At 49.0% G+C, this 56,170-nt stretch carries 55 protein-coding genes and 3 riboswitches; of the genes, 12 read left to right on the forward strand and 43 right to left on the reverse strand.

The window, feature by feature from the left end:
* Positions 1-204: flagellar basal body protein (locus tag F8N00_RS00635; protein WP_421017595.1), on the reverse strand; the 204-nt coding region annotated here is incomplete at its 3' end.
* Between the two features lie 15 nt (positions 205-219).
* Positions 220-1,014, reverse strand: a complete 795-nt coding sequence (locus F8N00_RS00640; RefSeq protein WP_075643023.1) for a flagellar hook-basal body protein — start codon at positions 1,012-1,014, stop codon at positions 220-222.
* A gap of 242 nt (positions 1,015-1,256) precedes the next feature.
* On the opposite strand from F8N00_RS00640, the gene F8N00_RS00645 reads away from it, so the two are divergent.
* Positions 1,257-4,109 (forward strand): EAL and GGDEF domain-containing protein, encoded by a 2,853-nt coding sequence (locus tag F8N00_RS00645; protein WP_421017596.1) that lies wholly within the window; start codon positions 1,257-1,259, stop codon positions 4,107-4,109.
* Between the two features lie 45 nt (positions 4,110-4,154).
* Here the strand turns inward: F8N00_RS00645 and F8N00_RS00650 are convergent, their stop codons facing one another.
* The 28 genes from F8N00_RS00650 to prfA form a co-directional block, all read right to left on the reverse strand.
* A complete protein-coding gene (locus tag F8N00_RS00650) occupies positions 4,155-5,351 on the reverse strand; it encodes a multidrug efflux MFS transporter (RefSeq protein ID WP_421017597.1) in 1,197 nt (398 codons plus the stop codon).
* Between the two features lie 194 nt (positions 5,352-5,545).
* Complete coding sequence (gene mreB / locus F8N00_RS00655; RefSeq protein WP_023469490.1) at positions 5,546-6,526, reverse strand: rod shape-determining protein MreB; 981 nt, start codon at positions 6,524-6,526, stop codon at positions 5,546-5,548.
* 217 nt (positions 6,527-6,743) lie between these two features.
* Complete coding sequence (gene murA, locus F8N00_RS00660; protein WP_023469491.1) at positions 6,744-8,048, reverse strand: UDP-N-acetylglucosamine 1-carboxyvinyltransferase; 1,305 nt, start codon at positions 8,046-8,048, stop codon at positions 6,744-6,746.
* A 221-nt stretch (positions 8,049-8,269) separates the two neighbouring features.
* The gene (locus F8N00_RS00665; protein ID WP_235515945.1) at positions 8,270-8,509 is read right to left on the reverse strand and encodes a DUF1146 family protein; all 240 of its coding nucleotides are present in this window, start codon (positions 8,507-8,509) and stop codon (positions 8,270-8,272) included.
* A 312-nt stretch (positions 8,510-8,821) separates the two neighbouring features.
* Complete coding sequence (locus tag F8N00_RS00670) at positions 8,822-9,235, reverse strand: F0F1 ATP synthase subunit epsilon (protein WP_029342737.1); 414 nt, start codon at positions 9,233-9,235, stop codon at positions 8,822-8,824.
* A 26-nt stretch (positions 9,236-9,261) separates the two neighbouring features.
* A complete protein-coding gene (gene atpD / locus F8N00_RS00675; protein ID WP_023469494.1) occupies positions 9,262-10,680 on the reverse strand; it encodes a F0F1 ATP synthase subunit beta in 1,419 nt (472 codons plus the stop codon).
* Between the two features lie 36 nt (positions 10,681-10,716).
* Positions 10,717-11,568, reverse strand: a complete 852-nt coding sequence (gene atpG / locus F8N00_RS00680) for an ATP synthase F1 subunit gamma (protein WP_058704130.1) — start codon at positions 11,566-11,568, stop codon at positions 10,717-10,719.
* A gap of 42 nt (positions 11,569-11,610) precedes the next feature.
* Positions 11,611-13,119, reverse strand: coding sequence for a F0F1 ATP synthase subunit alpha (gene atpA / locus F8N00_RS00685; RefSeq protein ID WP_035395863.1), 1,509 nt, complete (start codon positions 13,117-13,119; stop codon positions 11,611-11,613).
* A gap of 19 nt (positions 13,120-13,138) precedes the next feature.
* Entirely contained in the window at positions 13,139-13,672 is a 534-nt protein-coding gene (locus F8N00_RS00690) for a F0F1 ATP synthase subunit delta (protein ID WP_023469497.1), read from the reverse strand.
* Positions 13,672-14,205: a F0F1 ATP synthase subunit B gene (gene atpF, locus F8N00_RS00695; protein ID WP_023469498.1), complete on the reverse strand. Its 534-nt coding sequence runs from the start codon at positions 14,203-14,205 to the stop codon at positions 13,672-13,674. The genes F8N00_RS00690 and atpF overlap by 1 nt, the downstream gene beginning before the upstream one ends.
* A gap of 127 nt (positions 14,206-14,332) precedes the next feature.
* Complete coding sequence (atpE, locus tag F8N00_RS00700) at positions 14,333-14,545, reverse strand: F0F1 ATP synthase subunit C (RefSeq protein WP_023469499.1); 213 nt, start codon at positions 14,543-14,545, stop codon at positions 14,333-14,335.
* Between the two features lie 75 nt (positions 14,546-14,620).
* The gene (gene atpB, locus F8N00_RS00705) at positions 14,621-15,364 is read right to left on the reverse strand and encodes a F0F1 ATP synthase subunit A (RefSeq protein WP_023469500.1); all 744 of its coding nucleotides are present in this window, start codon (positions 15,362-15,364) and stop codon (positions 14,621-14,623) included.
* Positions 15,365-15,372: 8 nt separating this feature from the next.
* Positions 15,373-15,759, reverse strand: a complete 387-nt coding sequence (locus F8N00_RS00710; protein ID WP_023469501.1) for an ATP synthase subunit I — start codon at positions 15,757-15,759, stop codon at positions 15,373-15,375.
* Positions 15,756-15,974, reverse strand: a complete 219-nt coding sequence (locus F8N00_RS00715; RefSeq protein ID WP_023469502.1) for an AtpZ/AtpI family protein — start codon at positions 15,972-15,974, stop codon at positions 15,756-15,758. Before F8N00_RS00715 ends, F8N00_RS00710 begins: the two co-directional genes overlap by 4 nt.
* Positions 15,975-16,751: 777 nt before the next feature.
* The gene (gene wecB / locus F8N00_RS00720) at positions 16,752-17,885 is read right to left on the reverse strand and encodes a non-hydrolyzing UDP-N-acetylglucosamine 2-epimerase (RefSeq protein ID WP_058264532.1); all 1,134 of its coding nucleotides are present in this window, start codon (positions 17,883-17,885) and stop codon (positions 16,752-16,754) included.
* Positions 17,886-18,009: 124 nt separating this feature from the next.
* Entirely contained in the window at positions 18,010-18,639 is a 630-nt protein-coding gene (gene upp, locus F8N00_RS00725; RefSeq protein ID WP_023469504.1) for a uracil phosphoribosyltransferase, read from the reverse strand.
* A 72-nt stretch (positions 18,640-18,711) separates the two neighbouring features.
* Positions 18,712-19,692 carry a hypothetical protein gene (locus tag F8N00_RS00730; protein WP_058264531.1) on the reverse strand — a complete coding sequence of 327 codons (981 nt, stop codon included), beginning with the start codon at positions 19,690-19,692 and terminating at the stop codon, positions 18,712-18,714.
* A gap of 132 nt (positions 19,693-19,824) precedes the next feature.
* Positions 19,825-20,466, reverse strand: a complete 642-nt coding sequence (locus tag F8N00_RS00735; protein WP_421017598.1) for an ABC transporter ATP-binding protein — start codon at positions 20,464-20,466, stop codon at positions 19,825-19,827.
* A complete protein-coding gene (locus F8N00_RS00740; protein WP_421017599.1) occupies positions 20,463-21,491 on the reverse strand; it encodes an ABC transporter permease in 1,029 nt (342 codons plus the stop codon). Before F8N00_RS00740 ends, F8N00_RS00735 begins: the two co-directional genes overlap by 4 nt.
* A 75-nt stretch (positions 21,492-21,566) precedes the next feature.
* Positions 21,567-22,922 carry a HAMP domain-containing sensor histidine kinase gene (locus tag F8N00_RS00745; RefSeq protein ID WP_421017600.1) on the reverse strand — a complete coding sequence of 452 codons (1,356 nt, stop codon included), beginning with the start codon at positions 22,920-22,922 and terminating at the stop codon, positions 21,567-21,569.
* Positions 22,919-23,587: a response regulator transcription factor gene (locus tag F8N00_RS00750; RefSeq protein ID WP_058264527.1), complete on the reverse strand. Its 669-nt coding sequence runs from the start codon at positions 23,585-23,587 to the stop codon at positions 22,919-22,921. The genes F8N00_RS00745 and F8N00_RS00750 overlap by 4 nt, the downstream gene beginning before the upstream one ends.
* A gap of 74 nt (positions 23,588-23,661) precedes the next feature.
* On the reverse strand, positions 23,662-24,921 hold the full coding sequence (gene glyA, locus F8N00_RS00755; protein WP_421017601.1) for a serine hydroxymethyltransferase: 1,260 nt from the start codon (positions 24,919-24,921) through the stop codon (positions 23,662-23,664).
* Positions 24,922-25,032: 111 nt separating this feature from the next.
* Positions 25,033-25,572 carry a TIGR01440 family protein gene (locus F8N00_RS00760; protein ID WP_421017602.1) on the reverse strand — a complete coding sequence of 180 codons (540 nt, stop codon included), beginning with the start codon at positions 25,570-25,572 and terminating at the stop codon, positions 25,033-25,035.
* Positions 25,572-26,012 (reverse strand): ribose 5-phosphate isomerase B, encoded by a 441-nt coding sequence (gene rpiB, locus F8N00_RS00765; protein WP_023469512.1) that lies wholly within the window; start codon positions 26,010-26,012, stop codon positions 25,572-25,574. Before rpiB ends, F8N00_RS00760 begins: the two co-directional genes overlap by 1 nt.
* Before the next feature lie 5 nt (positions 26,013-26,017).
* Entirely contained in the window at positions 26,018-26,533 is a 516-nt protein-coding gene (locus F8N00_RS00770) for a low molecular weight protein arginine phosphatase (RefSeq protein WP_023469513.1), read from the reverse strand.
* A 17-nt stretch (positions 26,534-26,550) separates the two neighbouring features.
* Complete coding sequence (locus tag F8N00_RS00775; protein ID WP_023469514.1) at positions 26,551-27,549, reverse strand: L-threonylcarbamoyladenylate synthase; 999 nt, start codon at positions 27,547-27,549, stop codon at positions 26,551-26,553.
* On the reverse strand, positions 27,546-28,394 hold the full coding sequence (gene prmC / locus F8N00_RS00780) for a peptide chain release factor N(5)-glutamine methyltransferase (RefSeq protein WP_023469515.1): 849 nt from the start codon (positions 28,392-28,394) through the stop codon (positions 27,546-27,548). Before prmC ends, F8N00_RS00775 begins: the two co-directional genes overlap by 4 nt.
* Entirely contained in the window at positions 28,394-29,452 is a 1,059-nt protein-coding gene (gene prfA / locus F8N00_RS00785; protein WP_023469516.1) for a peptide chain release factor 1, read from the reverse strand. The genes prmC and prfA overlap by 1 nt, the downstream gene beginning before the upstream one ends.
* Before the next feature lie 156 nt (positions 29,453-29,608).
* On the opposite strand from prfA, the gene F8N00_RS00790 reads away from it, so the two are divergent.
* From F8N00_RS00790 to treC, 8 genes are all read left to right on the forward strand, one after another.
* Positions 29,609-29,977, forward strand: coding sequence for a GntR family transcriptional regulator (locus F8N00_RS00790; protein WP_023469524.1), 369 nt, complete (start codon positions 29,609-29,611; stop codon positions 29,975-29,977).
* On the forward strand, positions 29,971-30,837 hold the full coding sequence (locus tag F8N00_RS00795) for an ABC transporter ATP-binding protein (protein WP_214747131.1): 867 nt from the start codon (positions 29,971-29,973) through the stop codon (positions 30,835-30,837). Before F8N00_RS00790 ends, F8N00_RS00795 begins: the two co-directional genes overlap by 7 nt.
* The gene (locus tag F8N00_RS00800) at positions 30,830-31,804 is read left to right on the forward strand and encodes a hypothetical protein (RefSeq protein WP_214747134.1); all 975 of its coding nucleotides are present in this window, start codon (positions 30,830-30,832) and stop codon (positions 31,802-31,804) included. Before F8N00_RS00795 ends, F8N00_RS00800 begins: the two co-directional genes overlap by 8 nt.
* Before the next feature lie 170 nt (positions 31,805-31,974).
* Positions 31,975-33,333: an alkaline phosphatase gene (locus tag F8N00_RS00805; RefSeq protein WP_075643032.1), complete on the forward strand. Its 1,359-nt coding sequence runs from the start codon at positions 31,975-31,977 to the stop codon at positions 33,331-33,333.
* Between the two features lie 11 nt (positions 33,334-33,344).
* The gene (locus F8N00_RS00810) at positions 33,345-33,992 is read left to right on the forward strand and encodes a hypothetical protein (RefSeq protein WP_421017603.1); all 648 of its coding nucleotides are present in this window, start codon (positions 33,345-33,347) and stop codon (positions 33,990-33,992) included.
* A gap of 128 nt (positions 33,993-34,120) precedes the next feature.
* Positions 34,121-34,828 carry a trehalose operon repressor gene (gene treR, locus F8N00_RS00815; protein WP_421017604.1) on the forward strand — a complete coding sequence of 236 codons (708 nt, stop codon included), beginning with the start codon at positions 34,121-34,123 and terminating at the stop codon, positions 34,826-34,828.
* 183 nt (positions 34,829-35,011) lie between these two features.
* Positions 35,012-36,451, forward strand: coding sequence for a PTS system trehalose-specific EIIBC component (gene treP, locus F8N00_RS00820; RefSeq protein ID WP_087681522.1), 1,440 nt, complete (start codon positions 35,012-35,014; stop codon positions 36,449-36,451).
* 21 nt (positions 36,452-36,472) lie between these two features.
* Positions 36,473-38,113, forward strand: a complete 1,641-nt coding sequence (treC, locus tag F8N00_RS00825; protein ID WP_075643033.1) for an alpha,alpha-phosphotrehalase — start codon at positions 36,473-36,475, stop codon at positions 38,111-38,113.
* 210 nt (positions 38,114-38,323) lie between these two features.
* On the opposite strand, the gene F8N00_RS00830 is transcribed toward treC, so the two are convergent.
* Positions 38,324-39,682, reverse strand: coding sequence for an alanine/glycine:cation symporter family protein (locus F8N00_RS00830; protein WP_035395828.1), 1,359 nt, complete (start codon positions 39,680-39,682; stop codon positions 38,324-38,326).
* Between the two features lie 189 nt (positions 39,683-39,871).
* Here F8N00_RS00830 and F8N00_RS00835 point away from each other — a divergent pair, with 189 nt between their 5' ends.
* Complete coding sequence (locus F8N00_RS00835) at positions 39,872-41,575, forward strand: methyl-accepting chemotaxis protein (RefSeq protein ID WP_035395827.1); 1,704 nt, start codon at positions 39,872-39,874, stop codon at positions 41,573-41,575.
* Positions 41,576-41,624: 49 nt separating this feature from the next.
* Here F8N00_RS00835 and F8N00_RS00840 read toward each other — a convergent pair whose 3' ends face one another.
* From F8N00_RS00840 to F8N00_RS00880, 9 genes are all read right to left on the reverse strand, one after another.
* Positions 41,625-42,446, reverse strand: a complete 822-nt coding sequence (locus tag F8N00_RS00840) for a DUF6612 family protein (RefSeq protein ID WP_035395824.1) — start codon at positions 42,444-42,446, stop codon at positions 41,625-41,627.
* Between the two features lie 212 nt (positions 42,447-42,658).
* On the reverse strand, positions 42,659-43,117 hold the full coding sequence (gene ribE, locus F8N00_RS00845; RefSeq protein ID WP_035395821.1) for a 6,7-dimethyl-8-ribityllumazine synthase: 459 nt from the start codon (positions 43,115-43,117) through the stop codon (positions 42,659-42,661).
* Positions 43,114-44,304, reverse strand: coding sequence for a bifunctional 3,4-dihydroxy-2-butanone-4-phosphate synthase/GTP cyclohydrolase II (locus F8N00_RS00850; protein WP_035395818.1), 1,191 nt, complete (start codon positions 44,302-44,304; stop codon positions 43,114-43,116). Before F8N00_RS00850 ends, ribE (F8N00_RS00845) begins: the two co-directional genes overlap by 4 nt.
* Positions 44,304-44,930, reverse strand: coding sequence for a riboflavin synthase (gene ribE, locus F8N00_RS00855; protein WP_035395815.1), 627 nt, complete (start codon positions 44,928-44,930; stop codon positions 44,304-44,306). The genes F8N00_RS00850 and ribE (F8N00_RS00855) overlap by 1 nt, the downstream gene beginning before the upstream one ends.
* On the reverse strand, positions 44,915-45,955 hold the full coding sequence (ribD, locus tag F8N00_RS00860) for a bifunctional diaminohydroxyphosphoribosylaminopyrimidine deaminase/5-amino-6-(5-phosphoribosylamino)uracil reductase RibD (protein ID WP_075643055.1): 1,041 nt from the start codon (positions 45,953-45,955) through the stop codon (positions 44,915-44,917). Before ribD ends, ribE (F8N00_RS00855) begins: the two co-directional genes overlap by 16 nt.
* Positions 45,956-46,114: 159 nt before the next feature.
* Positions 46,115-46,259: riboswitch (FMN riboswitch) on the reverse strand.
* A 183-nt stretch (positions 46,260-46,442) separates the two neighbouring features.
* Positions 46,443-47,648: a M20 family metallopeptidase gene (locus F8N00_RS00865; protein ID WP_075643034.1), complete on the reverse strand. Its 1,206-nt coding sequence runs from the start codon at positions 47,646-47,648 to the stop codon at positions 46,443-46,445.
* 22 nt (positions 47,649-47,670) lie between these two features.
* A complete protein-coding gene (locus F8N00_RS00870; RefSeq protein ID WP_029342773.1) occupies positions 47,671-48,489 on the reverse strand; it encodes a MetQ/NlpA family ABC transporter substrate-binding protein in 819 nt (272 codons plus the stop codon).
* 19 nt (positions 48,490-48,508) lie between these two features.
* Positions 48,509-49,159 carry a methionine ABC transporter permease gene (locus F8N00_RS00875; RefSeq protein WP_023469541.1) on the reverse strand — a complete coding sequence of 217 codons (651 nt, stop codon included), beginning with the start codon at positions 49,157-49,159 and terminating at the stop codon, positions 48,509-48,511.
* Positions 49,149-50,177, reverse strand: coding sequence for a methionine ABC transporter ATP-binding protein (locus F8N00_RS00880; protein ID WP_075643035.1), 1,029 nt, complete (start codon positions 50,175-50,177; stop codon positions 49,149-49,151). The genes F8N00_RS00875 and F8N00_RS00880 overlap by 11 nt, the downstream gene beginning before the upstream one ends.
* 86 nt (positions 50,178-50,263) lie before the next feature.
* Positions 50,264-50,367, reverse strand: a riboswitch (SAM riboswitch).
* A gap of 249 nt (positions 50,368-50,616) precedes the next feature.
* Positions 50,617-50,718: riboswitch (SAM riboswitch) on the forward strand.
* A 67-nt stretch (positions 50,719-50,785) separates the two neighbouring features.
* Between F8N00_RS00880 and F8N00_RS00885 the strand changes: the two genes are divergently transcribed.
* Complete coding sequence (locus F8N00_RS00885) at positions 50,786-51,544, forward strand: alpha/beta hydrolase (RefSeq protein ID WP_075643036.1); 759 nt, start codon at positions 50,786-50,788, stop codon at positions 51,542-51,544.
* A 1,160-nt stretch (positions 51,545-52,704) separates the two neighbouring features.
* Here the strand turns inward: F8N00_RS00885 and F8N00_RS00890 are convergent.
* Positions 52,705-53,319, reverse strand: a complete 615-nt coding sequence (locus tag F8N00_RS00890; RefSeq protein WP_035395950.1) for a thymidine kinase — start codon at positions 53,317-53,319, stop codon at positions 52,705-52,707.
* 183 nt (positions 53,320-53,502) lie between these two features.
* Here F8N00_RS00890 and F8N00_RS00895 point away from each other — a divergent pair, with 183 nt between their 5' ends.
* On the forward strand, positions 53,503-54,153 hold the full coding sequence (locus F8N00_RS00895) for a DedA family protein (RefSeq protein WP_023469545.1): 651 nt from the start codon (positions 53,503-53,505) through the stop codon (positions 54,151-54,153).
* A gap of 35 nt (positions 54,154-54,188) precedes the next feature.
* Here F8N00_RS00895 and F8N00_RS00900 read toward each other — a convergent pair whose 3' ends face one another.
* On the reverse strand, positions 54,189-54,434 hold the full coding sequence (locus F8N00_RS00900; protein WP_023469546.1) for a type B 50S ribosomal protein L31: 246 nt from the start codon (positions 54,432-54,434) through the stop codon (positions 54,189-54,191).
* Positions 54,435-54,525: 91 nt separating this feature from the next.
* A complete protein-coding gene (rho, locus tag F8N00_RS00905; protein WP_023469547.1) occupies positions 54,526-55,899 on the reverse strand; it encodes a transcription termination factor Rho in 1,374 nt (457 codons plus the stop codon).
* Positions 55,900-56,170 lie beyond the last annotated feature (271 nt).

Genomic DNA, 56,170 nt, shown 5'->3' on the forward strand with positions numbered 1-56,170 from the left:
GATTCGTAAGCCGGCCGGTGTCGATAAAGGTCCCGTTTGCAATGCAGCCGGTTGGTTCTGGATGTTACGCGTCAACAGCTCCTTGAACTGGGCGTCACGACGTTTATATCCGTTCGTATCGACATTCGCTAAGTTGTGCCCGGTCGTATCGAGTTGTTTTTGTAATTGCGCCATTGTACTAGCTGACGTATAGAGTGATTGCATGGTATTCCCCTTTCATTATCGGACGCGACCGATTTCAGAAACTGCCTTTTCCGCTGTCCGGTCATACGCTTGAATGACTTTTTGATTCGCTTCAAACTGACGCAGACCAGCGTTCATCTCTGCCATCGTCTGTTCAATCGCGACGTTCCCGAGTTCAAGTACCCCTTGATCAACCTTGACGTTGCCTTGTGCCAACGCTTCAGGTGCCCGGTAGAGTCCGTTCTCAACCCGTTCGAGTTGTTCCGTATTATTCGTCGTCACAAGTCCTAGTCGTCCGACTTGCTCTCCGTTCCCCCGCGTCACGACACCTTCAGGTGAGACTTTGAAATCGTCATTGCCGACGTTCATGATATTTCCGTTCTCATCGAGTACCTGATCGCCGTCCGTCGTCCGTAAGATACCGTCTCCATCGACTGCGAACTGCCCATTCGTCGTATACAATGTTTCTCCTTCGATTCCTGTTCCTTCTCCCGTATTATGGAAAATCGTGAACATCGGCACACCGTCGATCGAACTAATCTGTAAATCCGTCGCATTTCCTGTCTCCGTGATGGATCCAGGTGCGAAGTTCGGTGTCGCCGCCTGCATAAACACACCTGTCGCGAGCGTACCGACGTTTCCAGCAGGTCGAATTCCCGTCCGTTCATTCGTCGCCGCTTGATGGATCATCATCTCCGGAAACGTGCGCAGGGATGCTTGATCGGCACGGAAGCCGGGCGTCCGTGCATTCGCTAAGTTATTACTCAACATCTCTTGTTGGCGTTGCAATGCCTGCATCGCACCGGATGCCGTATACATTCCGCGTAACATCTATATTTCATCTCCTCATTGACTTCATGTTCAATTCTATCTTTTAGTATATCGGTCCGTTTGCTTCAGATTATGAGTTTTTTTCAAAAAAAGGGAATAAAATTCTGAGTTGCATCTAAAGTACTACTATTCCTATCAAAAAATCATTCTCCTTCTTTTGAATTCGTTTCATATTCATAATTATTCCAATTGGGTATAATTAGAAGTAGTTCATATCGACCAGTTGAAACGAGGTGATGACGGTGTCTTTCTTTAAAAGACGTACGAACCAATCGACCACTCCTTCTTTAGATTTCACACTGTTGACAGACATGACCCACTTCCTTGAAAATCACCCGGATGCAGTTTATACGATGGATTTGAAAGGAAATTTCATCGCATTTAATAATAAGCTACCTCTTTTACTCGGTTATCCTACCGACGCGATCCGTAGTATGCATTTCAGCGAGCTGCTCATCAAATCAGAAGCTGAACGTATTGCACCACTAAAACATCGTGTTCACGAAGGCGAAACGATTCATTTCACAACGGACATTCAACGAAAAGATGGTCAAATCCTGACTGTCAACGTCACGAACATTCCCCTCTACAATCAACACGTCATCATTGGACTTTACGGCATTGCGCGTGACGTCTCCCAACAAAAAGAATTACGTACCGCTTATAATCGTCTACTTGCAAAGGAACAGTTGACGACGACGCTTGACGGCGTCACCTTTCTTGAATATATTCCTTCGACGAAACAACTGACTGCCGATGCCGCACTTAGTCAATTGCTAGAATGGTCACAGCGTCATGTCGCACAAATGGATGCATACGAACTGCTCGACGAAATCCACCCGGAAGACCGCGATCTATTCTTACAACAGAGTACTGCCTTGTGTGACGAGCAGATTGCTGAATTCTCGATGTCCCTTCGAATGAGCAAACGACGTCACTATACGAAAGTCGTTCGTTGTGATGCCTTACTTCAGCAAAACTCTTCTCCCCGCTGCGTCAACTTCATCCTGCATGATGCGACGGAGCTGACGAGTCTTGAACGCGAACGCGATCATGCCATTCAGTCCTTAAAGGATGTCTTCGGCTCACTGGATACGTCCATTTACGAACATATCTATCATCCGCAAACCGTCACGTTTCAATCAGCCGGTTTTTTAGCTCCCTATCAGCACATCCTGAACCGGATTGAAAAGGAACCCCAGTTATGGCGGACACTGATTCACCCCGAGGATTTACCACATTTAGAACTCTCGTATCCTGAGATTCGTAACGGTAAGGTCATCCGACACCTCTATCGCCTCCAACTCCTCGACAATGTCTTTTGGATCGAGGAAACCTGTATTCCAATTCTTGATAATAAGGGCGATGTCTCGGGTCATTATGGGGTCTCGTCTGACATTACGATTTTAAAAGAGCAACAGCATACGATTTGGCATCTCTCCATGCATGACTCGTTAACTCAGTTACCGAACCGCGCCTTTTTACTCGAGGAAATCACGAGTTTATTGAAGACACGAACATCGTTTACGTTGCTTGCTGTCACCTTTAAGCAATACAATGTCATTCATGAACGTTTCGGACATGATGTCGGAGATGAATGGATTCGCCAGACGAGTGCTGAAGTGCGTCGCTTTGCAGATCAAGATCATTTCGTCGGTCATCTGTTCGGTGATAAGTATCTCTTCATCATTAAGAAACCGATCGATGAGACAGCTATCGTGAAACTAAGCCATCAGCTACTGAAGCTATCTGAAAAACGTTTTGATGTCTTGTCTTATGAATTGTTCACGAACGTCTATATCGGTATCACATACGTCGTCAACGATAAACTATCAGCAGACGAATTATTGAAACAAACGTATACAGCACTCCGGCGTGCGAAATCACGAACGAAGAGCAATTATCAGTTTTACTCGACGACGCTCGATATTGATATGTATCGCCGTTATGAACTCGAACGGGATTTACGATACGCCATTCAAAACGAGCAGCTCGTCCTCGAATACCAGCCGAAAGTCGATGGCTGGAACGGAAATATCCAAGGAGCCGAAGCATTGATTCGCTGGAATCATCCGGAGTGGGGACGCTTGACGCCAAAGGATTTTCTCTCCTTGTCGGAAGAAAGTGAGATGTATCTCCACATTGGGGATTGGGTACTCGATCAGACATGTCGTTTTCTCAGTAAGCTTCGCGAACAACGCCATTCGAACATCGTTCCGATTTCCATCAACGTCTCCCCGAAGCGTCTGTTTTACGGAGATTTTGGACAAGTCATCGAACAATATCTCAAGCGATACCGAGTACCGGATCATCTCCTTGAGATTGAATTACTCGAGTCCGACATCTTACTTGAAAGCGATAAAATCCATGAGATTCTAGAACGAATTTCTGCACTCGGTGTCCATATCTCCTTAGATGACTTCGGTACCGCCTATTCATCAATCTCTCACGTCCAGCGCTATCCGATCAATTGCCTAAAGATCGATCGTTCCCTCGCGCAACTGATCGAGCACGATCCAAAAAGTCGTTCCGTCGTCAAAAGCATTCTCTTCATGGCAAAGGAGTTTCAATTGACTGTCGTTGCAGAAGGCATCGAAACGATTCCGCAGCTCGATTTTTATCGCGAGTTACAGTGCGACCTGATTCAAGGCTATTTGTTTAGCAAACCAGTATCAGAGAGCACTTTTGAAAAATTACTGACGAAAGGGATGTTATATCCACAACACACCGGTACAGCCGCTCCAGTCGAAGCGATTTTATCATTATTTGCTCAAATCACGATCACCCGGCTGAACGGTCGAGCCATCCAAGTCGGATTCTCTGATATCCTGATCAATCGATGTACGAATAAGACGTTGTTCTTCTACTCTTCGATTCGTCTGCCGATTCATCAAAACATCGAACTGAACGTGACACTTGCCTCATTGATTCATCCCGAGATTTTTCTCGTTCCTGCATCTATCACGGAACTCGATAACGGTCTATTCCATTATGCAGCGGATTTCAAGGTGCGTGCGCTCTCTTCTCTCGTCCAGGAGCAACTGAAACATTCTCAACCTTCCTTTTTGGAAGACGTTCTCGAACCGCCTTCTTGATACAAAAAAACACGTCGACTTTCATTCGAGTCGACGTGTTTTACCTTATCCGTTATTTTTACTGAGCACTGCTGTTTGTGTCCGCTCTAACACGGCATTCGTGATGACGATTAGTCCAGTAAAGAGGAATAATGCTTCAAAACCGAAGTGACCAGCAATTTGTCCACCTGCGAGCGGTCCGAGGAAGTTCCCCATGAACTGTGCGGACTGGTTATATCCAAAGATCCGGCCTGACGCATTGGCCGGCGTATTCTTCCGAAGCAACGTTTGAACAGACGGCATTAAAGCAGCTGTCGCAAATCCAATTCCCATCCGTAAGACGATCAGTTGGCTCGTATCCGTGACGAATGCTTGCGGAATCAAAAAGGCAGCAAAAATAAGTAGCGCAAAGAACAAGACACGCTCTGCTCCAATCTTATCTGAGAGACGACCGAGACGCTGTGCCGCAATCAATGCCGCAATCCCAGGTGCCGAAGCGACAATCCCGGATAGTAACGCCAGACGTTCTGTCCCCGGACTAAGTTCTCGAACATACAGCGACAGGATCGGACTGATTGATTGTGCCGCGAACTGAATCAGGAACGTCGTCAAAAAGAGACTTAAAATCAGTTCCGGATGACGCAGCGACTGGATGATTTCCTTCGCGGACGCCATTTTTTTAACTTCCATTGGGACGAATTCTTCTTTAACTAAGAAGTAGGTCACGAGAAAGGTAACGAAGAGCGGTACGCTCGTAAAGAGAAAAACGGGTCGAAGCCCAACAACGTCGGCGAGGAATCCTCCAATGAGAGGTCCTAGCAATCCACCGGCAATCCCACCGGTCGACAGGGTGCCGAGCGCCCAGCCACTTTTCTCTTTTGGGGTTTGGGAAGCAACGAGTGTAATACCGGCTGAAATGAATCCGGACACGGCTCCCATGACAAGACGTAAGAATACGAGTTGATAGACGTCTTGAACGAAACTAATCAAGAACATGACGATCGACATACCAAGACTTGCGCGAAGCAACATCAGCTTCCGTCCTTTTCGATCGGCGAGACGTCCCCAGATTGGTGAGACGATTGCAGCGACGAGGAACGTTGCACCAAAGGCGATGCCGGACCAGGTCGTAATATCTTGTCGGCTGTCGACACCGAGTTCTTCAATGAATAAGGGCAAAAACGGTAAAACGAGACTGAGGGCTGCAGCGGTCAAAAAACTACCGAACCAAACGACGACTAAATTTCTTTTCCACAATGGCATTGTGGCATCACTTCCTTTTATTTTACAATTCGTTTCAATACAACAACTTCTAATATACACTTCACAATGTGAAATGTCTAGCGTTTGAATCGTTCAAGTGTTTCTTCCAGTTGTCCTCTACTCTTCATTAATTCGCAAAATGAATGCTACAAAAAAAAGAAGCATTCTCCGTTGAGAACACTTCCATCTTTTCATCACTTGCCTAGATTATCGAGCATGATGCCTGTACCGCGTGCGACACATAGCATTGGATCTTCTGCGATCAGAACCGGTAGTCCGAGTTCTTTTGCAAGCAGTTGATCGATGCCGTCAAGGAGTGCGCCCCCACCCGTCAGGATGATACCGCGATCGATGATATCCGCTGCAAGCTCTGGTGGCGTCTTCTCGAGCACACGCTTCGTTGCTTCGACGATTTCCATCGCTGCTTCCGCGAGCGCTTCGTGCATCTCTTCTGATGTCACCGTGATGTTGTGCGGTAAGCCTGTCACGAGATTGCGTCCCCGAATATCCATCTGTTCGCTCCGTCCGTCTTCTGAAACAGTAGCAACTGTCGTCTTGACCGCTTGTGCCGTCCGTTCCCCGATGATGAGCTTATGTGTATCCTTGATTGAACGGATGATGTCGTGGTCGAAGCGATCTCCTGCGACTTTGATCGTCTCCCCGCATACGATATCACCCATCGATAGTACAGCGACGTCCGTCGTTCCCCCACCGATATCAATGACCATGTGCCCTGCTGGCATCCAAATGTCCATACCGGCACCGACTGCTGCGACCTTCGGCTCGACTTCGAGGAAGACCGTCTTTGCGCCTGATTTTTCACCGGCTTGACGAATCGCCTTCGCTTCAACCGTCGTGATGCTTGCTGGTGTACAGATCAACATCCGGACGCCACCGAACATCTTACGGACTTCAATCTTATCGATGAAATGGCGAAGCATTGCTTCCGTCATTTCGAAGTCCGCGATGACTCCGTCTTGTAAAGGACGAATCGCGACGATGTTCCCCGGTGTCCGCCCTACCATCAAGTGTGCTTCCGTTCCTACTGCATGAATCTTACCTGTTGCCTTATCGATCGCGACGACCGATGGCTCATCGAGGACGATGCCTCTCCCTTTGACATGAATGACGACGTTCGCCGTCCCTAAGTCGATTCCGATATCTTTTGAAAACATCTCGTGTGCTCTCCTTTACCCGATGGCTATTCTTCCAAAATATAGAACGTCGTTTGGACGTCTAACCCATTTATGTATACATACTTTTCAATTCTAGCATACGCCTCATAACGAAACGACTTTCTTTTTCGCTTTTCACATTTCATTGTCATCTTTTTGAAAATACAGCAAAAAAGCATCATCTCAAAAACATGAGATGATGCTTGGATAATTGGAATTAAAGCTTTGTTGCTGCCGTTTCTTCGACGATTGCCGCTTCTTCTGTCACACGTTCGACGTCTGCACCGAGTGCTTGAAGTTTGAGGTGGAAGTCGACGTATCCACGATCGATGTGGTGAAGCGCACCGACACGCGTTTCGCCTTCAGCGATCAATCCTGCTGTGACGAGTGCAGCACCTGAGCGAAGATCCGTTGAAAGAACTTCCGCACCTTGTAACTGTACACCACCATTGATGATCGACGAGCGACCTTCAATCTTGATGTCCGCGTTCATGCGACGGAATTCTTCAACGTGCATGAAACGGTTCTCAAAAACTGTTTCCGTGATGACCGATGTGCCGCCTGCTTTGAGAACGAGGGCCATCATCTGTGCTTGAACGTCTGTCGGGAAACCAGGGTGTGGCATCGTCTTGACATCAACTGCTTCAAGTTTTGCTGGACCAACGACACGGAGTCCTTCTTCTGTATCCGTGATCTTAACGCCCATCTCTTCCATCTTCGAGATGAGTGGACGAAGGTGTTCGCGCTCAGCACCGATGACTTCGACGTCACCTTCTGTGATCGCTGCTGCGATCATGAACGTACCTGCTTCAATCCGGTCAGGAATGACATAGTGTGTTGCACCGTGTAATTTCTCGACGCCTTCGATGCGGATCGTTTCTGTACCTGCACCGCGGACTTTTGCGCCCATTGCGTTCAAGAAGTTCGCAAGGTCAACGATTTCTGGTTCTTTTGCGACGTTCTCGATGACTGTCGTTCCTTCTGCGAGTGTCGCAGCCATCATGATATTCTCTGTCGCACCGACTGATGGGAAGTCGAGGTAGATTTTTGCACCTTGGAGACGACCGTCGACATGCGCTTCAACAAATCCGTTTCCGATGATCGTCTTCGCGCCCATCGCTTCGAATCCTTTCAAGTGAAGATCGATCGGACGTGATCCGATTGCACAGCCACCTGGCATTGCAACGCGTGCGCGCCCGAGGCGTGCAAGTAATGGACCCATGACGAGAATCGAAGCTCGCATCTTACGCACGTACTCGAGTGGTGCCTCGTCTTTAAGATTCGGCTCTGCATTGACCGTCACCGTGTTGGCTTCCGCATCGAATTCGACTTCCGCGTTCAAGTTGCGCAACACGTTATTGATCGTATAGACGTCTGCTAAACGTGGTACGTTTTGAAGGACGGATTTCCCTTCTGATGCAAGCAATGTTGCAACGAGTGTTTTTAATACGGCATTTTTTGCACCTTCTACTTTGACTGTGCCAGCTAATTTACGTCCGCCTCGGACAACGATTTTTTCCATTCCCCATACTCCTCTGCTTCGTTTCTGTTCTATTTATGATGGCGTGATAAGTGCGTATGCGGTTCGAGATGAACCGATAGAAGAGAAACTCCCAATAGTTAAAACTACTACGCGACTGTTTCGATGATTGATAAATTGACTGTGTTCTTTCATTAAAGAACAGTGTCCTTTTCCATGGTAATCCAGTTTCACGATACAAGGTTTACAATGAAGTTACAAGTTCAGCTGAATAAGAATTTCAGACGTTGCGCAAAACCCGCATATTCAAGTAAAAAGCGCGCCAGACTGGAACCAAGAGCAACAGCAAGCAGGACACGTAGTAAAACCGCCTGTGGACCTCTAGGATGTTGCAGGAATTTATCCCATTTGATTGGTAACATCACCCACCAAGCAAACAAGATGGCGATCACGTACATGAGCATGCTGATCAGAGCACTAATACCAATTGACGTCACTACCATTGCACCTCTTCTTCATAATTTCTTCAACTTTACCATGATTTCATAAAATGAATGATTGCGCAAACAAAATGATACAAGCTGCATTTATTTTATCGCATAAAATATATTTATTGAAGAGCAAATGAGGAAAATCATGAGCTTTCTGTTGAAGAAATCGTGAAAACAAGGCATATAGTGTTCTTTTACATATTTTTCGCTTCCTAAACCTGATTCCAAGCGCCTCGCTCAGAAAACGCTTCTTCGCACTCATTCATTGATGCGTCGTACAAAAAAAGACCCGATTCCATGAAGGAATCGAGTCTTTGATCGAAATCAGTCGCGACCGTAGTCTTTCAAGCTGAGACGGTTAACTGCTCGTTTCAGTGAAAGTTCAGCACGCTTGAATTCGAGTTCTGATAATTTCGTGTCCTGGAGACGACGTTCTGCACGAACCTTCGCAGCTGCAGCACGGTCGTAGTCGACCTTGTCTGCTTGCTCCGCAGTTTCCGCAAGAACCGTTACAGTATCCTGGCGCACTTCCATAAAGCCACCGCTGATAGCGATCAACGTGCGTCCGCCATCTTCGTGGCGCAACTTCAAGATGCTGATGTCGAGTGGTGTCACGAGTGGGACGTGGTGCGGGAGAACCCCGATCTCACCAGAAATCGTCTTCGCAACGACCATACGGACATCGCCATCATACACTTCGCCATCCGGGGTGACGATATTGACATGAAGTGTGTTCATCTCAAGTCCCCCTTATGCTTTGTCACTTAGACAAGCGCCTTCGCTTTTTCAATCGCATCTTCGATCGGACCGACGAGACGGAATGCTTCTTCCGTTAAGTCATCGTGTTTACCTTCGAGGATTTCTTTGAAGCCGCGGATCGTGTCCTTAACTGGGACGTACGATCCTTTTTGTCCTGTGAACTGCTCAGCTACGTGGAAGTTCTGCGACAAGAAGAACTGGATACGACGCGCACGGTGTACAGTCAATTTGTCGTCTTCTGACAACTCGTCCATACCGAGGATCGCGATGATATCTTGAAGTTCTTTATAACGCTGAAGTGTTTCCTGAACTTGACGTGCAACACCGTAGTGCTCTTCGCCGACGATTTCCGGTGAAAGGGCGCGTGATGTTGAAGCAAGTGGATCCACGGCAGGATAGATCCCCATCTCAGAGAGACGGCGCTCAAGGTTCGTCGTTGCATCTAAGTGAGCAAACGTCGTCGCAGGAGCCGGGTCAGTATAGTCATCGGCTGGTACATAAACCGCTTGGATCGATGTAACCGAACCTTTGTTTGTTGATGTGATTCGCTCTTGAAGCATACCCATCTCTGTTGCGAGTGTTGGCTGGTAACCAACGGCAGATGGCATACGACCGAGAAGGGCCGATACCTCAGAACCCGCTTGTGTGTAACGGAAGATGTTATCAACGAAGAGAAGAACGTCTTGTCCTTGCTCATCACGGAAGTATTCTGCCATTGTCAAACCAGTCAAGGCAACACGAAGACGTGCACCCGGTGGTTCGTTCATCTGACCGAAGACCATCGCTGTTTGTTTGATAACGCCTGAATCCGTCATCTCGTGGAACAAGTCATTTCCTTCACGCGTCCGCTCACCAACACCTGCGAATACCGAGATACCGCTGTGCTCTTGCGCGATGTTGTTGATCAATTCCTGGATGAGGACGGTCTTACCTACACCGGCACCACCGAAGAGACCGATCTTACCACCCTTGATGTAAGGAGCAAGCAAGTCGACGACTTTAATTCCAGTCTCGAGGATTTCAACTTTCGTTGAAAGGTTATCGAAAGTCGGTGCTTTTTTGTGGATCGGAAGACGTTCCACATCAGCAGCGATTTCTTTTTCATCAATTGGGTTACCGAGTACGTTGAAGACGCGACCAAGTGTCGCTTCTCCGACGGGTACCGAGATTGGAGCATTCGTATCGAGTACTTCCATTCCACGGCGTACTCCATCCGTAGAGTCCATCGCAATGGTACGGACGACGTCGTCACCAAGGTGCAGGGCGACCTCAAGCGTCAAGTCGATAGCCACTTCTTCTACAGTTTGCGGCGTATATTGAATACGAAGCGCGTTGTAGATGTTCGGTAAGTGTCCTTCGAACTTAACGTCGATGACAGGTCCCATGACCGCGACGACGCGGCCTTTTAAACCGAGTTCGTTCATCGTGTTTCCTCCTACCTATCGTTACGCCAGTCGGGATTACTGCTGCGCAGCAGCCCCACTGACGATCTCTGTGATTTCTTGCGTGATCGCAGCTTGTCGAGCTCGGTTGTAGACGAGAGTCAATCGACCGATCAAGTCATCTGCGTTATCTGTCGCACTTTGCATTGCTGTCATACGTGACGCATGTTCTGCTACTTTCGCGTCAAGAAGCGCACCGAAGATCAAGCTCTCCGCATAACGCGGGAGGAGTTCAGCAAGGATTTGTTCCTCGCTTGGCTCGTACTCATAAGTCGTCGAAGACGAAGCTTCGATTTCTCCGAGTGGGAGAAGAGTTTCGACTTTCACTTCCTGGCTGATGACAGATAAGAAGTGGTTGTAGCACAGCTTGAGCTCGTCGATTTCGCCAATCGTGAACGCACTCACTGTGCGCTTCACGATCTCAGCGACGTCGACATACGAAGGAGAATCGTTCAAGCCTGTGATCGCATCCGTGACCGTGATTCCGCGTGAACGGAAGAACTGGACACCGACTTTACCGACCACGAAGAGAACGTAACTGTCCGTAGTATGCTTTTCTTTGATTTCCCGGTAGACTTCACGCAGCACGTTGGCGTTATATGCACCAGCTAAGCCGCGATCCGATGTGATGACGATATAGCCCGTCTTTTTGACGGGACGTTTCTCGAGCATCGGATGGCTCGCACCTGTCGTGCCATTCGCAATGGTTCCGAGTACCTCTTGCATTTTCAGCATGTAAGGTTGGAACTTCGCGCTATGTGCTTGAGCGCGGTTCAGTTTCGACGCCGAAACCATGTTCATCGCTTTCGTGATCTGTTTCGTACTTTTCGTCGAGTTGATCCGCGTTTGTATCTCGCGCAACGATGCCATTTCGATTCACCACCTTGTTAGTATCAAGAGCGTTCCGCCGGATTAGACCGTCGCTTGGAACGTTTTCTTAAATTCTGAGATTGCTGCTACGAGCTCTTCGTCTGCTGGAAGGTTACCTGTCTTACGGATCTCATCGCAAAGTTGTTTGCGGTTTTGATCGAGCCAGAGGTTGAGTTCCTTTTCAAAACGACGAATATCCGTTACAGCAACATCATCAAGGTGACCACGAGTCAAGGCATAGATGATGATGACTTGCTTATCGACAGTAAGTGGTTGGTTCAAGTCTTGTTTCAAGACTTCAACTGTCCGCTCACCACGGTTAAGCTTCGATTGAGTCGCTTTATCAAGGTCAGATCCGAACTGAGCGAATGCTTCAAGCTCACGGTAAGATGCGAGGTCAAGACGGAGCGTACCCGCTACCTTCTTCATCGCTTTTACTTGAGCCGAACCACCTACACGCGATACCGAAAGACCCGGGTTGATCGCGGGACGGACACCTGAGAAGAAGAGATCCGATTGAAGGAAGATTTGACCATCCGTGATCGAGATAACGTTCGTCGGGATATAAGCTGAGATATCCGACGCTTGTGTTTCGATGAACGGAAGGGCAGTCAAGCTACCTGCGCCAAGCTCGTCGTTCAACTTCGCCGCACGCTCAAGAAGGCGTGAGTGGAGGTAGAAGACATCCCCTGGGTAAGCTTCGCGGCCTGGTGGGCGTTTCAAGAGAAGTGAAAGCTCACGGTAAGCAGCTGCTTGTTTTGAAAGATCATCATAGATGACAAGAACGTGTTTGCCTTGGTCCATGAAGTGTTCACCCATCGCGACACCTGCGAATGGTGCGAGGTAAAGAAGTGGAGCTGGCTGTGAAGCCGCTGCCGAAACGACGATCGTGTAATCGAGGGCACCGTTTTTACGGAGCGTCTCGACGACGCCACGGACTGTTGATTCTTTTTGTCCGATTGCGACATAGATACAGATCATGTTTTCTTCTTTTTGGTTGATGATCGTATCGATGGCGATCGACGTTTTACCCGTCTGACGGTCACCGATGATCAACTCACGCTGTCCACGACCGATTGGAACGAGGGCATCGATCGCCTTGATTCCTGTCTGAAGTGGCTCGTGTACCGATTTACGCGCCATGACGCCAGACGCCTTACGCTCGATCGGGTTGTAGTGTTCTGTTTCGATTGGACCAAGACCATCGATTGGCATACCGAGTGGGTTGACGACACGTCCAAGGAGTGCGTCTCCTGTTGGTACTTCCATGATGCGGCCAGTACGGCGAACAGAGTCGCCTTCTTTGATTTCAAGGTAGTCACCGAGGATGATGATACCGACGTTGCCTTCTTCTAAGTTTTGCGCCAAGCCCATTGTGCCGTTAGCGAATTCTACGAGCTCTCCCGACATGACGTTGTCGAGTCCGTGTGCACGAGCGATACCATCACCGATTTGGATGACCGTACCTGTCTCGTTCACTTCCATCGTAGAACCGTACTGCGCGATACGCGCTTTAAGCAGGGCGCTGATTTCTTCAGCTCTAATGCTCATGCGTTTCACCCCTATTTTCTTACGCTTTTAACAGCTCACGCTCAAGGCGCGTTAGTTTAGTTTCGATCGTACCGTCATATGTCGTGTAACCGATTTGAACGCGAAGTCCTCCGATGACACTCGTGTCGACGACGTTCTCGACTTCAAGCGTTTTACCTGATTTTTGGCCAAACGTCTCTTTCACTTTCGTGAGTTCCTCGTCTGACAATTTGTATGCACTCGTGACGATTGCCGTCGCGACATTGCGGTGTTCATTTAACAATGCAATGAAGTGTTCCGGTAATGTAACGATCTCTGCCGCCCGGTCGTTTTCGACCATGACGAGCAATGTGTTCAAGACGATCGAGTTGAAGCCAGTGAAGCTTGTTTGAAGAACTTGCTTGAGCTCTTCAGCAGAAATCGATGGGTTATCTAAAACCGAAGCGAGCTCTGGTGTTGCGTGGAGCACTTCGCCGAGCGTCCGCACATCAGCTTCTGCTTGCTCGAGCACATGGTGCTCAAGCGCAAGATCGAAGAGCGCTTTTGCGTAGCGTCCCGCTACGTGATCACGCATTAGTTCGTGCCCTTAGTATCAGCAAGGAATTGATCGACGAGTGCTTTTTGAGCGGCTTCGTCTGTCGCAAGCTGTGTTTTCATGACGTGGCGTGCTGCAGCGATTGCTTGAAGAGCGACATCGTTCTTCAAAGCAGCTTGTGCTTCAGCGCGTTCACGTTCGATCGCACGGCGAGCTTCTTCCTTACTCATTTCGGATTCAAGACGTGCCTGCTCCATCGCACGTGCTTGCTCTGCTTCTGCCTGACGGCGTGATGCTTCTAAAAGATCGCGTGCTTCCGTACGCGCCTTGTTTAATTCTTCGCGTTGTTGTTCTACGTAGACTTCAGCGTCTTTACGGCTCTTTTCAGCCGAGTTGATCTCGCTAGCCACATGCTCTTCCCGCGCTTTCATCATGTTGACGAGCGGGCCCCATGCGAATTTCTTCAAGAGGATGAGGAGCAAGAGGAAAACGACGATCGTGACGATCATGTTGGCTAATAAGAGTTGGTTGCCTTCGCCGCCAGCCTCTGCCGCAAGATACGTTAGATTCATTCGATTACACTCCCCTCGTGGTTGGTTCAACTTCAATATCTACATAAGGGAGCCTAAGCTCCCGTGACGGTTCACTCAAACGTTGAACGAATAGCGCCCTATGTAGTCCGTTCTCGTTAATCGTGGATTAAGAGTTGAGAAGAAGGAAACCGACCGCTACACCGATGATTGGAAGTGCCTCAACAAGACCGATACCGATGAACATTGTTTGACGAAGTTCGTTTTTGAGTTCTGGCTGACGTGCTTGACCTAATACTGTACCGTTTACGATAAGACCGTTACCGATACCTGCGCCGAGTGCGCCGAGTCCGATGATGATCGCTGTTGCAATAAGATTCATGATAAATTGCCTCCCTAGAGTATGTTCATTGATTTGTCGTGCTGTTATCGGAAAAGCGGATGCTTTACCTTCGAATTAATGGTCGTGCGCTGCCTTATGTCCGATGTAAACCATCGTCAGGATAAGGAAGATGTATGCTTGGATACCACCGATGAAGAGTGAGAATCCTTGCCAGATCAACATCGGGATACCCGAGATGATCGCGCCGACTGGTCCGAGGAATTGGAAATCGTTCGTACCAGAGACGATACCGATCGAAAGAATGATTCCGATCATGATTTCACCAGCGAAGATGTTTCCGTAAAGACGAAGACCGAGCGTCAACGTGTTTGCAAACTCCTCGATGATGGTAATGATAAACATCGGCGTCATGAATGTTTTCGCATAAGCGCCGAAGCCTCGCATCTTCACACCGTAGTAATGACTTAAGACTACTACGAGAGATGAAAGTGCCAGTGTCACGTAAGGATCTGCAGTTGGTGAGTTGAACCAAATGTAGTGTCCCGTCACGACGTTGAATGGGAGACCCATGATGTTGGACACAAGGATGAACAGGAATAATGTCATTCCGAACGTAAGGAAGCGACCCCCTGTTTTCCAGTCCATCGTGCTGCTGATGATTCCGCGAACGAATTCAAGGAACATCTCCATCACGTTTTGAGCACCGGTTGGCTTCATCACAAGACGTCGCGTACCGGCCACGGCAATCAAGAAGACGAGAGCAGCAGCAATCAATACTGTGATCAAGTTCGTCCAGCTACCGTACAGAACGAAGTCACCCCAGAGTGGGATTTCGTAAAGTGGCATTTCGTGGTTCATTTGACTATTCACCTCTTTTCCCGCTTGAGTTCGTGAGTCAAGAACTCACAAAATTGTATGACGTGGCCGGCGAGAAGGCCTATTACCACCGCAGTTAATGACAATTCAGTTTGATATTTCAAACCGATCATCACACAAAGTACCGCGACCGCCATGCGTGAAACGGTCCCTCGAGACACTGGCTTACGCCCGGTCTCAATTACACGATACATACGATCGACGCTTAATCGTTGAAGCGTCAAGATCAGAAAGCTGCCAGTTCCACCAAGTGCTAGTCCATAAATGACTGGGTCACTCGGGCGTCCGATGAGCAGCAGGACAGCCAGGATTCCGTAAAAGAGTCCAAACCATCGTAAGTACGCACGATACAACGCATCTTGAAGGATGATGTTCATGTCTTCTCCCCTAACAAGTGCCTGATCATGGCGATCATGCAAAGAATGCCGATGAAAATCCCGATGAACACGGCGAACGTCGCACCCATTTTCTCCCACCATTGTTGTTGTTCCCCATAGTTCCCAACCAAAAAGCCAATGACGATCGGTGCAGCCAGTGCCGTCGAAATTTGCGAGGCCATGACCATACTCTTCGCGAGCCCACTTTGGCGCACTAGAGACGACCCCCTTTTTTCCCAATTGTGAGTTCTTTTTCTTTCCCACAATTTGCGGATTTTCATACTAGTCAAGAATACAATGAAGCAGCTTTCATAGTCAAATGAATTCACAATAAAAACAGAGCCGAAAAACCTATACATATCAACGAATGATAAGGTTTTCACAGATGTCATCCGTGCAACTCATTTCACGAAGATGTGAAGAAAATATGTAGTACTATCAACGGTTATAGAGATTGTTCATATGGTGAACAAAACCGTTGAATAGTAACGTTATATCGTGCTACCTCAACCGAAACAAGACCTCTAAAATTGATTTGTGTCGATTTTGTGAAAAAACATTTTCTGTTCACAATTGTAAACGCTTCCGAATCGGGACACAAAAACAGCTCTGACATCTGTTTGTAACAATAGATTTCAACGATTTCCAATTTTTCAATCGTGAGGTGTGTCACAGCCTAAATCGTCATGGTTTATCTTCCAGTTTCAAGGTCATCTGGTTTTACATTTTCTAAACAAATGGGCTGATTTTAGTGGAAATGGTAATAATTAAAGATGTTATTCCTATAAACTAAAACCTCTTGTCGCCATAGATGTACTAAAACAAAAAGAATCGCTTATTTCACGCGACTCCTACAGGAAAAAGCACAAGTCTTTGTGCTGTCAGAGACAGGTGAGACCTGACTCCTCGTCTAAGGACGATGGAGACGCGGCTTGCGTCTCGCCTGAGGAAAGCAAGTGAATGTAAGCGATTCGGAGAGTACTAGTCGTTTCTCATTGTGTGAGTAGCGGTGCCGGCGCTTCCCCTTGACCGAAGTGATGCAGGATCGCTTGGACGATCCGTTCTGACGCATGACCATCACCGTATGGGTTTGAGGCATGTGCCATTTCTTTATAAAGTGCGTCATTCGTCAACAGTTCGGTTGCCATCTGATAAATCGTCTCTTCTTCTGTTCCGGCAAGCTTTAACGTCCCAGCAGTAATTCCTTCCGGACGCTCGGTCGTATCGCGTAAGACAAGAACCGGAACACCGAGTGACGGCGCTTCTTCCTGAACACCACCGGAGTCCGTCAAGATTAAGTGAGCACGACTCGCGAAGTTGTGGAAGTCGAACACGTCGAGCGGAGCAATTAACGAAATCCGATCATGTCCCTCAAAGACCGTCTTCGCCGCTTCCTGAACAACTGGGTTAAGGTGAACTGGATAAACGACGTGTGTATCCGGGAATGCATCGACGAGACGACGAATCGCGCGGAACATCTGATGCATCTTCTCGCCTTGGTTCTCACGACGGTGCGCTGTCATCAAGATCAACTTCCGATCCCCGACCGTCTCAAGCATCGGATGGACGTAATCGGCTTGGACCGTCGTTTGCAGGGCATCGATTGCTGTGTTCCCTGTAATATAGACGCCAGCATGACGATTCTCGGACGCAAGGTTCGCTGCCGCTTGTGCGGTCGGAGCAAAGTGCAAGTCCGCAAGAGTCGATGTCAATTGACGATTGACCTCTTCCGGGAACGGTGAGTATTTATTATACGTGCGCAGCCCTGCCTCGACGTGACCGACCACGATTTGGTTGTAATAGGCAGCAAGGCTTCCGACGAACGTCGTCGTCGTATCGCCATGGACGAGGACGAGGTCCGGCTTGATCTCCTTCATGATCGCATCGAGTCCTTCAAGACCACGCGTCGTGATATCGACGAGTGTCTGACGTTGCTTCATGATGTTCAAATCATGATCCGGTTCGATTTCGAACAGGGTAAGTACTTGATCGAGCATCTCGCGGTGCTGGGCAGTGATCGTAACGTGAACATCAAAAGCAGGGTGTTGCTTCAGGGCGTTGACGAGCGGTGCCATTTTAATAGCTTCCGGTCGAGTCCCGAAAATCGGCATGACTGTAATCGGCATGGTGTCTTCCTCCTTTTTTCCTTTTTTCATTAAAGCATATTTCAGCAGTCTTGCGCAGTTTACGAAATAGCAACGAAAAGACCGCAGATCATCGTCTGCGGTCTTTTTGTGTATCTTACTATTTTTACTTCGTTCCGAAGAGACGGTCTCCTGCGTCACCGAGTCCTGGGACGATGTAGCCGTGGTCGTTCAACTTCTCGTCGAGTGCCGCGAGATAGATATCGACGTCCGGGTGTTCTTCTTGAACGCGTTTGACGCCTTCAGGTGCTGCACAGAGACATGCGAGCTTGATGCTCTTCGCCCCTTGTTTCTTTAAGGAGGAGATGGCGTCTGCCGCCGAACCACCTGTCGCAAGCATCGGGTCAACGACGACGAAATCACGTTCTGCGACGTCTGTTGGGAGCTTGAGGTAGTATTCCGTTGGCTCGAGTGTCTCCGGATCACGGTACAAACCGATGTGACCGACCTTGACGTTCGGCATCATGCGGAGCATGCCGTCGACCATCCCGAGACCGGCGCGGAGAATCGGGACGATCCCGAGTTTCTTGCCTTCGATCATCTTCTGCGTCGTCTTCGTGACCGGTGTCTCGATCGCGACATCTGTGAGTGGAAGGTCACGTGTGATTTCATATGCCATCAATGAAGCCACCTCGTCGACAAGTTCCCGGAATTGTTTCGTTCCTGTTTCGACCTTACGCATGATCGTCATCTTGTGCTGAATCAATGGGTGATCAAATACATGTACTTTACTCATTGTTTGCATCTCCTCTCCATTCTCTTTTCGCATTGTACTCTAAAAGCGCACTGCTTGGGAACTGTTTTTTCATCAGTCCCCAAGCGTGCTCTTGCCGGAAAGAATCGCTTTCGCCGCGTAAGACCATTCATTGTCCGGCTGTTGTGCGAGTTCTTGCAAGGTCGCGCGATAATCACCTTTTTTATATTTTTGTTCATAGACCGCTTGCATCCAGAGGACATCACTCATGTAACCCGACTTCGGAAAATCCTCACGGTACGCGATATAGTCTGCCTGTGTCGTCTTCTTTAACTTACCGGCCGCAATCAACTTATAAAAACGTGCCATCCCTGCCGTCTCTTTATTTTTCAAGACGTCTGCACTCAACAGGTCATTTGCTTTTTGATAATCCTTTGCTTGGACAGCCGCAACCGCTTCCTTTAATGCGGCTTCCGGTTTCAGATCACTCGTTTTCGTCGTTTTCTTTTTCTTAACCGGCGTCGCCTCTTGTTTTACTTCCGCTTCCGTCTTTTCCTTCTGATCGGTATTCAATTTCTCGTTTTCTTTTTTTAATTGCTCGACTTCCGTTTGTAAGTCAGCCAACTGTTGCGCAATTTTTTGATCGGTCTCTTCTTTCGGTGCAGCATTTTCTGAAGTAGGAGACCACGCTTGAATACCTACGAATAAGAGACCGGCCGCTACCACTCCGGTTGCCGCCATCCACCATTGATTCTGATTCACCGCTTGGCGCCACTGTTTTAATTTGTCATGTTTCTGAATCGCTTCCGGCAGCGCCTTGAATCGCTTCTTCGCAAGACGTCGTCCGCCTGCCTTTGAGGCGATCGCAAGACGATATGTATAATATTCAACCGGCATCGGTAAATGTTTCCATTGCAGAAGCCGTGCATCCGCTTGTTCATAAAAGCCTGCTTGTTGCATGATGATGATCGTCTTGAAATCTTCGTACAGTCGTTTGTATTCTGATTTCGTCGTACTCTTCTTCTCCAACCATTTCAACATCTGGCTTCCTGTCGTCGACGCGAGCTCGGCTTGGGTCAACTTCATAATATTCATAACGCGTAAACTCCTTCATTTCCTTTTTTAAAAAGTATAGCAAATTTTTGGAATGACATCGCCTCCTCTTACAAGATTGAATATAAAAAAAGAATCGCTTTCCATTCTCTCGAAAGCGATCCATTCGTTGTCTTATGCTGTATGAATTTTTCCATCCTCGATCCGCCAGATGCGATCACAGACGTCAAGCATCCGTTCATCGTGAGTGATGACGATGATTGTCTTCTGTCCCTCATGTGCTTGCTGTTGTAATAACTCCATCACCCGACGCCCATTCGTATAATCGAGACTTGCGGTCGGCTCGTCCGCTAAGACAAGTTGCGGATCATTGACGAAGGCGCGGGCAATCGCGATGCGTTGACGCTCACCGCCCGATAACGCATGCGGCAAATGATCTTTACGATGTTCGAGTCCGAACATGGCTAGTGCTGCGACCGTATCCACTGTTCGTCCAGCTTCTTTTGCGACGAGTTCCAGTTGCTCCTGGGCTGTCAAAAAGGGTACGAGATGCGACTCCTGAAAGATGAACCCGACTTCCTCAAGACGTAAGCGACGACGTTCTTCGCCCGATGCTTCACTGACGCACGTATCATCAAAATAGACGGCACCTTTTGTTGGTGTCTGCAGTAAACCGAGTAACTGAAGGAGTGTACTTTTCCCACTCCCGCTCGGTCCAACAAGGGCAATCAGTTCCCCTGCTTCTGCCTGTAAGTTGATATCGTGCAAGACGGTCATCTCACCATAACTCTGTTCAATCCGTTCTAACTGAATCATCCGTTCATTCCTCCCATCGCGTCTGCCGCCTCAAGTTTTTTCACCATTCGTAACGGAACGAGCGCTCCGAGGATCGCTGTTACGAGTAAAATGCCGCCGTACATCAGACTCGTCGACCATTCAAATCGGAAGGGAAGATCCGCTGGTAAGAAGCGGCTCGTCAGATAGGTGATAACGACACTGACACCAAAGGCGAGGCTCGTCAGGAGGATGACTTGTACGAGTAGACTCGCACCCATCGTCCGTGTTCGGATGCCGATTGCTTTTAGGACGCCAAGTTGTTTCATCTTCTGCATCGTCAAGATATAGAAGAAAGCTGTCAGAATCAATGCCCCGATGACGACGAGTGCAACCCGCATCATCTGGAAGGAGTTTTGCTCCGCTGCATAGCCTGGCACATTCTCAACGACTGCTTGTTTTGAGAAGACCGCTTGATCCGTTTGTAACGACTGACCGATGTACGCTGAGACGTATGATGCCCCCATCTTCGATTGCCATGCTTGCCACGATTCATCCGTCATCCAGAGGACAGGTGCGTGACTATAACGTCCGTCCGTGACCGTGCCGGCAATCCGGAACGCCTCTTTCGTCCGAAAATCGGTGATCGTATCGCCGACACGGGTTCCGCGTTGTTCCGCGTACGCAGCATCAACGAGCACTTCTCCTTTTTGCAATGATTGCAACTGTTTTGGACCATAATTCGTAGTCTCTGGTAACGCAAAGACTGTCACATCATCCTTCGTTCCATTCTTCTTCTCAAGCACCATGTTCTGGACACCGAGCGCTTCCGCGCCCTTCGGTGTCTCATCCGCCTGTAAGAATGAACGGGTCAGCTGCCCTTCCGCATCTTTACTCAGTGCAAACTGCTCGACCGGCAGATTACGGACGGCAGCCCCATTGTCGTAGGCCAGCCCGTCCGCAAGACCGGTGATCATTAAAATCAATAAAACGATCAACATCGTCACGATCGTCATCCAACTGAATCGTCCTTTCATCCGGACGAGTTCTTTCCATCCTAGTTTCATTGCGTGATCCCTCCTGTATGTTCGCTACAGGATTGATGATACGACTGCAATATGAACGGAACATGAACGCACGCGTCAAGTACGTAAAAAAATCAATGTCACAGTCAGACCGGATGAATCGGACGACAAGCTCGCATCCCCACCAAGTTGGCGCATCGTTTCTTTGACGATCGCAAGCCCAAGACCCGTCCCGCGCGACGTGCGGGATACATCACCTTGATAAAAGCGTTCAAAGGCATGTTCCATCTGTTGTTCGGTCATGCCTGGTCCTTCGTCCTTGATTCGGACGATGACCTGATTCACTTGTTCTTCCGCTTGAATGTGAATCGTCGCTCCTTCGGCTGAGACCGAAACAGCGTTTCGAATGACGTTTTGGAAAACATGTTCGAGCGCACTAGCATCTGCTTGAATCTGTAGCGCTGGCGATACATCGAGTGCGACGGCGATGCCTTGCTCATCGAGCTGAAAGGCAAGTGTTGCGAGTGTCGTCTCTAGACTCGCGCGTAGATCGAGTGCTTGCCGCTTGAAGCGCCGTCCTTCATCGAGCTTCGCTAAGATCAATAATTGACGCGTCAGCTCCGACATTCGCGCTGCCTCTTGTTGAATGATTGCCCGTCTCCTGACGTCTTCTCCCGTCACGTCGAGTTGTCCCGCGTACCCCGAGATTGTCGTCAGCGGTGACTGAAATTCATGCGAAACGTTTGCGACGAACCGGCGTCGTTCTGTATCAGACGCTTCGACTGCCGTTGCCATCTCGTCAAAGCGTCGGGACAGCTCTCCAATCTCATCGCGTGCCTTCGTTCCGACGCGGATTCCGTAGTCACCGGCCGCCATCTGTTCCGTCGCTTTGGTCAGGCGCCGGATCGGACGCACGAGATACCGGATCGAGAAGACAAGCAAGAGGAAGCTGATCACGACAAGCAATCCGAGAAACAGACCGACGAACAGGTGCAACTCACGAATTTGCCGACTCAAGTCCGGCCGGACGAAGATCGCATCCGTTCCTTGCGCCGTCTTGACTGACGTCCCGTACGTATTGATGACTTCATTGTCGAATAGACCGAGCAAGAAGAGGTGGAACGGATACTCACGCATCCCGTAGTACGGTTGACCATTTTTCACTTGCTCGACGATTTGACTTGAGAGCGTTTCATCACGAAATGGATTTCCGTAACGCTCCGTTCCGCCTTCGGTCTGCACATATAGTTGAAAGCCAGTCGCTTGTAACATCCGGTAAAACGATTCCGTCTTTCCGTCACCGTGCGTCTCGTAATAATCAATCGCTGTCTCGACCGCTTCCTCAACTTTTTGGCTATAGCTGTCCTGCCAAAACGAATAGTAGGCAATGTTACTGATTAAAAGCGCTAACAGTGCGGACACGAGTAGAACGACACAGACGAGTCCGACGATTTTCGTATAGAGGGATCTCATGATTCGACCTCCAACCGGTACCCGAGTCCACGAACCGTCTCAATCTTCACCTGATTCGTCTCCTTTAAGCGTCCACGGAGTCGTTTGATGTGGACGTCAATCGTCCGGTCATCTCCCATGAAATCAAGTCCCCAGACGTGTTCAATCAATTCCTCGCGACTGAATACCCGTCCCGGAAAACTAGCCAGCTGATGTAATAATTCGAATTCGCGCCGCGGAAGTGTCCACTCGGTCGACTGGATCGTCACGAGCTGACTGCGTTTATCGATCGTGACATCTCCGAGATGTAGGACGGGTTGCGCCGCTTTTTGATAGCGCCGAGCCACGGCGTGAAGCCGAAACACTAATTCTTCCGGATCAAACGGTTTCGTGATGTAATCATCGGCACCGGCTGCAAAACCGTCCCGTTTATCCGTCAGTTCACCGAGTGCTGTCAGCATCAAGATCGGGATGTCCCCGTTTTGCCGTAATCGCTCACACAGGACGAGACCGGTCTGCCCGGGAAGCAAGACATCGAGCACCGCTGCTTCGAACGTCATCGTGTCAATCCAAGTGAGCGCTTCATTTCCGTTTGCTGTCGCTCGAACGGAATGTCCGTCGGCTTGTAACGTCGATACGACAAGTGCTTGGATATGTGGATCATCTTCAACGACTAGAATATACATCGTACGCCTCCTTTTTTAGACAAACAAAAATCCCCTTCCCCTTCTCATAACGAAAAGGACGAAGGGGATGACGATCATCCGCGCTCTGGGTAGAGTGGGAAACGACCTGTCAAAGCAACGACACGCTCGCGTGCTTGTGCGAGAACGTCTGCTTCTTCTGGATGGTTCAAGACGAGTTCGATCAACTCGGCGATTTCTTTCATCTCCGCTTCCTTGAAGCCACGTGATGTCATCGCTGCCGTTCCAATCCGAATACCACTCGTGACGAACGGGCTCGCTGGATCGAACGGAATCGTGTTCTTGTTGACCGTGATGCCGGCTTCGTCAAGTGCATGCTCAGCGAGTTTCCCCGTGATCCCGAGCGGTTGCAAGTCGACGAGGAGCAAGTGATTGTCCGTTCCGCCTGAGACGATCCGGAGTCCACGCTTCGTCAATTCCTCACCGAGGACTTTTGCGTTCGTGACGACTTGACCGATGTAGTCCTTGAACTCTGGTGCAAGAGCTTCACCGAACGCGACAGCTTTCGCGGCGATGACATGCATGAGTGGACCACCTTGGATGCCTGGGAAAATGGCTTTATCGATTGCTTTCGCATGCTCTTCTTTACAGAGGATCATCCCACCACGTGGACCACGCAACGTCTTATGCGTCGTCGTCGTGACGAAGTGTGCATGCTCGACTGGGTTCGGGTGCTGACCTGCTGCGACGAGTCCAGCGATGTGTGCCATGTCGACCATCAAGTAAGCACCGACGCTGTCTGCGATTTCACGGAAACGTTTGAAGTCGATGACGCGCGGATACGCCGATGCGCCCGCGACGATTAATTTTGGTTTGTGCTCTTCTGCTAATTGTGCGACGACGTCGTAATCAATCATCTCTGTCTCTTGATCGACACCGTATTCCACGAAGTTGTACTGGACACCGGAGAAATTGACGGGGCTACCGTGCGTCAGATGGCCACCGTGCGAGAGGTTCATCCCGAGGACCGTATCGCCTTGCTCGAGAATCGTGAAGTAGACCGCCATGTTCGCTTGTGCGCCCGAGTGTGGTTGCACATTCACGTGCTCCGCCCCAAAGATTTCCTTCGCGCGGTCGCGTGCTAAATTCTCAGCGAGATCGACATACTCACAGCCACCATAATAACGGCGACCTGGGTAACCTTCTGCGTACTTGTTCGTCAAGACGCTGCCTTGTGCTTCCATGACAGCTTGCGAGACGAAGTTCTCGGATGCGATCAATTCGATGTTATCCCGTTGACGACCTAGTTCCTGGCGCATTGCCGAAAAGAGTGCCTCATCTTGTTGTTTCAGATACGTAAGCGGTGTTTGTTCCATCTGAATTCCCCCATTTCATTTCGATAGACCTATCTTAACACGAATGTTTCGTTCCCGGCATCCCTAAAAACAACATCAAAAAAGCAAGGGGTGCGCAACCCCTTGCATCAATCATTCGTATTTAGCACGTGCTCCACCGATTAATTTCGGTCGTGTCACGGCTGCCGTCACGTGTGCCTCACCGATTTCCTTGTGCGGCAAGCGCACGGGAATCGCAACAGCTTTCAAGTGCATCCCGATGAACGTGTCCCCGATATCAATCCCGGCGTCTGCCTGAATCGCTTCGACGACGACCGGTGCCGAGAAGCGCTGATAGGCAGCACTTGCCATCGATCCACCGGCTTCCGGAATGGGAACGACCGTCACTGGATCCAGTCCGAGTCGTTCTGCTGTTTGCCGCTCAAGCGTCAGCGCTCGGTTGATATGCTCACAGCCTTGGAAGGCAAGATCGACTTGGTGCGACCGCCGAAAGGCATCGAATACGTCGAACAACGCGTCCGCGACTTCTGGCGAACCGGCCTTGCCGATTTGTTTACCGATGACTTCGCTCGTCGAACAGCCGATCACGAGCAATTTTCCTTTTAAGGAAAATCGTTCATCCAGAGCGTTCAGTGCTTCTTCTAAATCGTGCTGGATGCGTGTCAAGTCCATTACTTCACCTCATAATCTGAGATTTTGCAAACGCGGTTCTCATGACGTCCTCCTTCGAATTCCGTTTCAAGCCAAAGCTGTGCGATCTCACGAGCCAGTCCTGGACCGATGACGCGTTCGCCCATCGTCAAGATGTTCGAATCGTTGTGCTGACGCGTCGCTTTCGCGCTGAACGTGTCATGGACGAGTGCTGCTCGGATGCCCTTGACTTTGTTCGCTGCGATTCCGATCCCGATACCTGTTCCACAAATCAAGATGCCACGATCAAACTCTCCGCTTGCGACTGCCTCAGCGACTGGAATCGCGACATCCGGATAATCGATCGAGTCGGCTGAATGCGTACCGAAGTCCGTATAGTCGATGCCGAGCTCTTGTAAGAGGTCGTTGATTTCTGCCTTTAACTTAAAACCGCCATGATCCGCGCCGATTGCTACTTTCATCTTTACTATTCCCCCGTTTGTTTAGGTTGTTTTTTCGGAAGTTTCCGTGTATCCGGAGCTTTTCTTCCGTTTCCGTTCTGCGTCAATTTTAACACAAGACGGTTGACGAGGGGTTCGAGTTCATTACGTACTTGCCGGTAGACGTTCATCGATCCGCCGTACGGATCGTTGATATCCCGTTCAAGCCCTGTCACATATTCATATAAGGTGAACGTCCGTTCTTTCAGTTCCGGATAGCGTTCACCGACTTCCTGCTTGTGCTGACGCGTCATCGTCAAGATGATGTCAGACCAACGTCCGAGTACATCATCAAAGACTTGCGTATAGTGCTCGAGTTCGATCCCGCGCTCACGCAACACTTGTAAGGCGTTCTCGGACGCATCAAATCCTTGCATCGAACGTAGTCCTGCTGAACGGACGTCGAATTCCTGATCAGCGACTTTCGAGCGTAGTAATGCCATCGCCATCGGGCTACGGCATGTATTTCCTGTACAGATGAATAAAACGCGACGTGTGCTCATCTCCGTATCCTCCTTCTTCAAGGGCGAATGACCCGACCACCTGCTGCTTTATGGAGGCGGTTGCGGACCGCAAGCCCCACCCCTTCTTCTGATAGGTCTCGTACAAAAATCTGATCCACCGTCGTCTGATCAAATCGCCGTAAACAATCGTAAAGACGTTGTGCCGCCGTCTCCATCGAATTACCAAGGGAGCAGCGGACATCTGCGTCGACATCCTCCCCGTCAAACAGGAGAACGCCCGTCTTGTGTCCGGTTTGTCGCGCATCATCGATGAGTTGCTGTAAGAATGAAAGATCCCCTTCGACGACGGACAGTGTTGCTTCCGGCGCATAGTGGGTATATTTCATCCCGGGTGCCTTCGGTGTAACATCTTTCATCGATAAGGCAGGATCGAGTGTGACAGGACCGATGACCGACTCGATTTGTTCGCGTGTCACGCCACCCGGTCGTAAAATCGCCGGTGGCGTCATCGTACAATCGATGACAGTCGATTCGACCCCGATGCCCGTTTCCCCTCCATCGACGATCGCAGCGATGCGTCCCGAGAGGTCATATGCGACGTGCGCAGATGACGTCGGTGAAGGTTTTCCGGAACGGTTGGCACTCGGTGCTGCGAGGCCCAGCCCTGTCGCTTCAATTAATTGAAGCGCGAGCGGATGGTCTGGCATCCGTAATCCGATCGTATCTAGTCCTGCTGTGACGAGTGTGGATGCGGTGCCGTTCGATTCGAGGATGATCGTCAAGGCTCCTGGCCAGAACGCCTCCATCAAACGTGCCGCGACATCTGGAATGTGCGTGACGAACTGATGTGCCTGTTCTACGGATGCGACATGGACAATCAGTGGATTGTCGGAAGGTCGACCCTTCGCGGCGAAGATTCGCCGAACAGCCGCTTCGTTCGTTGCGTCTCCTGCGAGACCATAAACGGTCTCGGTCGGCATCGCCACGACCTCTCCTTCCTGCAATAACCGAACTGCTTCATCCATCGTCTGTAAGTCAATCATTTCCGTCTTCACGCTGTACAATCCTTTCGTTCCGCATACACGATACGGTCTTTACCGTTTATATCTTTTAAAATACCCGTTTCCGCATTTGGATAACGTTCTTTTAACATCATTTGCACTTCTGGTCCTTGATTGTGTCCAATTTCAAACGCAATCAGTCGGAAATCGTCGCGTAAGACCCGTCCACTCTCCTCGACGAGACGTCGGTAAAAGACGAGACCGTCTTTTCCGCCAAACAGGGCGAGATGCGGTTCATGATCGAACACGACTTCACTGAGTAATTCTTCTTCCTCGATATAAGGAGGGTTCGAAACGAGCACCCGGACGGAATCATCTGCGAGCGGTGCGAGTAAATCTCCTTCAAGGAACGTCACGTCTCCACCAAGCGCTGCTTGATTTTGCTTCGCGACCGCGATTGCAGCTGGTGAAATATCGACGGTCGTGACCGGTTGCTCGAGTTCGAGGGCGAGCGTGATTCCAATCGCCCCGCTACCGGTACCGATGTCGACGATCTGTCCCGCGGTGAACGTCTCGCGTTTGAGACGCTCCGTCACGAAGACGATCAACTCTTCCGTTTCCGGTCGTGGAATCAAGACATCCGGTGTGACACGAAAGTCCCGTCCGTAAAACGGCTGATAGCCGATTAAATGCTGAACGGGCACACCGTGAACATGAGCAAGCAAGTATTCACTGAATCGTAAATCCTGCTCCGGTGTCAATTCATCGGACAAGCGGACAAGGAGTCCGGTCCGGTCGACTTCTAAGACGTGCATGAGTAACCATTCGGCACTTGAACCCTCGCGTCCTGCTTGTTCCATCATCGTTTTTGCCTCATTTAGACGTTTTGCGATCCGCATCAATTTGCCGCCTCCGATGCTCGCGCCTGATGTTCCATGACGAGCGTATCGATGACTTCATCCATCTCGCCTTGCAAGATTCGATCAAGCTTCTGAATCGTCAATCCGATACGATGGTCCGTCACCCGGTTTTGGGCGAAATTATACGTCCGAATCCGCTCTGAACGGTCACCCGTACCAACAGCCGACTTTCGTTTTTCATCATACTCCGCTTGCTGTTCGCGTTGAATTTTATCGTAGACACGCGCCCGTAAAACTTTCATCGCTTTTTCCTTGTTCTTGATTTGCGATTTCTCATCCTGACAGCTCGCGACGATCCCCGTCGGCACGTGCGTGACACGGACGGCGGACTGCGTCGTATTGACGGACTGTCCACCCGGTCCACTCGACGTGAACGTATCGACCCGGACATCCTTATCATGGATTTCGACCTCGACGTCTTCTGCTTCCGGTAACACGGCAACCGTTGCGGTCGATGTATGAATCCGTCCACCCGATTCCGTTGACGGAACGCGTTGGACGCGGTGCGCCCCGTTCTCATACTTCAGTTTCGAGTAGGCGCCTGTTCCTTTGACGATAAAGATGATTTCTTTATAACCACCGAGCTCCGTATAGCTCGCGTCGATGATCTCAATCTTCCAGTTCTGTTTCTCAGCAAACTTCGAGTACATCTTAAACAGGTCACCCGCAAATAAGGCTGCCTCATCTCCCCCTGCCGCACCACGAATCTCGACGATGACGTTCTTGTCGTCATTCGGATCCTTCGGTAAGAGTAAAGCTTTTAGCTTCGCTTCGAGCTCTTTGATCTCCGGCTCAAGCATCGCGACTTCTTCCTTCGCAAGGTCGCGCATCTCCGGATCCGTCAACATCTGACGTGCTTCTTGATAGGCTTCCATCTTCTCCCGATAGACGCGATATGTCTCAACAGTCGGAGCAAGCTGCGACTGCTCCTTTGAGACCTCGCGTAATTGATTCGTATCATTGATGATGGCTGGATCAGCCAACATATCATTCAGTTTTTCATAACGGTCCTCTAAGGCACTCAATCGATCCAACATCTCGGTCATCCTTCCTGGCGGTTCTTCTGTCGTCAGTATAGCAAATATTGCGATCGTTGGCGTAACCGTCTTCTCGAAAAGAAACATTGACAGACCGATTCGAAATTCCTATAATTGGTGTATTAATTGAATTAGTACACTTAAGGAGGTGAAGAAATGTTCACCGTCGATCCGAAAAGTCCCTTGCCGATTTATGAACAGTTAGTCACGCAAATCATCCGCTCGATTGCTCGTGGTCTACTCCGCTCCGGCGAACAGATGCCATCCGTTCGTGAACTTGCCGGTACACTCCTTGTCAATCCGAACACGGTCTCCCGTGCCTATCAGGAACTCGAGAGCCGCAACTTCATCGTCACGATGCGCGGCAAAGGCTCCTTCATCTCAGATATTCCCCTCAGTGAAGTCAAACAAGCCGCTATTCAAGATCCACTCATCCGTCTTTGTTCCGTCGCCGACGAACTCTCGATCTCAAACGAAGAACTCTATCAACTCATCTTACACATAAGGGAGGATTCCTCATGTTGACCGTTTCTCATCTAACGAAACAAATTGACCGTACCATGATTTATGAAAATGCATCCTTCACCCTGCCAGCAGGAACGATCACCGCGTTGATCGGTCGTAATGGTGCCGGAAAAACGACGTTACTGAAAACACTCGTCGGAGCCCTCGAGCCGACACGCGGAAAGGTCGAATGGAACAACGAATCCATTCACCATGTCCCGCAGACGCGGGAGCACCTCTTTCTCGTTCCGGACTCCGTCTCCGTCTATCGTCAAATGACACTTGGCGAACTGATCAACTTCTACAATGCGTTCTATCCGAATTTCGAAAAGACGTATATCGAAAATTATTGTCGCTCGTCGAATCTCGATCGTGGTCGTCGCGTGACATCTTTATCAAAGGGACAAGCCCAGTTGTTCCTTCTCCAACTCGCGTTTGCAACCAATGCTCCGGTTCTCTTACTCGACGAACCAACTGATGGACTTGACCGGATCAACAAACGTGATTATCTGAAACAACTCGTCTCATTACTCGCGGAGCGCCAGACAGCCGTTCTGATTGCTTCGCACCAACTCGAAGAACTTGATTCCCTTGCCGATCGTGTCATGACGATCGAAAAACACCTCGTCCGCGAACCAAAGGCACTCGACGATGCCAAAGCTAGCATGCAGAAATGGCAAGTCGTCTATGAAGATGTTCCAGAGCTCAGTCATGTCGATCTCCACGTCTTATCCCAAACGGGTCGGGTCGTGACGTTACTCGTCTTATCGGATGAAGGCGCACGTTATCTTGAAACGACAAGCCCTCTCTTAAAGGATGCTTTGCCAGTGCAGATGGAAGATTACTTCTTAGGGACATTTGGAGGGAAACGACATGGTTAAGCAATTGATCCGCTATCATATCAAGCAAGGTATTTGGCCTCTCGCTTGTTTCATTCTGCTCGCAATCTTCAGTTATGGGTTCGGCAGTTATACCGTCATCAATGAATTCGAAAAATACGATGTGTCTCAGCAACCCGATCTACTCAACACTGTACTCGTCAGTCCGTTCTTCGCTGGGTTCGCAGCGATTCTGATTGCCGTCTTCGCAATCCTGATGCTCGGCTCTGAGCGTGGAAGTGGTCGTAGTTTGATCTTGCATGCACTCCCATTCCCGAAGGTCTGGTTGTTCTGGATCAAATGGATCATCGGTGTCGTGACATTGATCGTCTTCCCGATCATCGGCTTTTTTGCTAGTTGGTTATTACTGCAAGCATTCGGTATCAATCCGTTTGATTACGTCACGTGGTCGTCACTCCTTCAAGATTTTGGTCTATTCCTTCTATTTGATGTGACGATTTTGACGATCTTCTTATTCGCCGGAACGATTGCTGGTGATATCATCGGACAACTGTTACTCGGAACGTTCTTCTTGTTCTTGAATTACTTCACGTATTTCAGTATCTATGCTATCGGTCAACTGGGTTTTGGCGTGGGCTATGAAGAATTAGACAAACCAACAAGCTTTTTGATGACGATCACGACGCCATTTGCGCTCTTCTTCGAGTACAATACCGATTTCAACATCACCTATGCTGTGTTGTTCAGTTTAGCCTTGACGGTCATCTTACTGATTTTCGGTAGTCGTCTCTATGTCAAAGGTGCGAACGAACGTCTCGGGCGTTTCACGATTTTCCCGAAATTACATCCAGCACTCATCATCACCTTCTCGATCTATACGACGATTCTGCTCGCTGGCATCATCGGTCTGATTTCGTCTGAGAACCAGTTCCTGTACTGGCTCGCGATCGCGATTCTCGCCTGGCCGACGTTTAGCTCGTATCGTCGGATGATTGGGTGGAGTCGCTAATGCAACGAATGGACCTTCTGAAATGACTTTTCAGAAGGTCCATTTTTTTGTCATCGATTCTTCACAAAGCTTTACAAACGATAAACATGGATTTCACATTCTATCCGTAAGGTGGAGTTTGTAGGTCGTATCAATCATCAAACCCCAGCACCTTTCGAGGAGGAACTCTTATGAAATTAAAACGTATCATTCCGATTTTTGCCTTATCAACCCTTTCCCTTAGTACGATGCTCTCGATGCCTGAAGCAGAAGCAAAGACAAAACCTGTTAAATCACCGGAAATCCGGAACGTCATCTTCTTGATCGGCGACGGGATGGGGGTCTCGTATACATCAGCACATCGTTACTTAAAGAACGATCCATCGACACCGGTTGCTGAAAAAACAGCGTTTGACCAATACCTCGTTGGTCAACAGATGACTTATCCGGAAGATCCGAAGGAAAACGTCACCGATTCCGCTTCCGCAGCAACAGCGATGTCATCCGGCATCAAGACGTATAATGCAGCGATTGCCGTTGATAACGATAAATCGGAAGTCAAGACCGTCCTTGAAGCAGCGAAAGAACGTGGTAAGTCAACAGGACTCGTTGCAACATCGGAAATCACGCATGCGACACCTGCTTCGTTCGGTGCTCATGATGAGAGCCGAAAGAACATGAACGCGATCGCAGACGATTACTTCAAGGAACGCGTCAATGGGAAGCATAAAATTGACGTTATGCTCGGTGGCGGTAAGTCGAACTTCGTCCGTCCGGATGTTGATTTGACGAAAGCATTCAAAAAAGACGGTTACAGTTACGTCACGGATCTGGATCAATTGCAAGGTGATAAAAACAAACAAGTCCTCGGTCTGTTCGCAGATGGTGGATTACCAAAACGGATTGACCGCGAAAACTCGGTCCCATCGCTTGAACAAATGACGAACTCTGCCATTAAGCGACTCGACTCGAATAAAAAAGGATTCTTCCTGATGGTCGAAGGTAGCCAAGTCGACTGGGCCGGTCATGACAATGATATCGTCGGTGCCATGAGTGAGATGGAAGACTTCGAGCGGGCATTCAAAGCCGCGATCGCATTTGCAAAGAAGGATAAACATACACTCGTCGTCGCGACAGCTGACCACTCAACGGGTGGATATTCAATCGGTGCAGATGGCATCTATAACTGGTTCGCTGAACCGATCAAAGCGGCAAAGAAAACACCTGACTTCATGGCGCAAAAAATCGTCGATGGTGCGGACGTCCGCAAGACGTTGACGACGTATATCGATCAGGACAAACTCGCCTTGACGGACAAAGAAATCGATAGCGTCTCCCGCGCTGCTGAATCGAAGAAATTACTCGAGATTGATAATGCGATTGAAGAAATCTTCAACGAACGCTCGCATACAGGCTGGACGACAGGTGGACATACAGGTGAAGACGTACCGGTCTATGCGTTCGGTCCTGCTAAAGAACGTTTCGCGGGACAAGTCGACAACACGGATCACGCGAAAATCATCTTCGATCTCTTGAAATCGAAGAAATAAGGAGAATGTTCATGAGACAGATACTTGCTACTTTGATGCTCGGGACGGTGCTCGCTGGTTGTGGCACTTCAGCATCACAAGACACACCAAAAGAACCAGCGTCTGCGAAACAGGAGCAGCCGGTATCGCTTGAGAAAACGAGCGCCTATGTTCCGAACCCACAACTTCCAGACGACCGTCGGCTGACGAAAATCAATCAGACCGTGACGGATGACAAGGGCGACCTGACGCTAAAACAATTTAAACCCGTAAACGAAACGCGGAAGATTGGTCCGATCGAAATGACGATCGAAGAGATCAAAGTCTTTCATGCGCGTCCAAGCTATGGCATGATTGACTTCTTCCATGGTTTTACGCATGAGGAGTCCTTTGATCTGATCAAGACACGCGTCACGATTACGAACACCAGTGATGCACCGGTCACGTTCAATCCTGTCGCCCACTTCAAACTCGATGCTGCGACAGAAAAGACGCTCGAGGACGACGTCTATTTGGAGTCGCTTGCGAAGACTTACGCCCCGTCCGAGTCACGGAGTGGTAACTTCGGCTTCATCTTGGAACATCCGGTTGACTCGATTGAACTCTTGACGAGTGATGTTCTCGATGAAAAACAAGATGTCCTCAAAAAAGGAACGACGTTTTCGACGTCTCTTCGTTGACTGACATTCACACTTCTACGCTCTATCTATTTTCCGGTCATGTCCGGATCATAGGTGGAGCTATTTTGATGCCTGTAATCGTTCCGTGCTACACTAAAGGCATTATTTGAGTGTAAAGGACGGATCATATGCCGAAGTATGTAAACATCTATCACGAGCTCGCACAGCGGATTCAGGAAGGAACGCTTCCGGCCGAAACGAAATTACCTTCTGAAACGGAATTGATGCATGAATTCGAGGCGAGCCGCGGAACGGTTCGAAAAGCGATTGATGCCCTGCAAGAAAAAGGCTTCGTCCGTAAACACCAGGGGAAAGGTGTCTTCGTCCTGTCGCAAGAAGCGATCGAGTTCCAATTCAACGGTATCGTCAGCTTTTCTGAGGCACACCGTCGAATGGGACGACATATCGTCGAGACCGATGTGATATCGTGCGAAGTGCTCCCCGCCTCTTCTGAGCTCGCTTCATTATTGCATGTGGCGGAAGGAACAGACGTGACACGTATCGAGCGCATCCGTCAGATTGATGGCGAGCGCGTTATTCGTGACGTCAATCACTTCGTGACCGCACTCGTGCCCGGTCTGACTATTGATATTGCTCAAGGGTCGATCTATCAGTACATCGAAGAGACACTCGGACGGCAGATCAGCTATGCGAAACGAAAAATCGAAGCCCGTCCTGCGACACGCGAAGACCAAGAACGACTCGACCTTCACGATATGACACACGTCATCGTCGTTACGAACGATACGTATTTCTATGAAGGACAACACTTCGAGCGGACGGAATCACGTCACCGTCTCGATAAATTTCAATTCACTGATATCGCGCGTCGTTGAATATAGGCTACAAGATGAGGGAATCCGTAGATGACGGATTCTCTCTTTTTCATTCTTTTTCAACTTATCTATATAAGTTCTTGACCAACTTATATAGATAAGTTAAGATAAGTGTGCGCAGATAAGAAAACGTTTTCATTTCAAAAATGGTCGAGTATGTCACTTCCAAAAAGGAGCATCGAGATGAAACCAAACTATCGTCAGATTGCAGAGCAAATCATTGAGAACATCGGAGGCAAGGAGAACGTCGAGCAGGCAGCTCACTGTGTCACCCGTCTTCGTTTAACGCTTAAGAATCAAGAGCTTGTCGATCAAGACGCCTTACTTGAAGTCCCGCTCGTCAAAGGCGCGTTCTTGAACGCGGGTGTCTATCAAATCGTCATTGGTGCCGGAGACGTCGACCGGGTCTATGCAGAATTCATTCAATTAACCGGTTTACAGGCAACGACGATCGCAGATGTCAAATCGTCTGGCGCTGCCAAGATGAATCCGTTCCAAAAGTTGATCAAAGTCTTTTCTGATGTCTTCATGCCTATCATCCCGGCGATCATCGTTGCTGGTCTCTTAATGGGAATCAATAATCTATTCGGTATCGAGTTCGGTGGCAAGACGATGATTGACCGTTACCCGAATCTGCAAGGGTTATGGGACCTCATCAATATGATGGCAAACACGGCCTTCGTCTTCCTCCCGGCACTCGTCGGTTGGTCAGCGACGAAACGCTTCGGTGGAAGTGAGATTCTCGGGATCGTCATGGGTCTGATGCTTGTTCATCCAGATCTCTTAAACGCTTGGAACTACGGACAAAGTGCTCTAAAAGGTGAAATCCCGACGTTCAACATTCTCGGTCTCTTTGAAATTGAAAAAGTCGGTTATCAGGGACAAATCCTCCCTGTACTCGCCGCTGCTTATGTTCTCAGTACGATTGAACGTTGGCTCAAAAAACGGGTACCGAATGCGATTCAATTACTCGTCGTACCGATTACGACGATCACATTGACGGGATTCCTCGCCCTTGCCGTCATCGGACCAGTCACGCGTCAAGTCGGTGACTGGATTACGATCGGTGTCGTCAATACATTCGAAGCTGTTCCATTACTCGGTGCCCTACTCTTTGGTGCACTCTATGCGCCGCTCGTCATCACTGGCATGCACCACATGTTCATCGCTGTTGATCTACAGTTGATCGGACAAAGTGGGACGACGTTCATTTGGCCGATGATCGCGATTTCGAACATCGCTCAAGGTTCAGCAACACTCGCGATGCTTTTCCTCGCGAAAAACGTTAACGATAAAAACATGGCATCAACGTCCGCTTTATCCGCCTACTTCGGAATCACGGAACCGGCCATGTTCGGGGTCAATCTCCGGTTCAAGTATCCGTTTTACGCGGCACTCGTCGGTTCAGCGATTGCGTCAGCTTTCATCGCTGTCAGTGGCGTTCTTGCTCCTGCGATCGGTGTTGGCGGATTACCTGCTTTCATTTCGATCGTACCAGGTTCGATTCTGTCGTTCATCGTCGGCATGGTGATTGCGATCATCGTCCCTGTCGCCTGTACGTTCCTGTTCCACTATGTCTCAACGAAACGCGCAAAAAAAGCTGCCCTGAAAAAAGCAGCGTAATTCTAGAAAGGTGTGTATCTCATGATCACGACAACCGATTGGCGCAAATCCGCCGTTTATCAAATTTATCCGAAGAGTTTTTATAGTCCGGAGGGCAAAGCGACCGGTACATTGCGTGGCGTCACTGCCAAACTCGATTATCTGGCGGATCTTGGTGTCGATTACCTTTGGTTGACGCCGGTCTATGCCTCACCGCAGAACGACAATGGCTATGATGTCAGTGATTATTACGCGATTGATCCATCCTACGGAACAATGGCCGATTTCGAGACGTTACTTGCAGAAGCAAAACAACGCGGTCTGTCTGTCATGATGGATATCGTCGTCAACCATTGCTCGACGTCGCACTCTTGGTTCGAAGAAGGACGTCACCCGGATAGTCCCTATCACGACTATTTTATCTGGCGCGAGACACCGAACGACTGGGTATCAAAATTCGGTGGTCCCGCTTGGTCATTTGATGAGGTAGCCGGCAAGTATTACTTGCACCTGTTCGACAAGACACAAGCGGATCTGAACTGGGAAAATCCACGTTTACGGGAAGATGTTTACAACATGATGCGCTTTTGGCGGGATAAAGGAGTCAGCGGCTTCCGACTTGATGTCATCAATTTGATTTCAAAGACGCCAGGTCTTCCAAACGATCCAGCAGGAGACGGACGGACGTATTATACGGACGGACCGAACGTCCATGACTACTTGCAAGAGATGAACGCAGAAGTCTTTGCCGGACACGATCTCATGACGGTTGGTGAGATGTCGTCGACGTCACTTGAACACTGCCTTCGTTATTCTTCGCTTGATGAACAAGAACTGAAGATGACGTTCAACTTTTATCATTTGAAGGTCGATTATCCGAACGGTGAAAAATGGACGGCGGCACCGTTTGATTTCAAACAACTGAAACAGATTTTCTCCGACTGGCAATCCGGCATGAACGGACAAGCCTGGAACGCGATCTTTTGGTGCAACCATGACCAGCCACGCGTCGTCAGCCGGTTTGGTGACGACGCCACGTATCGCGTCGAAAGTGCGAAGATGCTCGCGACGACGCTTCACGGCTTACAAGGGACACCGTACATCTATCAAGGAGAAGAGATCGGGATGCCGAATCCGGACTTCACGGATCTGTCCGACTACCGCGATGTCGAAACATTGAATGCGTATCAGGAAGCGCGGGACAACGGTGTAGCGGAAGAAGAAATTCTTGCTGCGATTCGTCAAAAATCGCGTGATAATGCGCGGACGCCGATGCCATGGTCGGATGCTGTCAACGGTGGCTTCAGTACGAGTGAACCATGGATACCGGTCTCGCCAACGTATGATCAGATCAATGTCGAGACGGCTGTCGCAGATCCGGAATCGGTCTATCATCATTACAAACAGTTGATACAGCTCCGTAAACAGTATGACGTGCTCACGGATGGTTCGTACCGTCTGTTGACACCAGACGATCCGTCACTCTGGGCGTACGAACGCGTAACGAACGAGGAAGAGTTGCTTGTCGTTTCGAACTTCTACGGAACAGACACGACGTTCACGTTACCTCGTGACGGGTCGGACTATACGGTGTTGATTCACAACTACCAGGAGATGCAGACAGAAGATCACACTCTGACGTTACGTCCTTATGAATCCTTGATGCTTTATCGTAAAAAGTGATGCATCTCTTGTTGTTCTCTTGATCACCATCTCTAACAACGCATGTTTTATCATCCTCGCTTTCCACAGGCGGGAGTCGAGTATGATGCACATTCGTATTTCTTTCGGATCAAATAAAAAGGGAAATCACCATCCGAGTACATGACCCGGAACGTGATCTCCCTTTTCTCATACTTCATCATACACGAACTCGTTTTTAGAGCATGTATCCTACGAAACCTTCCGATTCGCTTCTTCTCGTCTCAACTGTTCGCGGAACAGTCGTGTCTCGGCAATGACGACGCCAGACAATCCAATCAAACCGATTAAGTTCGGAATCGCCATCAATCCGTTAAAGACATCGGAAATCGCCCAGACCATGTTCAAGTTCGTCGTCATCGCGCCGGCTCCGGCGACTAAAACGAACAGGATGCGGTACGGTAGGATTGATTTTTGACCAAATAGATAATAGATCGACTTTTCACCGTAATACGACCAACCGAGGACCGTCGAGTAAGCGAACATGACGAGACCAATCGTAACGATGTATTTCCCGGCAGGACCGAGGAAGACCTCGAAGCTTGCTGTCGTCAACTCGACGCCTTCTAATTTCGTGTCCAACTGTCCCCCCATGACGAGCGTCAGACCCGTGATCGAACAGACGACCAATGTATCGAGGAAGACTTGCGTCATCGAGACGAGCGCTTGACGCCCCGGGAAGTCCGTCTTCGCAGCAGCGGCTGCGATCGGTGCTGAACCGAGTCCTGCTTCGTTCGAGAAGACACCACGCGCGACACCATAACGAATCGCTGCCCCGATTGCCCCACCCGTGATGGCTTCGTTTGAGAACGTACTGCTGAAGATCGTCGAGATCGCACCTGGAATCAAGTCATAATTCATGACGAGAATCAGCAAGCCACTTCCGACATAGAAGAAAATCATGAACGGAACGAATAAACTAACAACCTTTCCAATCGATTTGACTCCGCCGAGAATGACGACACCCGTCAATACCATCAACGCGATCCCCGTCACGTAAAGTGGCACATCGAACGTCGATTTCATCGCAAGGGCGACCGAGTTTGTCTGGACCCCGTTTCCAATACCAAACGCAGCGATCGAAGCGAATGCAGCAAACAAGACACCGAGCCATTTTTGCTTCAGTCCACGCTCAAGGTAATACATCGGTCCTCCTGCCATCTGTCCTTTTTCATCGACGACGCGATATTTGACGGCAAGGATCGCTTCCGCGTACTTCGTCGCCATCCCGAACAAGCCGGACAGCCACATCCAAACGATCGCCCCAGGTCCCCCGAGAACGACAGCTGTTGCGACACCGACGATATTCCCCGTACCGACGGTTGCAGCTAGTGCCGTCATCAATGCTTGAAAGTGACTGATGTCGCCTTCTGACTTATCGTCCTGATGCTTTGAAAACGCAAGCTTCAGCGCATACGGCAGTTTGGTAATTTGAATGAATCCTAAGCGAATCGTCAAGTAAATCCCCGTACCGACCAACAGAATGAGTAACGGTGGTCCCCAAACAAAATTGGACACCTTACCAATCCAGTCACTAAATGAATTTCCCATTCGTTTTACCTCCCCCTATGTAATCTATAGTTCCTTACCATTTTTTCAGAATTTACTGATAATTGTCAAACTATTTTTTCATAAAACTATTCTACATTTTAATTTTTTCTATAATAAGTAAATTTTTTACTTGTGACGGTATAATCAAGAAAATGAATAGTTCATCTTGCAAAAAAAGGAGCGAATCATATGAAGATTAAAACGAAGCTTATCTTATTGTCCTCCATCCTTTTGCTTAGCTTGATCGGTGTCGGGTTATACGGCGCATCTTCTCTCAATCGTGTTGACCAAGAGAGTCAAACGATCACCTCGTCCTGGATTCCCGGTCTGAACTTATCTCATGAAACGAATACTGCTCTATCTGATTTACGACGTGTCGAATTACTACACATTCAAGAAAATGATCCAGAAATCAAAGCCGGTTATGATAAGCGTGTCAAAGACGGTTTAGCGACCGTTGATGCGAATCTCGCGAAATACGAAAAAACGATTTATTTAGAAAGCGATCGCGCACTGTACAATGATCTCACAAAAAAATGGCAAACTTTCAATGAGACGACTGATCGTCTTCTCGCCCTCAGTACACCAGAAACTCAAAAAGAAGCGGTCACCTATTATGAAGGTGAGAGTCGTGATTCATACTTCGCTGTTTCGGATCAATTGACGAAAATCGTGAAATACAATAATCAACAAGCTGGTAAAAATGGTGACGCTATCACCAGCGCCGCTAATACGGCGCACCTTATGCTGTTCACGATCATCGGTGTCGTCGGATTGCTCGGTGTCATCTTCACCGTCTTGATTTTACGCTCAATCTTCGGTCCACTCCGTCAACTGCAGGCGAAAACGCATGAACTCGCAACACAAGGTGGTGACTTGACGGCGCAACTCGACGTCGTACGAGAGGACGAAATTGGACAAATCGCCAAGTCGATGAATCAATTCATCGCTCACTTACGAACAATTATTGTCCAAGTCGATGATACGGCAACACACGTCGTGTCGACCTCTCGTCATGTCTCTGGTCGAATCAGCGAACTCGATCAAGATATGGCGTCGACTTCGCATACGATTGAAAACTTATCGGCGGGTATGCAAGAGACAGCCGCTTCAGCTGAAGAGATGAACTCGTCTGCCGTCGATATGGAAGCGACGATTCATGACATCGTCTCCGGCGCAGAAGCGAACGGAAAACGCGCTCAAGAAGTCGGCGGTCGTGCTGAATCGCTTCAAGTTGTCGCCACAGAAGCGAAACAGACCGCCACTCAAATTCTCTTCGAAACAAAAAATAAACTGGAAGATGCGATGGCACGGGCGAAAGCCGTTAAGGAAATTTCCGTTTTGTCTGACGCGATCCTTTCAATTGCGGCGCAAACGAATTTATTATCCCTTAACGCTTCGATTGAAGCAGCACGTGCCGGAGAAGTCGGTCGAGGCTTCGCCGTCGTCGCCGATGAGATTCGAAAACTCGCCGAGAGCAGTCGAGATACCGTTGAACAAATTCAAGACGTCTCACTCTCCGTCATCGATTCCGTCGAACACTTGAATGCCGCGTCCGGTGAGATGCTCTCTTTCATCGATACAAAGGTCGTCAAAGACTATGATTTATTCGAAGATGCCTCGATTCAATACCGTGATGATGCGCAATTATTCGGTGATGCAGCAGAACATTTTGCCGCTCAAGCTGGTCAACTTCAGGAACTGACAGCAAATATGCTTGGTGTCATCCACGATGTTGCCGTCACCGTCAATGATGGGGCGCAAGGCACACAATCGATGTCGGAGCAAATCAATCATTCCGTTCAAGCGTTCCGAGATGTGCATGAACAGACTTCCGTCAGTCAACAGCAGGCGGAAGCATTAAAAGAGGTATTACGTCAATTTCAAGTCTAAATGAGACAAGCCCCTCACTTCCGATTGGAGGTGAAGGGCTTGTTGTTCGTTATTGTGTCGCACCTGTGAGCGGTTGGGCATCTTTTGCTTCCGCCGGTAATTTGATTTCGTCAATCTCATTGAATTTCGAGAACGTCGACGCGTTTTTCATATTGAACTCGGTATCTTTTTCAATCGCAAATACCATGTCCATGTCGAGAGACTTCGGATAGAACGTTTTTGCGTCATACGTCATCTTGTAGTTCATCTTCTTATAGTCGATGCTATCCATCGCATCCTTCATCTGCGCCATCTGTCCTGTTTGTTCGAGCGAATCCTTCATGAAAGCTTTGAGGTCGTCACCCTTTAGTTTGACGTCGATTTGATAGACGTCACCCTCTTTTTTTGCTGTCCAGTTGTCTTTATACTTTTTCAACAGCTTGAGATTTTGATCCGTCGATGCCGATGACTCCATTGCTTCAACCATATCGCCTAGTTCCGAGACATCTTGAACGAGCCATTGTCCGTTTTGCGAGATATACATCTTATCGTCGACGATATAGCTCTCAATCGACATGTCTTTACCGTCCTGTGGATTTTTCATTGTCATCGTCTGGTGCATCGTAAGCGGCTTCTGGATGATATCGGCGGATACCTTTTGATCCACTGTCATCTCACCTGCTTTTGAGTTGACTGTCCCTTCCATATGGAACGATTTAATATCTTTTTGAGCGGCTGTCGCTTTATTCAGTAATTCCGTATTCGAGAGTTCCCCCGACTTCGTCGAACCAGACCCACTGCCACTCCCTGTATCTGTTTGTCCATCTTGACATCCAGCAAGCCCAATCGATGCTGCAACGATCCCGGCTGCTACCCACCTAGCTTTCTTCATATTCATTTCCTCCTTTATACGCGTTACCCTGATTTACGAAAAACATTGGAAAATGTTTCAAACTTTCTTTAGTAGACCATTACCGTTCTACTTAAAATTGAATCCTCAAATTTCAAATCAACGATTCTTTTTTTGAAATTTGATTCAATCTTCAAGAGATTTCCGCAAAAAAACAGGATGACGGAATGTACCGTCACCCTACCTCTATTCAATTAAATCGTCCGTAAAAGATTCGCCATCTCAATCGCAGAAACCGCAGCTTCGTAGCCTTTGTTTCCGGCTTTCGTGCCAGCACGTTCGACTGCTTGCTCGATCGAATCCGTCGTCAGGACACCGAAGATGATCGGCACGCCTGTATCGCGCGAGGCACTTGCGACACCTTTTGCGACCTCGTTACAGACATAATCATAGTGCGACGTCGCCCCACGGATGACGGCACCGAGTGTGATGACGGCGTCGTACTTACCGCTTTTCGCTAACTTTTCCGCGACGAGCGGAATTTCGAATGCTCCCGGAACCCACGCTGTATCGACAGCATCCGCTGCGACCCCGTGGCGGCGGAAAGCGTCGTTTGCTCCTCCGACGAGTTTTGAAGTGATCAATTCGTTAAAACGTGCTGCGACGATTGCGACGCGTAGTCCTTCTCCTGTTAAGAAACCTTCGTAGATCATGATGTGTGTCCTCCTTGGATGTCGAGCCAGTGCCCGAGTTTCGTTTGTTTTGTTTTTAGGTAACGCTGATTTTCCGGCTCGGCCGGTACTTGATGGGGTACACGTTCGATGATTTCGATCCCCTCTTGCTCGAGCACCCGTTGTTTGTCCGGGTTGTTCGTCATCAAGCGGATCTTCGTCACGCCGAGATCGCGCAACATATTGGCTGCGACCGTGTAGTCACGCATGTCCGTCGGATAACCGAGTGCATGGTTCGCTTCGACCGTATCGAGTCCTTGTTCCTGTAACTCGTACGCTTTTAACTTCGCCATTAGACCGATGCCGCGTCCTTCCTGACGTAAATACAAGACGGCTCCACCTTCTCGTTCGATCCGCTCGAGTGCCGCATCGAGTTGTGGTCCACAATCGCAACGCTTCGAACCGAAGACATCCCCTGTCAGGCATTCCGAGTGTAGACGGACGAGCATCCCGTCTTGCGCTTCGCCGGATAAGACAGCGACATGTTCTTTCTCGTCTTGCGTCGTATAGCCAATCATCCGGAAAGCTCCGAACGTCGTTGGAAGTAATACTTCTGCTTCACGTGTCAATGGACGCTCGAGATACGCGACAAGTGCTTCGATCGTGATCAGTTTTAAATCGTGTTCTTCCTTATAGAGAAGTAGATCGTCGACCCGTGCCATCGTGCCATCTTCTTTAATGATTTCACAGATGACGGCGATCTCATCGCTACCGGCAAGACGGGCAAGATCGACACCTGCTTCCGTATGTCCGCGTCGCTCCCGGACACCACCCTCTTTTGCGATCAACGGGAAGATATGACCCGGTCGTTTGAAACGTTCCGGTCCATCCGTCAGCATCCGCTGAATCGTTAGCGACCGTTCCTCGGCACTGATGCCGGTCTTTGCCTCTTCATGATCGATGCTGAGCGTGAATGCCGTCCCATGCGGGTCCGTATTATTCGCTGTCATCGGAGCAAGTTCGAGTCGCTGTGCGATCCGCGGACTGACTGGTACACAGACGAGTCCTTTTCCATGTGTAATCATGAAGTTGATGTTTTCCGGTGTCGCGTGTTCCGCGAGCATGACGAGATCGCCTTCATTCTCACGATCCTCGTCATCACAGACGATGATCGGTCGTCCGTTTTTCAAATCTTCTATTGCGTCTTCAATCAAGTCGAATCCGTTCATTACATGTCGCCTCCTAAGAATGCTGCCCAGTCCGTCTGCTTCTCATGCTGCGTGAAATGATAGAGATGTTTCGCCATCATGTCACACTCGATATTGACGACTGCACCGCTTGCCAATCGATCAAACGTCGTCACTTGACGGGAGTGCGGAATCAATGAAATCGAGATCGTTTCCGGTGTGACGCGTTGCAACGTCAGGCTCGTGCCGTTGATTGCGATCGAGCCTTTCGGAATACAATACTTTTGCCACGCTCCGACATCAAACGTATAGACCATCGCTTCTCCATCCGGTCGCCGACTGATCAGTCGGGCTGTTCCGTCGATATGTCCACTAACGAAATGTCCACCGAAGCGACCGTCTGCCGGCATCGCCCGCTCAAGTTGCAAGGGACTTCCGACTCGGTACGTACCGAGTGCTGTTGAACGGATCGTGTCATGGACGGCATCTGCCGTGAAACCGGTTGGACTCATCGACGTGACCGTCAAACAAATCCCGTCGACGGCGATGCTATCACCGATCTTCGTTCCTTCGAGTACCCGGTGCGCCTCAATTTCAAGCGCTAACCCGTTCGGTCGCGGGATCTTTCGTTTTAAGGTTCCGACTTCTTCAATCAATCCGGTGAACATGTCGTCTCCTCCTTTCGGATGTACGTCAGATGGAGATCCGGTCCGACCGTCTCAACCTGGTCGATTTGAAAACGATCTTCGATATCGTGTTGACCATTCCACGCATCGCCTTCAAAAATCGATGGGGCTTGGTAGACTTCGATTCGGTCAACGAGATCTGCCTCAAGGAAAGCGGCTTGAATCGTTGGTCCGCCTTCAATCAAGACACTACGGATGTCTTGTTCGTATAAGCGTTTCAAAATCGCTTCCGGCGTCTCATATTCACCGACAAGGACCGTCACCTGATCGTGACTAACACGCGGAACACTCGTCAGCCAGTAGGTTGGATTTTTACCATCGCGGAAGACTTGCGCCGTCTCCGGAATCCGCCCCCGGCGATCAACGATTACTCGAATCGGCTCGATGCCTGACGATGCGCGTAACGTCAGTGCCGGATCATCGACGAGCACCGTCTCACTTCCGACGAGGATGGCATCGTGGCGTCCACGCAGGGCACGACCGTTCGCGCGTGCTTCTTCTGACGTGATCCAGCGCTGTTCACCTGTCGTCGCGATCCCGTTCATCGTCTGAGCGATTTTGACGGTCACGGTCGGACGTTTTCGTTCGATCGTCTTCCAGAATACCGTGTAAAGGGCTTCTGCCTCATGCCGTAACAAGCCGACATCGACTTCGATTCCCGCGTCCTGTAGCCGTTTGATTCCGGAACCAGCGACAATCGCATGTTTGTCTTCCGTTGCAACGAAGACTCGTTTGATTCCTGCTTGTAGAATTGCTTCCGTGCATGGTGGCGTCTTGCCGTGATGGTTGCATGGCTCGAGCGTCACGTAGAGATCGGCACCACGGGCGGCTTCTCCTGCCATCCGTAAGGCTTCGACTTCTGCGTGCGGCCCACCGGCAAACCGATGTGCACCGAAGCCGATGATGCGTCCTTGTTTGACGATGACACAGCCGACACTTGGATTCGGACTTGTTTGTCCGTGTAACATTTGTGCTAATTGCATGGCATAACTCATCATCTGTGACATCGCGTTCACTCCTTTCAAATGAAAAAAGACGCCCCTTGAAAAAGGGGCGTCTGTATAGAAGGGTTCACGAAATACACGGTTCGCTTCCTGCATTTTTTCATGCAGAAAGAGACCGTCTCCTGAAAACATTTTTTCAGAAAACAGCTTGAATCGCGTCGTTTCGTTCTTCTCCCATCCGGACTTTACCGTCGGCCCTGGAATCTCACCAAGTCAGCCATGATGCGTACATCATGGGTCGCGGGCTCGTCGATCGATTGATCGCATCACCGCCGGTTGGGATTTTCACCCTACCCCGAAGAACTGGATTATTGAGTTATACAACTTTAGCCTAGCATATCTTTTTCAAGAAAACAAAGCGCAAATGCTTCTGTCTTGTCTCTTTTTTGATTTCGTTCCACTTCTGTCACCCGTCCCCAATTCGTAATCGACTGCATCTCAAAAACGACCGGAGCACTTGATAGCAGTGCGTCCAGTCGTTATTTTCCACTTACAAATAACCATTCTTCCGGTCATGGAATTCTTGCGCAATCACCCCGCGCGTCCGTTCATCAGCGAGGACGCGAAGCGCTGTCCGGGCGAGGATTTTTGCTCCTGTGATCAATGCTTCATCTCCAGCTTCTGAACGGGCCGCTTCTTTGAATGCTTCCGTATGGGCGACGAGATCATCTGGTCCAATCTTGATATACGGATGGATCGTCGGGATGACTTGACTGATGTTACCGGCGTCCGTTGAACCAAGACCCGGTCGTTCGTCCAAGTGAACGATTTCGCCGAGCGCCTCTGCTTCTTCTTGGAACAGACGGTCGAACGTCCGGTTGAAGACGAGGTTATCGACTTCATTTTGGAAGGCGATGACGTCAAGCGTCGCCCCGGTCGCGAGTGCCGCGCCTTGGGCAACGGCCTTGACTTTTTCCGTGACGGCATTGAGGCGTTCCCGTGTCGTCGCCCGGATGAAGAAACGTGCTTTTGCGTATTCCGGAATGATGTTCGGCGCATCGCCACCATGCGTGATGATCCCGTGGATCCGGACATCGTCCGGTAATTGCTGACGTAAGGCGTTGATTCCGTTGAAGAGTTGAATGACAGCGTCGAGGGCGTTGATGCCTTCTTCCGGTGACGCCGCTGCGTGTGCCGGACGACCCGTAAAGGCAAAGTCGAGCGGATCGACCGCAAGCGAAGAACCCGTGATCCGTGTTTGACCTGACGGATGGACCATTAAGGCTGCATCGATCCCTTCCAGCAACTGATGTTTGACGAAACTGCCTTTCGCACTACCGTTCGGTCCACCTTCCTCGGCCGGTGTTCCAAGGACAACGACACTCCCGCCGACTTCATCGAGTATTTTACTGAGCGCGATCGCCGCTGCGACGCTCGTCGTGCCGATGATATTATGACCGCACGCGTGACCAATGCCTGGCAACGCATCATACTCAGCAAGAAAGGCAATCGTCGCACCTGGTCGGTCGCTCGACTTCTTCGCGAAGAACGCGGTATCGTGCCCCGCGACGCCGAGTTCTACCGTAAAACCTTCCGCCGTTAGACGCTCCGCATGGAGCCGCGAAGCAAAGAATTCCTCGTTCCCGATTTCCGGCGTCGCATGAATTCGGTGACTCGTCTCAAGGTACGATTCCCGTTTTTGTTCGATGTCTTGTTCAATCGTCTCTACCCATGTCGTGCGTACTGGTGTCGTCATGCTATCCACTCTCCTTTTGAAATTATTCGCCGATGTCGCTTAGTGGGACGAACGTCGGGATTGTACTGCCTTTGTATTCTTTTTTGATGAAGGCCGCGACATCTTTTTGTTGATACAGCGATGCGATTTTTTTCAGTTCTTTTTTGTTCTTGTCTTCCGTCCGTGTCGCGATGATGTTGATGTATGGTTTTGCTGTCTCGTTCTCATGGACGATCGAGTCCTTGATCGGGTTGAAGCCAGCGTCAACGGCAATGCCATTGTTGATGATTGACGCCGCGACGTCCGGTAAGACGCGTGGCGTTTGCCCGGCGACGATCGGAACGATTTTCAGCTTCTTCGGATTCTCGACGATCTTATCGACCGAACCGTTGCCATCGAAGTCATCCGGTAACTTGATCAGACCGGCTTCTTGCAGTAACAAGAGGGCGCGTCCCATGTTCGTCGCTTCGTTCGGAACAGCGATTTTCCCGCCAGTTGGAATGTCTTTGACGTCCTTGTATTTATCCGAGTAGATCCCCATCGGTGCGATGACAGTCGTCGCAATCGGCGATAGCTTCAAGTTATGTTCTTTCTTGAAAGCGTTGAAGTAGGAAATCGTCTGGAAGGCATTGGCGTCGATTTCACCCTCAGCCAGTGCCATGTTCGGCTGGACATAATCGGAGAACTTGACGAGCTCGATTTTGATGCCCTCCTTTTCTGCTTTTTTGGCGACATAGTCCCAAACTTGTGTGTCTGAACCGCTGACACCGAGCTTGATTGTCTTTTCGTCTTCTCCTGATGCTGCGCACCCGGCAAATAAAATCGTCGTGAGTGTTGCTCCAATTGCTACTGCTTTTTTCATGGCTGAATCGCTCCCTTGATTAATGTCTTCTGATTTTTCGTGCGACGATGTTGCCTGTCGTCTGTAAGCCTTGGACTAAGATGACGAGAATCCCGACCGTGATGATCATGACTTTCGTATCAAACCGTTGATAGCCGTAAGTAATTGCTAAGTCACCCAAACCGCCACCACCGATGGCGCCTGCCATCGCCGATGCCCCGATCAAGCCGACCGTCGCGATCGTTAAGTTCAGGATGAGTGAACCGAGTGCTTCCGGTAGGAGGAAGCGGAAAATCGTTTGAAACGGTGTCGCGCCCATCGCTTCTGCTGCTTCAAGAACGCCTTTATCGACTTCGAGTAAAGAACTCTCGATCAGACGCGCCATGTACGGTGCAGCGTAAAAGACGAGCGGGACGATTGCAGCTTCGGTTCCGATCGACGTCTGGACGATCAACCGTGTCAACGGGATGATCGCGACGAGTAGGATGATGAACGGAATCGAGCGGAAGATATTGACGATACTGTTGAAGAACGTGAACAACGGAACATTTTCAAGTAACGCTCCTTTTCGCGTGACAACAAGCAGGATACCGAGTGGTAAGCCGATCAAGGTCGAGAACAAGAGCGAAACGGATACCATCGTCATCGTCTGCAAGAATGCTGTCCAGATATCACTGTAGTTAACTAGCATCAGCGAGCACCTCCTCGACCGTCACCTGTGCCTGATCGATGTATTGTAACGCTCGTTTCACTTCAGCCGGCTCACCAATCAACTCGACGAGCAAGGTGCCGAACGGCGTATCCTGCAACTCTGTGATGCTCCCGTGCAAAATGTTGACATCGACGTCAAAGCGTTTTGCGACTTGCGATAAGAGTGGTTGCCCGGTGTGATGTCCAAGGAAGTGAATCTTATAGATTGGATGCGCATTTCGCGACTCGATCAACTGACGAATCGATGCTGGAATCTCGTCATGCATGACAGACCGGACGAAGTTCCGTGCTGTCTCGGTCTTTGGATTCGAAAAGACGTCGAAGACCGTTCCTGACTCGATCAACTTTCCAGCTTCGATGACGGCGACACGGTCGCAAATCTCCCGGATGACGCCCATCTCGTGGGTGATCAAGAGAATCGTGATCCCGTACTCGGCATTGATCCGTTTTAATAACTGAAGAATATGATGCGTCGTCTGGGGATCAAGTGCTGACGTCGCCTCGTCACATAAGAGGACGGAAGGTTGCGTCGCGAGTGCCCGGGCGATACCGACGCGCTGTTTCTGCCCACCCGACAATTGATCCGGATAATGATTCGCCTTGTCCGCGAGATCGACGAATTCGAGTAACTCCGTCACCCGGCGGCGAATCTCGTCTTTCTTGACGCCTGCGAGAACGAGTGGCTTTGCAACATTCGTAAAGACCGTGTTCGCATTCAATAGATTGAAGTGCTGAAAGATCATCCCGATCCGTTGTTTTGCTTGGCGTAATTTTTTCGGAGACAGTTGCGTTAAATCTTCCCCATCGACCGTCACCGTTCCTGACGTCGGTCGTTCTAACAGATTGACACAGCGGAGCAGTGAACTTTTTCCGGCACCGCTAAAGCCGATGACACCAAAGATTTCGCCTTTTTCGATCGTCAGGTCGACACCGTCGAGTGCTGCAATCGTCTGATCTTTCGTGACGTACGTTTTTTTGACTTGATGAAATGCAATCATTCCGTTTTCCCCCTTCATTCAACAAAAAAGGTCCCTTCTTGAGAAACAAGAAGAGACCTGGATCCGCACAGTGGCAGAATCCACTCCACTCATCTCTCAGACATCTGTCTGATGGAATTGGCACAGTGCTCATAATGAGTCTGTTGCCGAGGTTTCGTAGGGCCAGTCCCTCCACCTCTCTGGATAAGTATTGCGGTATGAAATTCGTATGTGTGTTGTTGCGTTGTTGCTTATGTCGTAAAACTAATTTTTACATTACGGGTCGGAACTTTAAAAGTCAACCAACTTTTCAAAAATAATCCATTTGGCGCATATCGATGGATGATTAAGTTATGAGTTAGCTTACTGAACGGATCATGATTCGTCAAGAACGATTTGACAAGTCATTTTTGAACGTGCTACCATCGTTTCAATGATTATTCCGACAATTCCAATATGATATTTATCAAGAGTGAACGAGAGACCTGGCTCTATGACTTCACGGCAACCTGCAATCTGTAAGGTGCTCCGACCAGCAAAGCGCGGCTTTGGATGATACGGTGAAAAACTCGTGAGCGTCCAAGCAGTGACGTCGACGAGTTTTTTTCATGAATGGAGGAAAAATAGTAATGATGAACTATCCTGTATTGACTGGTGCTGAAGCGTTTTATTTTCAAGGTGGATCGATCGGCATTCTAATCTGTCATGGTTTTAACGCCACTCCGCAAAGTGTCCGGGACGTCGGTGAGGCATTTGCTGCTGAAGGTTTTACCGTCTATGCCCCGCGCTTACGTGGACATGGAACGAACGTCCGCGAGTTTGAACAATCGACTGCTCGATGTTGGAAGCAAAGCCTGAAAGACGGCTATGAACGTTTACAAGAAACATGCGATCAAGTCTTCGTCATCGGTCAATCGATGGGTGCGACGCTTGCACTGTCACTCGCCGCTGACGGCATTCCGTTTGCCGGCATCATTACGATCAATGCTGCACTCTCCGTTCCATCCTATGAAGCACTTTCGTTCGAGGACGGTCCACAGTACTTACCGGAAGGGGCACCGGACATTAAGCGAGCAGCCTTCGAAATCATTTATGACCTCGTTCCGAGCCGTTGTGCGTTTGAACTCGTCCGTCTGATGGATGAGACAAAAGGACGCCTCGGATCGATCCTTCTACCGACATTGATTCTCTACTCGGCGACCGATCACGTCGTTCCGCCGTCGAGCTCAGATTATCTGCACCAGCACATCGGAACGAATGATAAACGAAGCTACTGTTTACTCAACTCGTATCACGTCGCGACACTCGATCATGATCAGGATCTAATCGTCCGTGAGACGATTCGCTTTATCGAACAATCGTGTCAGTTTTCGCAAGAAACAGGCTGAATCAAAAAAACAGCTATTCGTTTCTATATGGAAGCAAATAGCTGCTACAGATTGTAAGCAAAGCGCAATTTTCTCTAATGGGAGGATTGCGCTTTGTTCATTTCAAATCGTTTTCCTGGGACAAGCATCGACCTCGTCCTGTTAATCAAGATGACGCTTCTTCAACATGTATTTAGTATTTCCTACATGCGACGTACCATCAAAGAGATCTAGACTAACATGACATTCCGTTAATTTTTAGGTCTTGGGTTGAAGGAATAGGTACCCTATTTCTCTACATTAGACGCGTTGCCCGAAAGCAAAAAGACAAATTAGATTAAGACGTCATATACAGGAGAGTACAACAGATCCGGGGAGTGAAAAAACGACGCTTCAAGCAATGCTTACTTTCATTACCGTGAACCTCGAAAAGCCTACAAATTGGTCCTTGGATCCCTCAGGGAATCCACGTTTCTTTAACATTTTAGTAATTAATACATACAACAACCCCTCATTTCAATTACGAAGTGAGGGGTTGTCTACAAGCTGAAACTCCCATATTTAATTATAGGATTTTTTTCTCACTTTTTTCTTTTTTAGCTGCTTTAAAGTTAAGATAAATGGTACACCCAACAGCTGCGATTAAAAAGATTATCCCGTACCCTATTTCAAAGTTAAAACCATAATACAAGATTGTGACTGTAACTAATACAATCAAAACTAATCGTATGCTAGATTTATGGTATTTACTCATTTGTTTACCTCCAATTCCTTACATCAACAGTTATCGTTGTTTGATCTTTTCAATTTATCCATTAAATAAATCCTTCAAAAACACTATACCTTACACCAAAAACCTTCGAAAGGTTACATACAAACGAGAAAAACAGTAAGAGTTTTCAGTTGATGAATCCTTATTGTCTTTTTAATTACTTATATACTCTATGTTTAGAGTTAGCTAACTCACGATAAAGAACTGTTACAAGTAGTAATTAGTTACTTTATTCTTTTAGTCCTAGCTTTCTTTATCATTAATCTCGAGTTTAAAAAAGTGACTAAAAGAAGCTGAGACTTAACTAGCTGAGTTTAACGAAAAAAAAGAATCGCCATCACTCAGGATGTGCAATTCCTTTTTATCATCTGTAAAACTGAGTTATATCCCAGCCTTCGCCTTTTTTCATTTATCGTTCTTGGTGCTGCACCGATTGGAGCGGCTTCGGTTTTCCAGGTACCTCATGGCAATGACGGCAACGTGGCTCATACGATTCCGACGCTCCGACTAGGATGATCGGATCATCATAGTTGGCTGGTTTCCCATCAATCAAACGTTGTGTCCGGGAAGCCGGATCCCCACACGAAAGACAGATGGCTTGTAGTTTCGTCACGAATTCTGCGCGCGCCAGTAATTCAGGCATTTTCCCAAATGGCTCTGCCCGGAAATCTTGATCAAGGCCTGCACAAATGACGCGTTTTCCGTCTTGTGCGAGTGCTTCGATGACTTGTACGATCTCATCATCAAAGAATTGAACTTCATCGATCCCGACGATTTGTGTTTCTTCTGCTACTGCCGCATAAAGATCACGACTCGTCGCCATCGGAATCGCTACGACAGAGTTGCCAACGTGAGAGACAACATGCTCTTCATGGTACCGGTCGTCGATTGCCGGCTTGAATACTTGCACGGGCAGTTTGCCGTACTGCGCCCGTCTGACACGACGAATCAACTCTTCCGATTTCCCGGAAAACATACTGCCACAAATTACTTCGATCCAGCCGTACTGATTTATTACATGCATCATCGTCCGACACCGTCCTCTAAAAATAGTCACTTTAACGAGTATAGCCCGAAACGGTATCGAGAAAAAGGGTTGACTTCCGGAAATCAAAATTCATTTTTTCTTTCCCTAGAATTTTTGTCCTTTCATTCCAACTGCCCCCTATTTCCTGTACACTGAAGAAGAAGATTCTCACGAAAGAAGGTGTCCCCGATTCATCATCTCTTACATGACATCCTGCACCAATATGGTGCCCTTGGTCTCTCCGTCCTTCTCGCAGGTGGTATCGTGGGATTGCCGGTTCCTGATGAGACCCTGCTCGTTTTGTCCGGATTTTGGATGCATCAAGGCAATCTACCACTCGTCGGTACGATTCTCGCCGCTTACGCCGGCAGTTGCATCGGGATGACGATCAGCTATTTACTCGGATTAAAACTCGGTATGCCACTACTACACCGCGTTGGACCGAAAATGCGTATCTCAGAAAAACATATTCTTTCCGCTGAAGCCGGTTTTCGTCGTTACGGAAAATCGGTCTTGATCATCGGTTACTACATACCTGGTCTCCGCCAACTCTCTGCCTTTTTTGCAGGCGTCTCAAAAATGCCGTTTCGCGTTTTTGCGAGTTATGCGTATACAGGTGCCTTGATTTGGATCAGCGTGTTCTTAGGTGCCGGTTACTTCGTCGGCCGCCATCTCTCGTTCCATAAAGTCATGGACTATGTCTTGGCACATCCGGAAGTCATGCCCTATTTAATCGGGATTGCTGGCGGAATCGCCTTCTCGTTCGTCTTGAAGACGTATCTCACGTATCGTTCACAATTCAGTCTATACAAAAACAGCCTGCTTCCGTAATGGAGGCAGGCTGTTTTTTAAGAACCAACAAGTAATTACTTGCGGCCGTATTTTTTGTTGAAGCGATCGACACGACCATCTGCCGCGTTGAACTTTTGACGACCTGTGTAGAATGGGTGCGAGTCTGAAGACACATCCACACGGATGAGTGGGTACTCGTTACCATCTTCCCAAGTGATCGTTTCGTTCGAAGAACGAGTAGAACCGCTTAAGAATTTGTACTCAGTCGTTGAATCCATAAATACTACTTTGTTGTAGTTAGGGTGAATTCCTTGTTTCATGGTTGATTTCTCTCCTTCCGCCCTGGTTCATTTGCTGAGCCAGAGTAAGTTACCTTCCTATACTAAACGATTTTTTTATGCGTCGCAATAGTTATTTTTCTGTCGTCGTTTCCTTCTTGACGGTACGTGGTTTAGCTGGCGCGCGTCGGACCGCCTTCTTCTGTTCTTTCTCAAGTACGACGAAAAATTCTTCATTATTTTTCGTATCACGAATCTTACGCAGGAACGTATCGACGAACTCGTTCGACTCATTCATCGTCCGGCGAATCGCCCAAAGCGCATCAAGCTGCTCTTTCGGAAGCAACAGTTCTTCCTTCCGTGTACCGGACTTCCGAATGTCAATCGCTGGGAAGATTCGACGCTCTGACAACTTACGATCGAGATGCAGTTCCATGTTGCCGGTTCCTTTGAATTCCTCATAGATGACGTCATCCATGCGCGATCCTGTCTCGACGAGTGCTGTCGCAAGAATCGTCAAACTACCACCGTGTTCGATGTTTCGCGCTGCACCAAAGAACCGTTTCGGCTTATGGAACGCAGCCGGATCAATTCCGCCCGAAAGCGTCCGACCACTTTGCGGTACCGTTAAGTTATAGGCCCGTGTTAGACGCGTGATCGAATCCATCAAGATGACGACATCCTTCTTGTGTTCGACGAGCCGCATCGCCCGCTCGAGGACCAGTTCAGAAATTCGGACGTGGTTGTCCGGTGTTTCGTCAAACGTCGAGCTGACGACGTCTGCTCCTGGAACCGAACGCTCAATGTCCGTTACTTCCTCAGGTCGCTCATCAATCAAGAGAATGATTAGTTCGACATCCGGATGATTCTCCTGAATCGAGTTTGCGATTTCTTTGAGGAGTGACGTCTTCCCTGCTTTTGGCGGTGCGACGATCAAACCACGTTGACCAAATCCAACCGGTGCGATCATATCCATGACACGAACGGATAGATGGCGTGGTTCTGTCTCAAGTCGCATCAATCGGTCCGGATAAATTGGTGTCAGTGCCGGGAAGAATAAACGGTTACGGGCAGTATCCGGTGCTTCACCGTTAACGGCTTCCACGCTAAGTAACCCTTGGAACCGTTCGTTTTCCTTCGGTGGACGGACTTTACCTGTGACGACATCACCATTACGTAGATTAAAGCGTCGGATTTGAGATGCTGCGATATAAATATCTTCAGAGGATTGGGAATAATTGATAGGACGAAGGAAGCCAAAGCCACCATCGTTTTGCATTTGTGGATTGCCAGGGATGACTTCGAGTACCCCTTCGAGGAAATAAAGACCAGTCGATTCAGCCTGTGCTTTTAAAATCTTGAACATCAACTCGCGTTTACGGGCTTCCCGGTATTGTGGGACATTTTTCGTCTTTGCGATTTCATAAAGTTCTTTTAATGTCAGTTGGCTCAATTGAGCCAGTGTATAGGAACGTTCTGGTTTATCTTTTTTATCAGTTGTTGGCATGTTCTTCACCTATTCTTTATAAATTCAACTGCATTCAGCATACTTCCATACATACATCAGGAGGTATGTAATTTTATTCGTGAACTAAAGGTATCATATTTTTTTGAATTCGTCGTCAACAATCCTTTGCGTTTCTTACTTTGTAATATTCAAGGATATTATTTCAGTTATGTTACAAAAACATCTGTTTTGTCTTCTAACTGAAAAAACGTTTTCAAGTGTGCGCATGCTAAGATATTCCTGCAGACAAAATTCTTACACAGTTGTAAGG

The organism is Exiguobacterium sp. A1_3_1 (genome assembly GCF_048985645.1).
Lineage (GTDB): Bacteria > Bacillota > Bacilli > Exiguobacteriales > Exiguobacteriaceae > Exiguobacterium_A > Exiguobacterium_A indicum.

What these genes read in the sequence shown, in the direction of transcription:
- ribE (WP_035395815.1), bottom strand. Translation starts at nt 44,930, where the DNA reads ATGTTCACCGGATTGATTGAAGAAGTCGGAACCTTAAAACGAAAGATC.
- F8N00_RS00740 (WP_421017599.1), bottom strand. Translation starts at nt 21,491, where the DNA reads ATGAAACTAGGATGGAAAGAACTCGTCCGGATGAAAGGACGATTCAGT.
- rho (WP_023469547.1), bottom strand. Translation starts at nt 55,899, where the DNA reads ATGCCAACAACTGATAAAAAAGATAAACCAGAACGTTCCTATACACTG.
- F8N00_RS00810 (WP_421017603.1), top strand. Translation starts at nt 33,345, where the DNA reads ATGAGACAGATACTTGCTACTTTGATGCTCGGGACGGTGCTCGCTGGT.
- F8N00_RS00690 (WP_023469497.1), bottom strand. Translation starts at nt 13,672, where the DNA reads ATGCGTGATCACGTAGCGGGACGCTACGCAAAAGCGCTCTTCGATCTT.
- F8N00_RS00835 (WP_035395827.1), top strand. Translation starts at nt 39,872, where the DNA reads ATGAAGATTAAAACGAAGCTTATCTTATTGTCCTCCATCCTTTTGCTT.
- F8N00_RS00790 (WP_023469524.1), top strand. Translation starts at nt 29,609, where the DNA reads ATGTTCACCGTCGATCCGAAAAGTCCCTTGCCGATTTATGAACAGTTA.
- F8N00_RS00800 (WP_214747134.1), top strand. Translation starts at nt 30,830, where the DNA reads ATGGTTAAGCAATTGATCCGCTATCATATCAAGCAAGGTATTTGGCCT.
- ribD (WP_075643055.1), bottom strand. Translation starts at nt 45,955, where the DNA reads ATGTCACAGATGATGAGTTATGCCATGCAATTAGCACAAATGTTACAC.
- treC (WP_075643033.1), top strand. Translation starts at nt 36,473, where the DNA reads ATGATCACGACAACCGATTGGCGCAAATCCGCCGTTTATCAAATTTAT.
- F8N00_RS00745 (WP_421017600.1), bottom strand. Translation starts at nt 22,922, where the DNA reads ATGAGATCCCTCTATACGAAAATCGTCGGACTCGTCTGTGTCGTTCTA.
- treP (WP_087681522.1), top strand. Translation starts at nt 35,012, where the DNA reads ATGAAACCAAACTATCGTCAGATTGCAGAGCAAATCATTGAGAACATC.
- ribE (WP_035395821.1), bottom strand. Translation starts at nt 43,117, where the DNA reads ATGATCTACGAAGGTTTCTTAACAGGAGAAGGACTACGCGTCGCAATC.
- rpiB (WP_023469512.1), bottom strand. Translation starts at nt 26,012, where the DNA reads ATGAAAGTAGCAATCGGCGCGGATCATGGCGGTTTTAAGTTAAAGGCA.
- F8N00_RS00900 (WP_023469546.1), bottom strand. Translation starts at nt 54,434, where the DNA reads ATGAAACAAGGAATTCACCCTAACTACAACAAAGTAGTATTTATGGAT.
- F8N00_RS00650 (WP_421017597.1), bottom strand. Translation starts at nt 5,351, where the DNA reads ATGCCATTGTGGAAAAGAAATTTAGTCGTCGTTTGGTTCGGTAGTTTT.
- F8N00_RS00805 (WP_075643032.1), top strand. Translation starts at nt 31,975, where the DNA reads ATGAAATTAAAACGTATCATTCCGATTTTTGCCTTATCAACCCTTTCC.
- F8N00_RS00640 (WP_075643023.1), bottom strand. Translation starts at nt 1,014, where the DNA reads ATGTTACGCGGAATGTATACGGCATCCGGTGCGATGCAGGCATTGCAA.
- F8N00_RS00770 (WP_023469513.1), bottom strand. Translation starts at nt 26,533, where the DNA reads ATGAGCACACGTCGCGTTTTATTCATCTGTACAGGAAATACATGCCGT.
- F8N00_RS00710 (WP_023469501.1), bottom strand. Translation starts at nt 15,759, where the DNA reads ATGAACATCATCCTTCAAGATGCGTTGTATCGTGCGTACTTACGATGG.
- atpG (WP_058704130.1), bottom strand. Translation starts at nt 11,568, where the DNA reads ATGGCATCGTTGCGCGAGATACAAACGCGGATCAACTCGACGAAAAGT.
- F8N00_RS00760 (WP_421017602.1), bottom strand. Translation starts at nt 25,572, where the DNA reads ATGGACTTGACACGCATCCAGCACGATTTAGAAGAAGCACTGAACGCT.
- atpE (WP_023469499.1), bottom strand. Translation starts at nt 14,545, where the DNA reads ATGAATCTTATTGCAACAGCGATCATCATCGGACTCGGCGCACTCGGC.
- F8N00_RS00750 (WP_058264527.1), bottom strand. Translation starts at nt 23,587, where the DNA reads ATGTATATTCTAGTCGTTGAAGATGATCCACATATCCAAGCACTTGTC.
- prmC (WP_023469515.1), bottom strand. Translation starts at nt 28,394, where the DNA reads ATGCGGATCGCAAAACGTCTAAATGAGGCAAAAACGATGATGGAACAA.
- wecB (WP_058264532.1), bottom strand. Translation starts at nt 17,885, where the DNA reads ATGCCGATTACAGTCATGCCGATTTTCGGGACTCGACCGGAAGCTATT.
- F8N00_RS00885 (WP_075643036.1), top strand. Translation starts at nt 50,786, where the DNA reads ATGATGAACTATCCTGTATTGACTGGTGCTGAAGCGTTTTATTTTCAA.
- F8N00_RS00670 (WP_029342737.1), bottom strand. Translation starts at nt 9,235, where the DNA reads ATGAACACACTTCATGTCAATATCGTCACCCCGGATGGCGAAGTGTAT.
- F8N00_RS00875 (WP_023469541.1), bottom strand. Translation starts at nt 49,159, where the DNA reads ATGCTAGTTAACTACAGTGATATCTGGACAGCATTCTTGCAGACGATG.
- F8N00_RS00870 (WP_029342773.1), bottom strand. Translation starts at nt 48,489, where the DNA reads ATGAAAAAAGCAGTAGCAATTGGAGCAACACTCACGACGATTTTATTT.
- F8N00_RS00880 (WP_075643035.1), bottom strand. Translation starts at nt 50,177, where the DNA reads ATGATTGCATTTCATCAAGTCAAAAAAACGTACGTCACGAAAGATCAG.
- F8N00_RS00865 (WP_075643034.1), bottom strand. Translation starts at nt 47,648, where the DNA reads ATGACGACACCAGTACGCACGACATGGGTAGAGACGATTGAACAAGAC.
- atpD (WP_023469494.1), bottom strand. Translation starts at nt 10,680, where the DNA reads ATGAACGAACTCGGTTTAAAAGGCCGCGTCGTCGCGGTCATGGGACCT.
- F8N00_RS00730 (WP_058264531.1), bottom strand. Translation starts at nt 19,692, where the DNA reads ATGAATATTATGAAGTTGACCCAAGCCGAGCTCGCGTCGACGACAGGA.
- upp (WP_023469504.1), bottom strand. Translation starts at nt 18,639, where the DNA reads ATGAGTAAAGTACATGTATTTGATCACCCATTGATTCAGCACAAGATG.
- mreB (WP_023469490.1), bottom strand. Translation starts at nt 6,526, where the DNA reads ATGTTTTCAAAAGATATCGGAATCGACTTAGGGACGGCGAACGTCGTC.
- prfA (WP_023469516.1), bottom strand. Translation starts at nt 29,452, where the DNA reads ATGTTGGATCGATTGAGTGCCTTAGAGGACCGTTATGAAAAACTGAAT.
- F8N00_RS00795 (WP_214747131.1), top strand. Translation starts at nt 29,971, where the DNA reads ATGTTGACCGTTTCTCATCTAACGAAACAAATTGACCGTACCATGATT.
- F8N00_RS00890 (WP_035395950.1), bottom strand. Translation starts at nt 53,319, where the DNA reads ATGCATGTAATAAATCAGTACGGCTGGATCGAAGTAATTTGTGGCAGT.
- F8N00_RS00850 (WP_035395818.1), bottom strand. Translation starts at nt 44,304, where the DNA reads ATGAACGGATTCGACTTGATTGAAGACGCAATAGAAGATTTGAAAAAC.
- F8N00_RS00735 (WP_421017598.1), bottom strand. Translation starts at nt 20,466, where the DNA reads ATGATTCAGTTAGAACGGATTGAACAGAGTTATGGTGAGATGACCGTC.
- murA (WP_023469491.1), bottom strand. Translation starts at nt 8,048, where the DNA reads ATGGAAAAAATCGTTGTCCGAGGCGGACGTAAATTAGCTGGCACAGTC.
- atpB (WP_023469500.1), bottom strand. Translation starts at nt 15,364, where the DNA reads ATGAACCACGAAATGCCACTTTACGAAATCCCACTCTGGGGTGACTTC.
- F8N00_RS00840 (WP_035395824.1), bottom strand. Translation starts at nt 42,446, where the DNA reads ATGAAGAAAGCTAGGTGGGTAGCAGCCGGGATCGTTGCAGCATCGATT.
- F8N00_RS00665 (WP_235515945.1), bottom strand. Translation starts at nt 8,509, where the DNA reads ATGGTAGTGACGTCAATTGGTATTAGTGCTCTGATCAGCATGCTCATG.
- atpA (WP_035395863.1), bottom strand. Translation starts at nt 13,119, where the DNA reads ATGAGCATTAGAGCTGAAGAAATCAGCGCCCTGCTTAAAGCGCGTATC.
- atpF (WP_023469498.1), bottom strand. Translation starts at nt 14,205, where the DNA reads ATGAATCTAACGTATCTTGCGGCAGAGGCTGGCGGCGAAGGCAACCAA.
- F8N00_RS00830 (WP_035395828.1), bottom strand. Translation starts at nt 39,682, where the DNA reads ATGGGAAATTCATTTAGTGACTGGATTGGTAAGGTGTCCAATTTTGTT.
- treR (WP_421017604.1), top strand. Translation starts at nt 34,121, where the DNA reads ATGCCGAAGTATGTAAACATCTATCACGAGCTCGCACAGCGGATTCAG.
- glyA (WP_421017601.1), bottom strand. Translation starts at nt 24,921, where the DNA reads ATGGAACAAACACCGCTTACGTATCTGAAACAACAAGATGAGGCACTC.